The organism is Reyranella sp. (genome assembly GCF_052439685.1).
Lineage (GTDB): Bacteria > Pseudomonadota > Alphaproteobacteria > Reyranellales > Reyranellaceae > Reyranella.
The window spans coordinates 1-55,765 of record NZ_JBQVQG010000029.1; the positions used below are offsets into that span (position 1 = coordinate 1).

At 65.5% G+C, this 55,765-nt stretch carries 53 protein-coding genes (1 of these 53 cut by a window edge); 37 read left to right on the forward strand and 16 right to left on the reverse strand.

Translation table 11 applies throughout. The features are described from left to right. Positions 1-196 precede the first annotated feature (196 nt). Entirely contained in the window at positions 197-2,977 is a 2,781-nt protein-coding gene (locus tag ACT6UX_RS25235) for an ATP-dependent DNA helicase (protein ID WP_444777911.1), read from the reverse strand. A gap of 68 nt (positions 2,978-3,045) precedes the next feature. On the opposite strand from ACT6UX_RS25235, the gene ACT6UX_RS25240 reads away from it, so the two are divergent. Continuing rightward, the gene (locus ACT6UX_RS25240; RefSeq protein ID WP_444777912.1) at positions 3,046-4,197 is read left to right on the forward strand and encodes a sterol desaturase family protein; all 1,152 of its coding nucleotides are present in this window, start codon (positions 3,046-3,048) and stop codon (positions 4,195-4,197) included. Here the strand turns inward: ACT6UX_RS25240 and ACT6UX_RS25245 are convergent. Continuing rightward, positions 4,181-5,344: a YbfB/YjiJ family MFS transporter gene (locus ACT6UX_RS25245; RefSeq protein ID WP_444777913.1), complete on the reverse strand. Its 1,164-nt coding sequence runs from the start codon at positions 5,342-5,344 to the stop codon at positions 4,181-4,183. The genes ACT6UX_RS25240 and ACT6UX_RS25245 overlap by 17 nt on opposite strands. A gap of 70 nt (positions 5,345-5,414) precedes the next feature. On the opposite strand from ACT6UX_RS25245, the gene ACT6UX_RS25250 reads away from it, so the two are divergent. Beyond that, positions 5,415-7,016, forward strand: coding sequence for a lysine--tRNA ligase (locus ACT6UX_RS25250; RefSeq protein ID WP_444777914.1), 1,602 nt, complete (start codon positions 5,415-5,417; stop codon positions 7,014-7,016). Positions 7,017-7,027: 11 nt separating this feature from the next. Further along, positions 7,028-7,684 (forward strand): ureidoglycolate lyase, encoded by a 657-nt coding sequence (locus ACT6UX_RS25255; RefSeq protein ID WP_444777915.1) that lies wholly within the window; start codon positions 7,028-7,030, stop codon positions 7,682-7,684. Here ACT6UX_RS25255 and ACT6UX_RS25260 read toward each other — a convergent pair. Further along, positions 7,659-8,279, reverse strand: a complete 621-nt coding sequence (locus ACT6UX_RS25260; RefSeq protein WP_444777916.1) for a TetR/AcrR family transcriptional regulator — start codon at positions 8,277-8,279, stop codon at positions 7,659-7,661. The genes ACT6UX_RS25255 and ACT6UX_RS25260 overlap by 26 nt on opposite strands. Before the next feature lie 74 nt (positions 8,280-8,353). Between ACT6UX_RS25260 and ACT6UX_RS25265 the strand changes: the two genes are divergently transcribed. Continuing rightward, the gene (locus ACT6UX_RS25265) at positions 8,354-9,301 is read left to right on the forward strand and encodes an SDR family NAD(P)-dependent oxidoreductase (RefSeq protein ID WP_444777917.1); all 948 of its coding nucleotides are present in this window, start codon (positions 8,354-8,356) and stop codon (positions 9,299-9,301) included. On the opposite strand, the gene ACT6UX_RS25270 is transcribed toward ACT6UX_RS25265, so the two are convergent. Beyond that, positions 9,259-9,909 (reverse strand): TetR/AcrR family transcriptional regulator, encoded by a 651-nt coding sequence (locus ACT6UX_RS25270; protein ID WP_444777918.1) that lies wholly within the window; start codon positions 9,907-9,909, stop codon positions 9,259-9,261. The genes ACT6UX_RS25265 and ACT6UX_RS25270 overlap by 43 nt on opposite strands. A gap of 84 nt (positions 9,910-9,993) precedes the next feature. Here ACT6UX_RS25270 and ACT6UX_RS25275 point away from each other — a divergent pair, with 84 nt between their 5' ends. Next, entirely contained in the window at positions 9,994-10,911 is a 918-nt protein-coding gene (locus tag ACT6UX_RS25275; protein WP_444777919.1) for a sterol desaturase family protein, read from the forward strand. Between the two features lie 54 nt (positions 10,912-10,965). Continuing rightward, positions 10,966-11,691 carry an SDR family oxidoreductase gene (locus ACT6UX_RS25280; RefSeq protein WP_444777920.1) on the forward strand — a complete coding sequence of 242 codons (726 nt, stop codon included), beginning with the start codon at positions 10,966-10,968 and terminating at the stop codon, positions 11,689-11,691. A gap of 195 nt (positions 11,692-11,886) precedes the next feature. Here ACT6UX_RS25280 and ACT6UX_RS25285 read toward each other — a convergent pair whose 3' ends face one another. Further along, positions 11,887-12,858 carry a ketopantoate reductase family protein gene (locus ACT6UX_RS25285; protein ID WP_444777921.1) on the reverse strand — a complete coding sequence of 324 codons (972 nt, stop codon included), beginning with the start codon at positions 12,856-12,858 and terminating at the stop codon, positions 11,887-11,889. A 91-nt stretch (positions 12,859-12,949) separates the two neighbouring features. Between ACT6UX_RS25285 and ACT6UX_RS25290 the strand changes: the two genes are divergently transcribed. Next, entirely contained in the window at positions 12,950-13,453 is a 504-nt protein-coding gene (locus ACT6UX_RS25290; RefSeq protein WP_444777922.1) for a pyridoxamine 5'-phosphate oxidase family protein, read from the forward strand. 18 nt (positions 13,454-13,471) lie between these two features. Here the strand turns inward: ACT6UX_RS25290 and ACT6UX_RS25295 are convergent, their stop codons facing one another. Further along, positions 13,472-13,681: a bacteriocin gene (locus ACT6UX_RS25295; protein WP_298305841.1), complete on the reverse strand. Its 210-nt coding sequence runs from the start codon at positions 13,679-13,681 to the stop codon at positions 13,472-13,474. A gap of 57 nt (positions 13,682-13,738) precedes the next feature. On the opposite strand from ACT6UX_RS25295, the gene ACT6UX_RS25300 reads away from it, so the two are divergent. Both ACT6UX_RS25300 and ACT6UX_RS25305 read left to right on the forward strand, forming a co-directional pair. Beyond that, complete coding sequence (locus tag ACT6UX_RS25300; protein WP_444777923.1) at positions 13,739-14,305, forward strand: hypothetical protein; 567 nt, start codon at positions 13,739-13,741, stop codon at positions 14,303-14,305. 64 nt (positions 14,306-14,369) lie between these two features. Then, positions 14,370-14,639, forward strand: coding sequence for a hypothetical protein (locus ACT6UX_RS25305; RefSeq protein WP_444777924.1), 270 nt, complete (start codon positions 14,370-14,372; stop codon positions 14,637-14,639). A 10-nt stretch (positions 14,640-14,649) separates the two neighbouring features. Here the strand turns inward: ACT6UX_RS25305 and ACT6UX_RS25310 are convergent, their stop codons facing one another. Then, on the reverse strand, positions 14,650-14,781 hold the full coding sequence (locus ACT6UX_RS25310; protein WP_444777925.1) for a hypothetical protein: 132 nt from the start codon (positions 14,779-14,781) through the stop codon (positions 14,650-14,652). Positions 14,782-14,893: 112 nt separating this feature from the next. Here ACT6UX_RS25310 and ACT6UX_RS25315 point away from each other — a divergent pair, with 112 nt between their 5' ends. Next, the gene (locus ACT6UX_RS25315) at positions 14,894-15,577 is read left to right on the forward strand and encodes a potassium channel family protein (RefSeq protein ID WP_444777926.1); all 684 of its coding nucleotides are present in this window, start codon (positions 14,894-14,896) and stop codon (positions 15,575-15,577) included. Between the two features lie 81 nt (positions 15,578-15,658). Continuing rightward, positions 15,659-17,323 carry a flavin-containing monooxygenase gene (locus tag ACT6UX_RS25320; RefSeq protein ID WP_444777927.1) on the forward strand — a complete coding sequence of 555 codons (1,665 nt, stop codon included), beginning with the start codon at positions 15,659-15,661 and terminating at the stop codon, positions 17,321-17,323. A 4-nt stretch (positions 17,324-17,327) separates the two neighbouring features. Here the strand turns inward: ACT6UX_RS25320 and ACT6UX_RS25325 are convergent, their stop codons facing one another. Further along, positions 17,328-19,049, reverse strand: a complete 1,722-nt coding sequence (locus tag ACT6UX_RS25325; protein ID WP_444777928.1) for an N-acyl-D-amino-acid deacylase family protein — start codon at positions 19,047-19,049, stop codon at positions 17,328-17,330. Between the two features lie 122 nt (positions 19,050-19,171). Further along, the gene (locus ACT6UX_RS25330; protein WP_444777929.1) at positions 19,172-19,807 is read right to left on the reverse strand and encodes a hypothetical protein; all 636 of its coding nucleotides are present in this window, start codon (positions 19,805-19,807) and stop codon (positions 19,172-19,174) included. 221 nt (positions 19,808-20,028) lie between these two features. On the opposite strand from ACT6UX_RS25330, the gene ACT6UX_RS25335 reads away from it, so the two are divergent. Both ACT6UX_RS25335 and ACT6UX_RS25340 read left to right on the forward strand, forming a co-directional pair. Further along, the gene (locus ACT6UX_RS25335; protein ID WP_444777930.1) at positions 20,029-21,087 is read left to right on the forward strand and encodes a type III polyketide synthase; all 1,059 of its coding nucleotides are present in this window, start codon (positions 20,029-20,031) and stop codon (positions 21,085-21,087) included. Between the two features lie 10 nt (positions 21,088-21,097). Beyond that, positions 21,098-21,601, forward strand: coding sequence for an isoprenylcysteine carboxyl methyltransferase family protein (locus ACT6UX_RS25340; protein ID WP_444777931.1), 504 nt, complete (start codon positions 21,098-21,100; stop codon positions 21,599-21,601). On the opposite strand, the gene glsA is transcribed toward ACT6UX_RS25340, so the two are convergent. The 3 genes from glsA to ACT6UX_RS25355 all read right to left on the reverse strand — a co-directional run bounded on the left by glsA (position 21,595) and on the right by ACT6UX_RS25355 (position 27,427). Continuing rightward, on the reverse strand, positions 21,595-23,415 hold the full coding sequence (gene glsA, locus ACT6UX_RS25345; protein ID WP_444777932.1) for a glutaminase A: 1,821 nt from the start codon (positions 23,413-23,415) through the stop codon (positions 21,595-21,597). The genes ACT6UX_RS25340 and glsA overlap by 7 nt on opposite strands. 105 nt (positions 23,416-23,520) lie before the next feature. Then, the gene (locus ACT6UX_RS25350; protein WP_444777933.1) at positions 23,521-26,511 is read right to left on the reverse strand and encodes a PAS domain S-box protein; all 2,991 of its coding nucleotides are present in this window, start codon (positions 26,509-26,511) and stop codon (positions 23,521-23,523) included. A 58-nt stretch (positions 26,512-26,569) separates the two neighbouring features. Then, on the reverse strand, positions 26,570-27,427 hold the full coding sequence (locus tag ACT6UX_RS25355; protein ID WP_444777934.1) for a branched-chain amino acid aminotransferase: 858 nt from the start codon (positions 27,425-27,427) through the stop codon (positions 26,570-26,572). 42 nt (positions 27,428-27,469) lie between these two features. Here ACT6UX_RS25355 and ACT6UX_RS25360 point away from each other — a divergent pair, with 42 nt between their 5' ends. Beyond that, a complete protein-coding gene (locus tag ACT6UX_RS25360; RefSeq protein WP_444777935.1) occupies positions 27,470-28,336 on the forward strand; it encodes an EamA family transporter in 867 nt (288 codons plus the stop codon). 288 nt (positions 28,337-28,624) lie between these two features. Here the strand turns inward: ACT6UX_RS25360 and ACT6UX_RS25365 are convergent, their stop codons facing one another. Next, entirely contained in the window at positions 28,625-30,244 is a 1,620-nt protein-coding gene (locus tag ACT6UX_RS25365; protein WP_444777936.1) for a DUF4214 domain-containing protein, read from the reverse strand. Between the two features lie 243 nt (positions 30,245-30,487). Here ACT6UX_RS25365 and ACT6UX_RS25370 point away from each other — a divergent pair, with 243 nt between their 5' ends. The 15 genes from ACT6UX_RS25370 (at position 30,488) to ACT6UX_RS25440 (ending at position 46,197) form a co-directional block, all read left to right on the forward strand. Beyond that, positions 30,488-31,999 carry a UxaA family hydrolase gene (locus ACT6UX_RS25370; RefSeq protein WP_444777937.1) on the forward strand — a complete coding sequence of 504 codons (1,512 nt, stop codon included), beginning with the start codon at positions 30,488-30,490 and terminating at the stop codon, positions 31,997-31,999. 214 nt (positions 32,000-32,213) lie between these two features. After that, positions 32,214-32,420 carry a cold-shock protein gene (locus ACT6UX_RS25375; RefSeq protein WP_444777938.1) on the forward strand — a complete coding sequence of 69 codons (207 nt, stop codon included), beginning with the start codon at positions 32,214-32,216 and terminating at the stop codon, positions 32,418-32,420. A gap of 4 nt (positions 32,421-32,424) precedes the next feature. Continuing rightward, a complete protein-coding gene (locus ACT6UX_RS25380; protein ID WP_444777939.1) occupies positions 32,425-32,883 on the forward strand; it encodes a GNAT family N-acetyltransferase in 459 nt (152 codons plus the stop codon). Between the two features lie 10 nt (positions 32,884-32,893). Next, entirely contained in the window at positions 32,894-34,288 is a 1,395-nt protein-coding gene (locus tag ACT6UX_RS25385) for an amidase (protein ID WP_444777940.1), read from the forward strand. A gap of 112 nt (positions 34,289-34,400) precedes the next feature. After that, positions 34,401-36,491, forward strand: a complete 2,091-nt coding sequence (locus ACT6UX_RS25390) for an adenylate/guanylate cyclase domain-containing protein (RefSeq protein ID WP_444777941.1) — start codon at positions 34,401-34,403, stop codon at positions 36,489-36,491. 3 nt (positions 36,492-36,494) lie between these two features. Beyond that, positions 36,495-37,190 (forward strand): methyltransferase domain-containing protein, encoded by a 696-nt coding sequence (locus ACT6UX_RS25395; protein WP_444777942.1) that lies wholly within the window; start codon positions 36,495-36,497, stop codon positions 37,188-37,190. Between the two features lies 1 nt (position 37,191). After that, positions 37,192-38,862: a transporter substrate-binding domain-containing protein gene (locus ACT6UX_RS25400; RefSeq protein WP_444777943.1), complete on the forward strand. Its 1,671-nt coding sequence runs from the start codon at positions 37,192-37,194 to the stop codon at positions 38,860-38,862. Then, on the forward strand, positions 38,859-39,488 hold the full coding sequence (locus ACT6UX_RS25405) for a hypothetical protein (protein ID WP_444777944.1): 630 nt from the start codon (positions 38,859-38,861) through the stop codon (positions 39,486-39,488). The genes ACT6UX_RS25400 and ACT6UX_RS25405 overlap by 4 nt, the downstream gene beginning before the upstream one ends. Before the next feature lie 28 nt (positions 39,489-39,516). Next, complete coding sequence (locus ACT6UX_RS25410) at positions 39,517-40,389, forward strand: SDR family oxidoreductase (RefSeq protein ID WP_444777945.1); 873 nt, start codon at positions 39,517-39,519, stop codon at positions 40,387-40,389. Positions 40,390-40,422: 33 nt separating this feature from the next. Then, positions 40,423-40,944, forward strand: coding sequence for a superoxide dismutase family protein (locus tag ACT6UX_RS25415; protein WP_444777946.1), 522 nt, complete (start codon positions 40,423-40,425; stop codon positions 40,942-40,944). 60 nt (positions 40,945-41,004) lie between these two features. Next, positions 41,005-42,042, forward strand: a complete 1,038-nt coding sequence (locus tag ACT6UX_RS25420; RefSeq protein ID WP_444777947.1) for a D-cysteine desulfhydrase — start codon at positions 41,005-41,007, stop codon at positions 42,040-42,042. Between the two features lie 277 nt (positions 42,043-42,319). Next, on the forward strand, positions 42,320-43,300 hold the full coding sequence (locus ACT6UX_RS25425; protein ID WP_444777948.1) for a Bug family tripartite tricarboxylate transporter substrate binding protein: 981 nt from the start codon (positions 42,320-42,322) through the stop codon (positions 43,298-43,300). Between the two features lie 91 nt (positions 43,301-43,391). Continuing rightward, the gene (locus ACT6UX_RS25430) at positions 43,392-43,781 is read left to right on the forward strand and encodes a DUF4345 domain-containing protein (RefSeq protein ID WP_444777949.1); all 390 of its coding nucleotides are present in this window, start codon (positions 43,392-43,394) and stop codon (positions 43,779-43,781) included. A gap of 71 nt (positions 43,782-43,852) precedes the next feature. Then, positions 43,853-45,760 carry an AsmA family protein gene (locus ACT6UX_RS25435; protein ID WP_444777950.1) on the forward strand — a complete coding sequence of 636 codons (1,908 nt, stop codon included), beginning with the start codon at positions 43,853-43,855 and terminating at the stop codon, positions 45,758-45,760. Between the two features lie 146 nt (positions 45,761-45,906). Continuing rightward, positions 45,907-46,197 (forward strand): hypothetical protein, encoded by a 291-nt coding sequence (locus ACT6UX_RS25440; protein WP_444777951.1) that lies wholly within the window; start codon positions 45,907-45,909, stop codon positions 46,195-46,197. A gap of 136 nt (positions 46,198-46,333) precedes the next feature. Here ACT6UX_RS25440 and ACT6UX_RS25445 read toward each other — a convergent pair whose 3' ends face one another. Beyond that, entirely contained in the window at positions 46,334-46,549 is a 216-nt protein-coding gene (locus tag ACT6UX_RS25445) for a cold-shock protein (RefSeq protein WP_444777952.1), read from the reverse strand. A gap of 261 nt (positions 46,550-46,810) precedes the next feature. Between ACT6UX_RS25445 and ACT6UX_RS25450 the strand changes: the two genes are divergently transcribed. The 8 genes from ACT6UX_RS25450 to ACT6UX_RS25485 all read left to right on the forward strand — a co-directional run bounded on the left by ACT6UX_RS25450 (position 46,811) and on the right by ACT6UX_RS25485 (position 55,290). Further along, positions 46,811-47,845 (forward strand): fatty acid desaturase family protein, encoded by a 1,035-nt coding sequence (locus ACT6UX_RS25450; protein WP_444777953.1) that lies wholly within the window; start codon positions 46,811-46,813, stop codon positions 47,843-47,845. A 40-nt stretch (positions 47,846-47,885) separates the two neighbouring features. Continuing rightward, positions 47,886-49,103, forward strand: a complete 1,218-nt coding sequence (locus ACT6UX_RS25455) for a CaiB/BaiF CoA transferase family protein (RefSeq protein WP_444777954.1) — start codon at positions 47,886-47,888, stop codon at positions 49,101-49,103. Between the two features lie 20 nt (positions 49,104-49,123). Further along, a complete protein-coding gene (locus ACT6UX_RS25460; protein WP_444777955.1) occupies positions 49,124-49,588 on the forward strand; it encodes a nuclear transport factor 2 family protein in 465 nt (154 codons plus the stop codon). A 181-nt stretch (positions 49,589-49,769) separates the two neighbouring features. Beyond that, positions 49,770-51,110, forward strand: coding sequence for an ABC transporter substrate-binding protein (locus tag ACT6UX_RS25465; RefSeq protein WP_444777956.1), 1,341 nt, complete (start codon positions 49,770-49,772; stop codon positions 51,108-51,110). A gap of 31 nt (positions 51,111-51,141) precedes the next feature. Continuing rightward, positions 51,142-52,050, forward strand: a complete 909-nt coding sequence (locus ACT6UX_RS25470; protein ID WP_444777957.1) for a carbohydrate ABC transporter permease — start codon at positions 51,142-51,144, stop codon at positions 52,048-52,050. Continuing rightward, positions 52,041-52,895 (forward strand): carbohydrate ABC transporter permease, encoded by an 855-nt coding sequence (locus ACT6UX_RS25475; protein ID WP_444777958.1) that lies wholly within the window; start codon positions 52,041-52,043, stop codon positions 52,893-52,895. The genes ACT6UX_RS25470 and ACT6UX_RS25475 overlap by 10 nt, the downstream gene beginning before the upstream one ends. A gap of 109 nt (positions 52,896-53,004) precedes the next feature. Then, positions 53,005-54,336, forward strand: coding sequence for a tetratricopeptide repeat protein (locus ACT6UX_RS25480; RefSeq protein ID WP_444777959.1), 1,332 nt, complete (start codon positions 53,005-53,007; stop codon positions 54,334-54,336). Between the two features lie 12 nt (positions 54,337-54,348). Further along, complete coding sequence (locus tag ACT6UX_RS25485) at positions 54,349-55,290, forward strand: FecR family protein (protein ID WP_444777960.1); 942 nt, start codon at positions 54,349-54,351, stop codon at positions 55,288-55,290. Here ACT6UX_RS25485 and ACT6UX_RS25490 read toward each other — a convergent pair. Both ACT6UX_RS25490 and ACT6UX_RS25495 read right to left on the reverse strand, forming a co-directional pair. Then, positions 55,287-55,700, reverse strand: coding sequence for a RidA family protein (locus ACT6UX_RS25490; protein WP_444777961.1), 414 nt, complete (start codon positions 55,698-55,700; stop codon positions 55,287-55,289). The two genes, ACT6UX_RS25485 and ACT6UX_RS25490, sit on opposite strands and share 4 nt — an antisense overlap. A gap of 49 nt (positions 55,701-55,749) precedes the next feature. Next, on the reverse strand, positions 55,750-55,765 hold the 3' portion of the coding sequence (locus ACT6UX_RS25495; protein ID WP_444777962.1) for a DUF5991 domain-containing protein. Its footprint extends 422 nt past the window's final position; only the last 16 of its 438 coding nucleotides appear in the window; its start codon lies beyond the right edge, outside the window — the gene reads right to left on this strand; the stop codon is at positions 55,750-55,752.

Below are 55,765 nucleotides of genomic sequence, written 5' to 3' on the forward strand. Positions count from 1 at the left end.
AAGCGCCACCGCTCGATGTGCCGCCGCCGGCGCCGGCGCCGGCGCCAGCGCTACCGCCGCTCTGCGCCATCGCCGAGCCGCCGAAGAGAAGCGCCGCCGCGGTGAGGGAAACGAGCTTGGTCATGTTCATGAGTTCCTCCTGTTGCATTGGTTGCTGCAGGAGAAACAGCCTGTCGGGGCGAACGTTGCGCCGATCTCAACTATCCAGAAACCGCCTCGTTGCAGCCACTGCGTCGGCAAGACCGATGCGCTCTACGGTCACGCCCGCCGGAAAGGCACTCAGGAGACGGGAGGGCAAGCGTGAATCGAGCATCACGAAGACACCACGGTCGTCGGCCCGACGGATCAATCGTCCATAGGCCTGCTTGAGGCGCAGCCGCGCCAGCATGTCGTCGTAACCGTTGGCGCCCGCGCCGGCCGCCTTCCAGTGCGCCTTGCGGGCGCGGTGCAGGATGTCGGGCCGCGGCCACGGTACGCGGTCGAACACGATGAGGCGCAACGAGCGACCCGGCACGTCGACACCGTCACGCACCGCGTCGGTGCCGAGCAGGCAGGAATGCTCCTCGGCACGGAAAATATCGACCAGGGTCGCTGCGTCCATGCCGCCGACATGCTGGGCGTAGAGCGGCAGTCCGGCTTCTTCCAGAACCGGCGCGATGCGCTGGTGGACGGCGCGCAGGCGGCCGATCGCCGTGAAGAGTCCCAAGGCGCCGCCTCCCGCCGCCAGGAAGAGTTCGCGATAAGCCGCGGCCACCTGATCGGCATCGTCGCGCTTCACGTCCTTCACGATCAGAACCTTGGTCGCGTTCGCATAGTTGAATGGCGATGCCATGGCCGCGCGCGTGGCCGGAGCCGCAAGATGACGAGTCCCGGTTCGCGCTTCGGCGACCATCCAGTCGGCCTGCATCGTGACGTCCTCGTCGTTGGCCGCCTGCGGCACGCCGAGCGAATCGCGCAGGGTCGCCGATGTAATGACCGCGCCATGCGCGGGCCGGATCACCGAATTCACGAAGGGCTCGGCCGGATCTAGATAGTGGCGGTACATGCCGACGTCGTACTCGCGGCCCTGCACGCGTTCGACGGCGAACCAGTCGACAAAGGCAGGATCGGGATCGTTGTGCAGGCCGCGGAGCATGGCGCGCCAGGATTCGAGCGTCAGTTCGCAGCGGTTGGTGAGCGAGCGCGCCACCCCCTCGATGCGGGCGCGCTGGCCCGAGTCGAGCTTGTCGGCCTCGCCTTCGAGCTTGGCCCGCAACGCCTGGCGCAGTCGACGCACAGGCTGCAGCATCTTCTCGAGCGCATCGGCCAGCCGGTCGGCGGCCTCAAGCAGGCCGGGATTGAGGGGGCGCACGTCGCATTCCTGGCCGAAGCCCTGATCGTCGCCGGCTGATCGCGCGCGCACCTGCTGGCGCACCAGCGCGAGAAACTCTTCGGCCGGGCCGAGCACGGTGCCGTCGGCCAGCCGCGTCTGCCAGTTGGAGGAGGGGAGCTGCTGGGCGAGATCGAGCAGACGGCGCAAAGCATTCTGCGCTTCGACATCCTCGCCGAGAATGTCGCTGACCCTGCGTTCCAATCCGCGCGCACGGCTGCCGCGACGTCCCTCCGCACCCAGCAGCCAGCGCCGCAGATCCGAGGTCTCGACGCCGCTCAGATGCGCGCCGAAGGCGCCGTCGGCGGCCTCGAACAGGTGATGGCCCTCATCGAAGACGTAGCGCAACGGCCGCGTGGCGTCGTCGAGGCCTCCCATCGCCGCCTGGATCATCACCAGCGCGTGGTTGGCGATGACGATGTCGGCCTGGCGCGCGCGGCGGATGGTACGCTCGACGTAACACTTCCGATAATGCTCGCACGCCGAGTAGATGCACTCTCCGCGCCGGTCGGCCAGCCGCTGCACGCGGCTGCGGCCGACCAGGTCGAGCAGCCAGGCCGGCAGGTCGCCGCCAATCATGTCGCCGTCGCGGCTGGCCAACGCCCAGCGCGCCATCAGGCCGAGACCAACCGCATTCTCCGGCATCAGGCCGGTGCGCATTGCCGCCTCCTGGAAGTTCAACAGGCAGAGATAGTTCTCGCGACCCTTGCGGATGACGACGCGGCGCCGCTTTTCGGCGGAGTCACGATGCAGTCGGTCGAGCTCGGTGTCGATTTGGCGCTGCAGGTTGCGCGTGTAGGTCGAGATCCAGACCGGCGCGCCGTTCTTCTCGGCCCACAGGCTGGCGGGCGCGACATAGCCCAGGGTCTTGCCGACGCCGGTGCCGGCCTCGACCAGCACGACATGGGGTTTGCCTTCCTCCTCGCGCGGCGCGAAGGCCCCGCTGGCGGCCGAGGCATAATCGCTCTGGGTCGGCCGGGCCTCGGCCATGTTGGAGCCGGCCGAGACGAGATGGGCCAATCGCAATCTCGCTTCACGCGGCTCGACCGGCTGGCTGCCGGGTGGCGGTGCGGGCGGCGGCTCTTCCCACACGGGCAGGCTCTTCCAGATATCGAGGCCTGCGCCGGGGCGGGATTTCTTGCTCGCCTGATCGAGGCCGAGGGCGTCGAGCACCGCAGCGCCCCAGCTCCATCGGCCACGGGCCATGGCGAGCGCCGTTTCCTTCATTTCGGACGAAGCCAGCGCCGCCATGTCGTCGAGCTCGTCGAGCAGAGCGCGCGCGAGCGCCGGCAGAGCCGACACCTCCTGTTCGGGCGTCGCGGGGACTTCCATGCCGAGCGCGTCGCACAGGCCGCGCACGGTCGGTAGGCAGAAGCGTGCCGGTCGCACGAAGGCGAAGAGTTCGAGCAGATCGTGTGCCGGGAGGTCCTCGAGCCCGAGTCGTGCCGCCACCGCGGGCGCGTGGCAGACCAGCGGCCGGTTGCCGGCCGCCCGACGTCCTGCATCGGTGCCCGAGAGACGCTCCAGCGTGCCGTCAGGGGCACGCCACAGCGCGCCGCGGGCAGTCGCGACCAGGGCCGGCCAGGAGGAGGTCGCGAGGATCGTCACCGGGCGGTGAATAGCACAGAGCAAATGTCCGATGCAGCGACTGTCGGTTGCGTCTAGAATCACGTGTCATGAAACCACCTCCCGTCATCAAGAAGACCACCGCCGTCTTCCACCAGTCCGGCGCCCTCCCCGTTGGCAAGGGCAAGATCACCGGCATCATCGCGCTCACGCTGGGTGGTCTCGCAGTGCTCGCCGTGCTGGCGTTCCATTTTCCCGAGTATTTGACCACGCCGGATCTGCGAAAGAAGTACGACGTGGGCCTGCTCCGGCAGGTTCTGCTGGTCGGCATGGTGATTGCGGGTGGCATGGCGATCGCCAATCTGGTCCAGCGCCGCAATCGCTGGCTGAACGGCACGGCGCTGGCCCTGATCATCCTCGCAGCGGCGATGGGCGGCCACCGGGTCCCCGTATCCGACTTTCCCGACAATACGCCGTATGTCGGCCTCGACTGGTTCATCCTCGACCTGCTCGGTTCGAGCATGATCTTCATCCTGATCGAGAAGATGGCGCCGCTGCATCGCGACCAGCCGGTCTTCCGACCGGGATGGCAGACCGACTTCACGCATTTCATCGTAAACCACCTGCTGGTCGGCCTGGCGCTGTTGATCGTGAACTTCGCGATTCACCGGCTGTTCGGCTGGCTGGTGTGGGATCCTCTGCAGAAATGGGTGGGCGGCCTGCCGTTCTTCGCCGCGCTCTTCCTCGTCCTCCTGGTTGCCGACCTCGTGCAGTACTGGACGCACCGCGCCTATCACGAGATCCCGTTCCTCTGGCGCTTCCACGCCGTGCATCACAGCGCCGAGCACATGGATTGGATGGCCGGCTCGCGGCTCCATCTGTTCGAACTGCTGACGACGCGTGTGTCGATCCTGGGCGTGCTCTACGTGCTGGGGTTCAGCCAGGCGGTCACCGACGTCTATATCGTGATCGTGGGCTTCCAGGCGGTGTTCAACCACGCCAACGTCCGGCTGCCGGCGATCTTCGGCAAGGCGCCGCTCAAGTGGCTGATCGTGACGCCCGACTTCCACCACTGGCATCACAGTTCCGAGCGCGAGGCGATCGACCGCAACTACGCCGCCCACTTCGCTTTCATCGACTACATCTTTGGCACCGCGGTGAAATCCGATCGGCGCTTCCCCGGCAAATACGGCGTTCTGGGCGACTACATGCCGACCGGCTTCGTGCGCCAGCAGCTCTTCCCCTTTACGTGGAAGGGCTGAGGGCGCGGCGCCTGGCGTCGGCCATCAGCGACAGGACGGCGGCCAGCACGAGCGCGGCGACGGCGGCCAGCAGCGGCATCGCGAGACTCCCCGTGGCGTCATAAACGTAGCCCGCGAAGGCCGGCCCCAGGATTTGACCGATGCTGAACGAGACCGTCATCAGCGCGATGCGTCCTCGCGGATCGCTGCCGCTCGAACGTGTGGCGACGAGGCCGAGTGCCGTCAGGCTTACGAAGGTACCCCCCACGAACACCGCCGAGATCACGATGCTTACCGGATGCAGCCACAGCGCACTGGCCGCGACGCCCGCCGCCTCGACGATACAGGCCACGGCGTAGATGCGAAGGACGCCCCAGCGTCGGCCAAGTGCAGTCCACAGTGCCACCGAGGGAACGGCGCAGAGGCCGAACAGCAGCCAGATGTAGGGTTCGAGCGGGGCGATCGACGAAGCCCCGCGGACCATGTCGACGATGAAGGTTGCGGTGATGACGTAGCCGAAGCCGAACAGGCCGTAGGCGAGAAGAAGGGCCACGAAGTCGGCGGACAGGCGCATGCCGGTCGGACGTTTCACCGTTCGCGCCGCCGTCTCGTCGGGCGGCACCAGCCAGGCGACGGCGAAACCTGCTGCGACGGCAAACACCGCGCTGGCGTACCAGAGCAGGCTCCAGGCGGCGCCCAGCTGGAGCAGAACGGCAACGATGATTGCCGAGACGGAGATGCCGACGCCGACGCCCGCGAAATGCACAGCGGAGAGCGCCCCCTGTCCCGAGGCGCTCAGACGGTCGATCACGAGCGCAGAGCTGAAGATCAGCGCGAAGGCACTCGCCCCACCCGCGACGATGCGCAGGCTGATGAAGACCGGCATCGCGGTCGCAAGGCCCATGCCCAGCAGGCAGATCGCCGTGACCGCGAGGGAAGCCAGCAGCCAGAAACGGCGCGAGCCCGGCAGGCGCGCGGCCGCCAGCAGCGCGCCCGCGAGATAGCCCAGGAAATTCGCCGAGGCGATCAGCCCGGCCTGCGACTTGCTGAGGGACAGGGCCTCGACCATGGCCGGCAGGATCGGCGTGTAGACGAAGCGGCCGACGCCGATACCGGCTGCCATCGCCAGCAGGCCGCCGATCGAGAGCGAGAGTGCGCGTTTATTCATTGCAGACGCGGCACTTTGGGCCGCTGCTGCAATTGACGCAAATGGCCCTCGCACCTAGTTTGGCCGACCCATGTCCCAGATCGATCGTACCCTTGCCGAGGCCGCGCGCGCGTGGCCGTTTGAAGAAGCCCGCAAGCTCGTCGCCCGCACCGGCGGCAAAGCGCCGGCGAAAGGCTATGTGCTGTTCGAGACCGGCTACGGCCCGTCGGGCCTGCCGCATATCGGCACGTTCGGCGAGGTCGTGCGCACGACGATGGTGCGCCAGGCCTTCCGCCGTCTGTCCGACGTGCCGGCGCGGCTGTTCTGCTTCTCCGACGACATGGACGGCCTGCGCAAGGTGCCGGACAACGTCCCCAACAAGGAGATGCTGGCGGCCCATCTCGGCAAGCCGCTGACTTCGGTGCCCGACCCGTTCAGCAACGAGCATCCGAGTTTTGGTGCGGCGAACAACGCTCGCCTGCGCGCCTTCCTCGATTCGTTCGGCTTCGAGTACGAGTTCCAGTCGGCAACCGAATGGTACCAGTCGGGCCGCTTCGACAAGATGCTGCTCTCGATGCTGCGTCACTACGACGAGGTCCAGGCGGTCATGCTGCCGACGCTGGGCGAGGAGCGCCGCGCGACCTACTCCATCTTCCTGCCGATTTCGCCCAAGACGGGCCGCGTACTGCAGGCGCCGGTGATCAAGACCGACGCCGATGCCGGCACCATCGTCTATCGCGACGAGGACGGCTCGATGGTCGAGACGCCGGTCACCGGCGGTAACGTCAAGCTGCAGTGGAAGGCCGACTGGGCGGGCCGCTGGTTTGCGCTCGACGTCGACTACGAGATGTACGGCAAGGATCTCATTCCTTCGGCCGAACTCTCCGCCAAGATCGTGCGCATCCTCGGCGGCAAGCCGCCGGAGGGCTTCAACTACGAACTCTTCCTCGACGAGGAAGGAAAGAAGATCTCGAAGTCCAAGGGCAACGGCCTCTCGGTCGAGGAATGGCTGCGTTACGCATCGCCCGAATCGCTGGCGCTCTACATGCACCAGCAGCCGCGACGCGCGAAGCGGCTCCATTTCGACGTGATCCCGCGGGCCATCGACGACTATCTCTCGCTGGTCGAGAAGTTGCCGGCCGAGGAGCCGGCACGCGCGCTCGAGAATCCGGCCTGGCACATCCATGACGGTGCGGCGCCTGCCAATTCGGCGGCCGGCGTTACCTTCGGGATGCTGCTCAATCTCGCGGGTGTAGCCAACACCGAAGACAAGGATGTTCTCTGGCAGTATCTGCGCCGCTACGTGCCGGGCGCGACGCCGGAGACCGCGCCCTATCTCGACCGGCTCCTCGCCGGTGCGGTCGCCTACTACCAGGACTTCGTGAAGTCCTCGAAGAAATTCCGGCTGCCCAACGACCGTGAGCGCCCGGCGCTGCAGGACCTGCTCGAGACGCTGCGCAGGATGCCCGAAGATGCGACAGCGGAACTCATTCAGGACGAGGTCTATGAGGCGGGTAAGCGCCATTTCGCCAAGGAAGAGCTGCGGCAGTGGTTCAAGACGCTCTACGAGGTGCTGCTCGGCAGCGAGCAGGGGCCGCGCATGGGCGCCTTCATCAAGCTCTATGGCCGCGACAATGTCGTGAAGCTGATTGAACGCGCGCTGGCCGGCGAGGATCTGGGCAAGGCAGCGTAGGGGCCAGCGACATGCATGACGGCGTCGTCTTCGATTATCTCAATCCCGACGTGCCGGCCGGGCTGCGCCTGCTCGACGTTCCCCTGGTCCGTGCCAACCGCGAGACGATCAAGGGCTACGGCGAGGTCGTGCGCGATCCGAAGAAGCAGAAGATCGAGATCGTGCCGTGGCCGCTCACTGGCTCGCGCAAGCTCGATGCCGGCACTGGTATCGAAGGCGGCACGACCGAGGGCATCTTCACCTGCGAATGGCGTGACAACGAGCTGATCGGCCGCAACGAGGCGGTCGGCGGCCACTATGTCATCGGCTTCCGTGACCTGCCGGAGACGGTGCGGCCCGGCGTCAAACTGAGCGATGGCCGGGTGCTCCTGTGGCACTGCAACTACCACCCCGATGGCGGGCAGCTCTTCTGGCCTCTCGACGGCAAACCCTTCGTCGTGCCGGCCGCGCTGCCGGGCGACGATCTCCAGCCTGAGACCTTCAAGGCTTTCTGGTCGGACGGCAGCTTCGGCATCTACATCCATCCCGGCATCTGGCACGAAGGCGTCTTTCCGGTGAACGAGACCGGCCGCTTCTTCGACAAGCAGGGCAAGGTGCACGCGCGCGTAAGCTGCGATCTTGCGCGCGAGTTCGGCGTGCTGCTCAACGTGCCCCTGCCGCAGGGCTGAAGCCCGCGGCGGCCCGGAAGACCCGCGACAAGGCGGCGATCGCTTCGGGCCGTTCGATCGCGCCCTCGTCCTGGGCCATCATCTCCCAAACGGCTCCTTCAACGGCGGCAAGCGCCACGGCGAGTTGCCTCGGGTCGTCGATCCTTGCACCGGCCGTCGCGAGCTTGGCTTGAAGGGCCGGCACGAACCGTCGCGCTTCCTCGATGATCGCCTGACGCCCCTGCACTTCGGGCAATGCGTCGCGTAGCGCCAGCGAGACGGCGAGTCCTTTGCGCTTCTCGGTCACGAAGGCTGCGATGGCTGCTTCGATGGTCTCTTCCGGCGTGGCGGCCGCCGAAAGGTCTGCGGCGATGACCGCGGTCAGATAGGTGCGGGTGCGCTGTCGGACGATCTCGACGGCGATCGCGTTTCGGTTGGGGAAGTACTGGTAGAGGGAGCCGACGGAGACGCCGGCCAGCGTCGCGATGCGCGTCGTCGTGCAGGCAGCCCATCCGTCACGCCTCAGAATGCGAACGGTCGCCTCGACGATGGCATCCACCGTTGCGGTCGAGCGGGTCTGGAGGGGCTTCTTGCGCGGTTTCAGGGCGGCCGGCACGGCGGGACTCCGATGCGAATGGACGGTCAGCAACCGAGTTTCCATTTTCAATGGACCTCAGCCGGAGTCAAAGAATGACAGCCACCCATCTCGTCACTGGAGCCACATCCGGGCTCGGCCTTGAACTCGTGCGCCTTCTGCTTGCGGAACCCGCAACTCGTGTCGTCGCCGGTGCTCGCCGGCCTGCGGAAGCGCAGGCGCTGCGCAGTGTCGCAGGTGAAGATCGCCTGCATATCCTGCCGCTCGATCTCTCCTCGCTCGCATCGACGGCCCAGTTTGCCGACGCGGTGACGAAGCATCTCTCAGGCGATCATCTCGCCTCGATAGCCGCCAACGCCGGGGGCCAGAACGTGCGTACCCGGAACATGACGAAAGACGGCTACGAAGAGACACTGCAGGCGAACTGGTTGGCACACGCGATGCTGGTCGAGCGGCTGTTGCCGTGCCTCGAGCCGCGCGCGGCGGTCGCCTTTACCGCAAGCGGAACGCATGACCCCGCTGACCCCGGCGCCCGCCGGTTCGGTTTCCGGGGCGGGATCTATCCGGGAATCGAACGGGTGGCCTGCGGCGACCTCGACACCAGCGTGCCGGCCAAGCAGCAGGGCATGGATCGCTATGCCACGTCCAAACTGGTGGCCATTCTGCATGTCTACGCCCTTGCGCGCCGTACGCCCGCGGATGGTCCGCGCTGGTTCGCCTACGATCCCGGCCTGATGCCGGGCACGGGGCTGGCACGCACCCGCTCCGCCTTCGAGCGTTGGGCCTGGTCGACGATCCTGCCGGTGGTGGCGCGGACGATGCCCGGCGCCAGCACGCCGCGCCGATCGGCGGCGACCTACGCGCGATTGCTCACGGGACGCCTGTTCCCGCAGGAGAGCGGTGTGCATCTCGATTTCGCCGGACGCAGGACGGAAAGCTCGGCCGATTCAAAGCGTCGGGACTGGCAGGACGAAGTCGCGGCTTTTGCAGGCGCGATCGCTCAGGGCTGGCGTTCGCCAGCCGCGGAGACGGCACTCAGATAGGCGACGATCATCCGCACGATCTCATCCTCGAAGGCCCGGCTGGCGAGGAAGGGCTGCTCCTCCAGCACCGCGGCGCGGACGACGCCCATGAGGGCGCGCGACACCACGAAGGCCTGTTCGCGGGTGAGCGGTCCGACCAGCGGGTTCGGCCCGCGCCCCACGGTTTCGCCAGCGCGGGCGATGAACGCCGCGACGGGCGCCATCAGCTCGATGCCGTTTCCCTGCGCCAGCAGCGCCTGGACGACCGCCTTGCGGGCGCGCTGCCGGCCGCGAAAGGCGTGGACGATCGCCCGCACCATCGCCCGCACGCGTCCCTCGACCGAGGGATCGTCGCCGCCCTGCAGAGCCCGGCCGACCTCGCGCAGCGCGGCGTCCATCTCGCCACGGGCCAGCGCCACGAGTAGCGCATTCTTGTCGGCGAAGTACTGATAGAGCGTGCCGATGCTGACGCCGGCCCGCTCGGCCACCGCGTTGGTGGTGAAGGCGGTGAGGCCGCCCTTTTCGAGAATCTGAGCAGCGGCTTCGACGATCGAGTCAACGGTCTGCGCCGCCCGCGCTTGCCGAGGGAATCTTCGTTTGTTTTCAGGGGCTTGGCGACGGGAGGCCATGGCGGCACCTGGTAGGGGAAGGCGAGTAACAGAATATGAGCATCACTCATATATTGGGCGCCGGCAAGTCATCCGGAGGCTTTCGTGCAGTCACTCGCCATTCTCTATCTCGCTATCCTGCCGCTCGTGATGGCGGCGGCGCTGATCGAAGGCATCTGGCAATCGCGCACGCGGGCCGAGGCCTACGATTGGAAATCCTGGGCTTGCTCGCTGGGCGATCTCGCAGGCCGCCGCCTGCTGGCCTTCATTCCCTACACGTTTGCCGCGCCGTGGCTCGGCTGGATGTACGAGCATCGTCTGTTGACCCAGTCGCTCGACAGCGTCTGGTCGGTGCTGCTGCTCGTCGTCGGGCTCGAATTCTTCTACTACTGGTTCCATCGCGCCAGTCACACCGTGCGCTGGTTCTGGTCGGCGCACTCGGTGCATCACTCGCCCAACCAGTTCAACTTCGCCATGGCCTACCGTCTGGGCTGGATCGGCCGCTTCACCGGCACCTCGATCTTCTTCACGCCACTGGTGCTGCTGGGTTTCACGCCGGAGACGGTGCTCACGGCGCTGTTCCTGAACCTGCTGTACCAGTTCTGGATCCATGCCGACTGGATTCCGAAGCTCGGCTGGCTGGAAGGCATCCTCAACACACCGTCGGCGCATCGCGTCCATCACGCGCGCAATCCGGAGTATCTCGATGCCAATTTCGGCGGCGTGCTGGTCGTCTTCGACCGCCTGTTCGGAACCTATGTGCCGGAGCGCGACGACCTGCCCTGCGACTTCGGTCTGGTCTCGCCCGCGGTCTCGTCGCGCAATCCGTTCGTTCTCAACATCGGCCCGTGGGTCGGGCTCGCGAAGGACTTGGCCTCGGCGCGCTCGGTCCGGGAAGTCTGGATGTACCTGTTCGGGGCACCGGGCTGGCGTCCAGACGGGACGGGCCTGACGGCCGCCGAGTTGCGCCGGGCCCATGCACTGCGCGCCGGGAGCGCCGAAACTCGGGCTGCCATGACGTAATCTCCCTTGAGCCGTCCGATCGCCGCCAACAGATTGGAGGCAGAGGAGAACGCCATGGCGAGAGACAAGGTCTGCGTCGTGATCGGGGCGGGTGATGCGACGGGCGGCGCCATCGCCCGCCGCTTCGCGCGCGAAGGCTATACCGCCGTCGTGACGCGTCGCAGTGCCGACAAGCTTCAGTCGCTGGTGGCGCGCATCGTGGAAGAAGGCGGCCGGGTCCATCCCTTCGGCTCCGACGCCCGCGACGAGGCGCAGGTCGAGGCGCTGTTCCGCCAGATCGAGACCGAGATCGGCGAGGTCGAGGTCTTCGTCTTCAACATCGGCGGCAACGTGCGGTTCGACATTCGCGACACGACCTCCCGGGTCTATCGCAAGGTCTGGGAAATGACGGCTTTCGCCGGCTTCCTGACGGCGCGCGAGGCGGCCAAGGCCATGGTGCCGCGCGGCAAGGGCACGATGATCTTCACCGGGGCCACCGCGTCGATTCGCGGTGGCCGCGGCTTCTCGGCCTTCGCCGGCGGCAAGCATGCGGTGCGAGCGCTGGCGCAATCGATGGCGCGCGAGCTTGGCCCTCAGAACATCCATGTCGCGCACGTCATCGTCGACGGCGCCATCGACACCGAATGGATCAAGGCCAACTTCCCCGACCGCTACAATGTCGGCCCGGACGCGATCCTCAACCCCGACGACATCGCCGAGACCTACTGGCAACTCCACCGTCAGAAGCGCAGCGCCTGGACCTTCGAGATGGACATCAGGCCGTGGAAGGAGAACTGGTAGTTGCTCGGGGGCGGTGTGTGATGATGGGCATACGCAAACAAAGCCCGTCGTCTCGGCCGGAGCCTCGCGAAGCGAGGCGGAGTGGAGAGACCTTTTCTCCACAAGTTGCCGGCTATTGGTGGAGCGAAGGCCTCTCCACTCCGCGCCTGCGGCGCTCCGGTCGAGGCGACGGAGTGTATGTGATGTTTGGCCCCTTTAAGGTTGCGTCGCCCGCAGCTTCAGCAGCGCCAGCATCATGTCGATGGTCGGCGTCTCGACGCCTGCCAACTCGCTGAGGTCGGCGATCGAATCGGCGAGCGCGTCGATCTCGAGCGGCTTGCCGGACTGAAGGTCGGTCAGCATGGACATTTTGTGGTCGCCCAAGCCAACGGTGAACTCGATACGCTTTTCCATCGGCGTCGCCATCGTCGCGCCGAATCTGGCAGCGACCGCCTCGGCTTCCGTCATCATGCGCCGGGCGACCTCGACAGCGCCGGTGCTGCGACCGATGCCGCCATTGTCGGCCAAAGTCAGCACCGCGATCGGGTTCCAGGTGAGACTGTTGATCATCTTGCTCCAGATCTCGGCTCGGATGTCGGCCTTCACCGGTGCCTTGAGCCCGGCCTCGGTCATGGCCGCGCTGAGCGCGGCGACACGCGGTGAACTCGAACCGTCGGGCTCACCCAGCGGGAGGTAGCACACTTCGTTCTCGAGATGCGCGACGCCGGGCTCGGGTACGACGCCGCCCGCCCAGTAGGCGCAACCCAGCGCCCGCTCGGGGCCGAAAATTGACCATTGCCGGCCGTTCGGGTCCATGCGCTTCAGGCGGCTGCCCTCGAATGGGCCAGCCAGTTTGTGAAAGAACCAGTAGGGCGCGCCGGTGGTCGGCGGGATCAGTGCCGTCTGCGGACCCAGCAACGGCATCACCTTGTCGAGGACCGTGAGGTACTGGTGCGTTTTCAGGGTGATGAAGACGACGTCCTGGGGGCCGAGTTCGGCAGGATCGTCGGTTGCGTTTACCCTGACCGTGAACTCCTCGTGCGGCGAGATCAGCCGCAGGCCGTTGCGGCGGATGGCGTCGAGATGGGCGCCGCGTGCAATCAGGCTCACCTCGACGCCTTTCACGCGCGCGAGGTGGGCGCCGATGATCCCGCCGATCGAGCCGGCGCCGTAGAGGCAGATTTTCATGGCGTCAGCCTAGATGCTTCACGGTCTCTGCGGAACTGGCGTTGCGTGCGGTCGTTGAGTCGCGAATTGCGAAGAAGAAGGAGGACCCGGCATGACCGCGCAGACCATCGATACCAGCAAGCTCTGGGACATGATCGGGGACATCCGGTTCGGCATGCTGACCGTGCGGGGCGCCGACGGGCGCCTCTATTCGCGGCCGATGACCACCCAGAACGGCGAGGCCGACCATGGCGGCGTCAGCTGGTTCTTCATGTCGCGATCCGGCCAGCCCGTGGCCGACCTCACGGCGTCGCCCGACGTGAACGTCGCCTATGCCGATCCGGCCTCCGAGAGGTATGTCTCGGTGAGCGGCGCCGGCCGCCTCGTCGAGGACCCGGTGAAGAAGCAGGAACTGTGGAGCACGGCCGCCAAGGCCTGGTTCCCCGGCGGGGTGGAAGATCCCGACCTCGCCCTGGTCGCGGTTCTCGTCGCCGAGGCGGAATATTGGGATGTGAAGGCCAACAAGGCCGTCCAGATATTCAAGCTCGCCAAGGCCGCGCAGACTGGGGAAGAACAGGCGAATCCAGGGGAGCATCGCCGCGTCCGCATGCGCTGACGCGGGCTGGTGGGTACTTCAGCGGCGCGGCGTCGTCGCCGCGCCCACACCGGCACCCACCGCGCCGCCCACCAAGGCGCCGGGCAGCAGCCCGATCGGGGTGAGGGCGCCGACGAGAGCGCCAGTGCCGGCACCGATTCCGCCGCCCGTCACAGCCCGCTGACCCCAGGTATCGCCACAGGCGGCGAGGGTGAGAGCCAGAAGGGAAATGCCGACGACCTTCATCATATGTTCAACTCCATTGCGTGCCTGAATAGGCCTTCCGAGTGTGCGAGGTTTCCACAAATGGCCGCTCTGCGGTGTGTCTTCATGGTGACCTTGGCCTGGTTCGGCCTGGCCTTTCCGCTGCGGGCACAGATGGTGGGAGGCTTCGATTACGCCCCGGAATATGACTTCTCGGAATTCTGGGCGGCGACCGACGGCCGCCTCTTTCAGGTGATCGTCGCGGGCAATCCCTTTCCGCAATGGCCGCTGGAACAGGTGAAGGAGCGGCTGCTGCCGGTGATGCAGGCCAACAAGCCGAGGCCGGCTCTCACCTTTACCTACCAGTCTCCCCCCGAGGAACTCCGGCCCAGCTACCGCCTGGTGCTGGTCTTTTCTCCGGCAAACGATCTCACGGCGGCGCGCGTCTGCGCCCGGCAGTATTTCCTGAAGGCGCCCGCGCCGGGCCGCATCTATGTGTTCGGCGTCTATTGTCGCAACGATCTCGCGCTCTCCCAGACGACGGCGTGGACCCAGGCGACCGGGCCCGACGATCCGCGGCTCGGTCAGATGTTCGCGCAACTGTTCATGGTCCTGTTCGACGACCGGCGCTGGCAGCGCTTCCCCTTCAATCCGTGGTTTGCCCGCTAGCCGATCCGGCCTAAGAGAGAGGCCATAGCAGGGGGATCTCTTGGGTACCGACGTTGAAATCTGGATGCTCTTCGCGCCGTTCTGGCTGCTGGGCATGTTCGCGGCGCTCGGCGCGCTCTGGCATTTCGTGCAATTCCTGAGCGTGCACCGGAAGGCGCATGCGGCCGGTCAGGTATCCAAAAAATACGAACTCGGCGCACGCCTTCAGCCGCATGAGACCACGGCGCAGGGGCACCATCATTTTACGAAGGCCAAGAGCGCCTTGCTGCTGTTCGTCGGATTCATCGCACTGGGACTGGTGGCCGGCGTCCTGTGGACACTCTGGCGGGGCTAGGTCCCCTCCGTCATTCGGCCACCAGCCCCACGACCTCATAGTGGCCCGGGTCGGACGACGGACCGGCAATCAGCAGCTGCTGGTCGCAGGCAGTCAGAGCCAGGATAAGCAAACCGAGGGAAACGAAGACCCTGCGGAACATGACGAAATCCTCCATCTACCCGAGGAACGCCGGCCGTTTGCCTTTGGTTGCGGGGTTTTGCAGTCTGCCTGCTCAAGACTGGAATAACGGGGCGGGGGCCCGAGCCTGAATCATGACCCGACATCGTATGCTGCGCCGCATCGCCTATGTGCGGCGCAACCGCTGCAGTGCCCTGGTGGTGGCGCTCACCTTCTTCATCCTGCTCAACCCCCTGTTGGCCATCTCGGCGATCGGCGGCTCCATGCTCGGGGTAGCGTTGTTCGCCGTGCTCGTCCTGGCGGTCTGGGCGCTGCGACTCGAACGGCCTGTTCTCTGGGGGCTGGGTGTATTCGGATTCATCACCGTCGATACGCTGATCGCCGACCGGATGGGCTATAGCGGGCTGCGGCCCATTGCGCTCGGCGCCACAGCTGTCTTCGTGGGAGCAATCACCATCGCGCTCCTGGCCTATGTGCTCGACCGCCGGCCGATCACGACCGACAAGGTGTTCGGCGCCGTGGCCGCCTACATCCTGATCGCGATGTCCTTCGCCAGCCTGTTTGGCTTCCTCCAGGTGTTCCAGGCCGATGCCTTTACGGCCGCCATAGCCCACGGTCCGGACGGCAAGCTCAACTGGCCGGACCTGATGTACTTCTCCTTCACCGTTCTGACCTCGACGGGTTTCGGAGAAATCACGCCAGCGACGCCGATGGCGAGGTCCCTGATCGTGATCGAGCAGGTGCTGGGCGTCATGTACGTCGCTTTCCTGATTGCGCGGCTGGCCAATCTTTACGGCTCACCGAAGCAGCTACGCTAGCGAAGTCCAATCTCGCTCTGCGCATCGTCCAAAGGCCCTCGGCCGCGCTATACTCGTCCGCAAAATCAGATGAGGAACGCCATGGCAATCGCGGCTGAAGCGACACGGACAAGCGAGACTGCCGACATGGTCGAGCCCGGCATGCTCGAACGATGGGATGTCATCGTGATCGGCGCAGGCCTTTCGGGCATGTACCAGCTCCTGAAGCTGCGTCAGATGGGCTTCAAGGCGCGGGTCTACGAGGCCGGCGGCGGTGTCGGCGGCACCTGGTACTGGAACCGCTATCCCGGCGCGCGCTTCGATTCCGAGAGCTGGACCTACGGCTTCTCCTTCTCGCCCGAGGTGCTGAAGGAGTGGGACTGGAAGGAGCATTTCTCCGGCCAGCCCGAAAATCTGCGCTACTGCGAGTTCATCGCCGACAAGTTCGACTTGCGCCGCGACATCACCTTCGACACCCGCGTGAAGGCGGCACACTGGCACGAGGCGGCCAACGAATGGGAGGTCACCTTCGAGAAAGGCGGTCGCGCCCGCGCCCGCTTCCTCGTCACCGCAATCGGGCCGCTGTCGTCGCCCACCATGCCGACCATTCCTGGCATTGAAGATTTCACGGGCGAGTCCTGGCACACCGGCCTGTGGCCGCATCATCCCGTCAGCTTCGAGGGCAAGAAGGTCGCCGTGATCGGCACCGGCGCGTCGGGTGTGCAGGCGATCACCGAGATCGCCAAGACGGTGGGCGAGCTCACCGTGTTCCAGCGCACACCAAACTGGTGCACGCCGCTGCGCAACAGTCGCATCGAGCCCGAGACGATGGCCGACATCCGTTCGCGTTACGACCAGATCTTCGCGCAGTGCCGCGAGAACTGGGGCTGCTTCGTCCACACTGCCGATCCGCGCCATTCGACCGACGTGACGGCGGAGGAGCGCGAGGCCTTCTTCGAGAAGCTCTACAACACGCCGGGCTTCGCCTTCTGGCAGGGCAATTTCCGCGACGTGCTCATGGACCAGGCGGCCAACGACGCGCTGACGGACTTCGTAATCAAGAAGATCCGCGCCCGCGTGAAGGACCAGACGATCGCCGACAAGCTGATCCCGACAAACCACGGCTACGGCACGCGCCGCGTGCCGCTCGAGAGTGGTTACTTCGAGGTCTACAATCAGCCCAACGTGAAGCTGGTCGACATCCGCGAGACGCCGATCGAGCGCATCACCGAGACCGGCCTGCGGGTTGGCGATGTCGATTACGACTTCGACATGATCATCTACGCCACCGGCTTCGACGCCATCACCGGTGCCTTCGACCGCATCGACTTCCAGGGCCGCAATGGCGAGAAGCTCCGCGACAAGTGGGCCGACGGGCCGCACACCTATCTTGGCCTCAACGTCACTGGCTTTCCCAACATGCTGACCCTGGTAGGCCCGCACAATGCGGCGACCTTCTGTAATCTGCCGCGCTGCATCGAGCAGAACGTCGAGTTCGTTTCAGAGCTGCTGGAGTACATGCGCGACAAGGGCCTGACCCGCATCGAGGCGACCCCGGAGGCCGAGGCGACGTGGACGGCGCATGTGTACGAGACGGGTTCACGACTGCTGCTCACCAAGGTCGATTCCTGGATGACCGGCGTGAACAAGAACGTTCCCGGCCGCCTCAAGCGCACCTTCATGGCCTATGCCGGCGGCGCCCCCAAGTACCGCCAGAAGTGCGAAGAGATCGCTGCCAACGGCTATGAGGGGTTCGCGCTGCGCTGAAAATTTATCGCGCACCGCGCACGAGTCGGCCGGGGCGGGCGCCGGTGAATTCGCCGTTGCGGTAGGTCACCTCGCCACCCACGATCGTGGCGCGATAGCCTTCGGCCTTCTGTTCGAGCCGGCGGCCGCCGCCCGGCAGGTTGTGAACGGGATGCGGCGCGGAGACTTTCAGCCGATCGAGATCAATCACGTTGAGGTCGGCCTTGTAGCCCACCTCCAGCCGTCCGCGATCGCCGAGGCCGACGGTGCGGGCCGGCACGTCGGTGAGCTGCCGGATCGCCCAGGGCAGGGGCCAGCGCTCGCACTTACGGTCGCGCGTCCAGTAGGTGAGAGCGTGTGTCGTGTAGCTCGCGTCGCAGATCAGCCCGTAGTGGGCGCCGCCGTCGCCCAGCGCCATGACGGTGTGCTCGTGGCGCAGCATGCTGGCCATATTGGCGTCGGAGCAATCGGTGTAGTTCGCGCCGGGATGGAACAGGATGGTGCGGCCGTCGCCGCTCACCAGCAGGTCGTAGGCCAGCTCAAGCGGCGAGATGCCGAGTGCGGCAGCCCGCGCGTCGAGCCGCTGGTCGGCCGGCGGCGTGTAGTCGGGCGGATCGCCTAGCACGAACATGTTGGCGACGCTGCGCATGAAGGCCAGCATCTGGGGATTGCGGTAGGTCGGCTGTTCGACGAGCAGCCTTGCCTTCATCGCCGGATCGCGCAGCTTCGCGAGCTTGGCCTCGAGCGGTAGGCTCTCGACCTCGCGATAACTCGGGCAGGTCGAAAAAGGATGGAACGACAGTTCCAGCCCGTAGAGCACGGCGACGGGCCGAGCCGCGACCTGGCCGCGGATCGGCAGGCCGTCGCCATGCGCGCGCTCGATCTCGCGCAAGAGCGTCTGCCAACGTCCGGGATAGAGCGACAGGTCGAGCAGGGTGAACGAAAGTGGCCGGCCCGAAAGTTCGACCAGCCGGCGCAGCATGGCGAACTCGGTCGCACCTTCTGCTGTCGTGTCGGAGAAATCGTCCAAAAGCTGGATCACGCCCTTGCCGGCGCGTCGCATGCCGCGCGCGATCGCCGCCAGCTCTTCCTCCCCGGCGGTGATGGTCGGTGTCAGGGCGCCGTCAGGCGTGCGATGAAAGAGTGAACGTGAGGTCGAAAAGCCCAGCGCGCCAGCGTCCAGACCCTCCTGAACAAGCTTCGCCATCTCTGCCATGTCAGATGCGTTTGCAGGCTCGCGGTCGACGCCGCGCTTGCCCATGACGAAGACGCGTAGCGGCGCATGCGGTACCTGCGTGGCGAAGTCGATGTCGCAACGGCGCTTCGATAGGGCGTCGAGATAGTCGGGAAAGCTCTGCCAGTTCCAGGGCACGCCCTCGCGCATCACCAGCTCGGGAATGTCCTCGACGCCCTCCATCACGTTCATCAGCGTGTCGCGGTCCTCCGGCCGGCAGGGCGCGAAGCCGACGCCGCAATTGCCCATCAGCACCGTTGTCACGCCGTGACCCGAAGAGGGTGAAAAGCGATCGTCCCAGGTGACTTGGCCGTCATAGTGGGTGTGGATGTCGACGAAGCCCGGCGTCACGGCGAGGCCCCTGGCGTCGATTTCCTCGCGGCCCGCGCCGTCGATCCGGCCCACGGCGGCGATCTTGCCGTCCCGGATGGCGACATCCGCTTCGCGCGGCTCGGCTCCGGTCCCGTCGAACACCGTTCCATTGCGCACGATCAGATCGTATGAGGCGGCCATGGCGTCCTCCCGCAAGAGTTGCTCCTGATTTGCTAGCACTCCAGGGACGGGAAGTGAAACACCCACACGAAAAAGCCGGGACCTCGCGGTCCCGGCGTTGTCGCTTAGATAAGCGGAAATGGTCAGCGTATGATCGTGACCTGGAGCGCGGTTTGCACGCTGTACACGGTGGTGATCTGTGTGCCCGGCTTGATCGTCTTCAGTGCGGCCTTGCCGGCCTCGCTCACGACCTGCGGCATCTGGATGACTTCGCCGCTGTTGGGTGAGGGCTTGTCGGGCTCGCCACCGGAGGCGTTGATCAGGAACACCGTGTTGGTCGCCAGGTCGACCTTGGTGCACATGCCGGCCATCGACCACAGGCGGATGGGCTCCCGCGCGCCGGGGATGCCGTCGATCCGCGCGCCCTGGCTCATCATCGCCTTGGCGCGCGCCGTCGCGGCGGGCGTGGTCGGAGCGATCAGGAAGTCGACATAGTCGTACCATTGCACGTCGACGATCTGGCCGACGCGCAGCGCGCCGTAGTTGGTGACCAGGTCGGCGGCCTTCATCTTCACACGGCCGAGATCCTGCCAGACGATGACGAAACCGCGCGTCCTCTCGTCGATGCTATAGATCGTGCCGCGCTTGAAGTTCTGATAGGTCGAGGCAATGTAGAGATCTTCCTGCGCCTTTGCAGAGAACGGCAGGACAGGCAGCGCAGCGGTCGAGAGCGCAGCGCTTCCCAGCAGCTTCAGAGTCGAACGGCGATTCGTTTGCATCGATGTCTCCCCCTCTCATCGCGCAGGATGATCGGCTCCGGCGCGGTCGTGGTCAGCCTCCGAACAGACGCGCGGTTTTATGCCGACGAAAGAATTGTCCGGCAACTCCCTTTGCAGCATTTCTACGGCTGCGAATCCGCAATCCCGTCCGCTGGCGTCAGAAAAACGTGACTTGAACCTTGGAGCGCCTGGGCCGGTTATGGCGGCGGAAGGATCACGCCATGCCCCCTGCGAGCGCCCTGCTGTCCGTCGCCCATGCTTTGCCTCCCCACCGGCTGCTGCAGACCGAAGCGGCGGAGGCGGCGCGGGGAATGTTTGCCCATCGCTACGCCGCCTTCGAACGGATGGCGCCGGTCTTCACGACTTCCGGCATCGAATCCCGGTACACGGTGAAGCCGCTCGACTGGTATTTCGCCTTGCTGGGATGGCCCGAGCGCAATGCCGCCTATCTCGAGGGCGCGCAGGACCTGTTCGTGGAGGCCGCGACAGGGGCGCTCGCGGCGGCAGGGTGCGCTGCATCCGAGGTGGACACGATCGTCACGATCTCCTCGACCGGCGTCGCGACGCCCAGCCTGGAAGCGCGCGCCGCCGCGCGCATGGGCTTTCGCACGGATGTCGAGCGGGTACCGGTGTTCGGGCTTGGCTGTGCCGGCGGCGTCTCGGGCCTGGCGATCGCCAGCCGACTGGCTGCGGCGCGACCGGGCGCAACCGTGCTGATGGTCGCCGTCGAGATCTGCACCGCGGCCTTTCGCATGGATCAGCTCACGCCCGCCAACATGGTTGCGACGGCCCTGTTCGGTGACGGCGCTGCGGCCTGTGTCGTCCGTGCCGACTCAGGCGAGCCGGGACTCGCCCGGATCGAAGGGGCGGGCGAACATCGCTGGCCGGATACGCTCGATATCATGGGTTGGAAAGTCGATCCGACGGGCCTGGGCGTCATCTTCGACCGGTCCATTCCGCCCTTCGCCGAGCAGGAAGTCGGGCCGGCGGTGGCGACGATCCTCGAACGCCTCGGCATCGCGCGCGCCTCGGTCGACCGCTTCGCCTGCCATCCCGGCGGCGCCAAGGTGATCACTGCCTTGGAAACGACCCTGCATCTCGCGCAAGGCACGCTCGACCATGAACGCGAGGTGCTTCGCCAGTACGGCAACATGTCGGCGCCGACGGTGTTGTTCGTACTGGAGCGTCTCGTGGCTGCAGGTTTGCCGCAGCGCACGGTCCTGGCGGCGTTGGGACCGGGCTTCACCTGCAGCGCCCTGTCGCTCGCCCGCGCCGCCTGAGGATCCTATAATGGATTGGACCGCGCTGATTCTGGGGCTCGTGACGGCTCAGCGCCTGGGTGAACTTGTGCTGGCCCGCCGGAATACCCGTCGCCTGTTGGCAAAAGGGGGGTATGAAGTCGGTGCGGCGCACTATCCGCTGATCGTCGTGCTTCACGCCGCCTGGTTGCTCGGCCTCTGGTATCTCGTGGTGTATCGCGCGCCCGTAGACCAGCACATCGAGCCGTTCTGGCTTGCGGCCTTCATCCTCCTGCAGCTGGGCCGTCTCTGGGTGATCACTTCGCTGGGAGAGCGCTGGACGACGCGAATTATCGTGCTGCCGGGCGCGCCGCGGGTGCAGTGTGGTCCCTACCGCTTCCTGTCGCACCCGAACTACTGGGTGGTGGCCGGCGAGATCCTCGTCCTGCCGCTCGTCTTCGGCCTGCCGGCGTACGGGTTCGTCTTCTCGGCGCTCAATGCCGCGGCGATGTGGATTCGCATCAAGGCGGAGGCAGCGGCGCTCCGGCCTCAGTAGGACGCCAGAACTTCGATCTTGGTGTTCGCAATGATGAGGCGCTTGGCGAGCAGGCGTGCAAGGTTGCCCATGATATGCTCGCAGGCACGGGGATGGAGATTCCGAAAGCTCGCGAAGGCATCGAGTGACAGTTCGAGGCAAGCGACCGCAGTGTCGGCCCAGACGTCCGCTGACCTCGTCGTTTCGAGTAGCGCCATCTCCCCGACCGCCATGCCCGCCGACAGCGTCGCGAGGCGCAGGCCCCCCGCCAACCTGACGCTCACGACGCCGCTCACGACGAACAGCAGCGTGGTGGCCTGCTCGCCGGCCGAGATCATGCGCTCGCCGACCCGGTAGTGGTGCGGGTTCATCAGCTCGGAAAGTGCCGACAGGGCCGCCGGGTCGAGACCGGCCAGCAGTTGTTGTTCGCTGAGAGCGGTTGGCTTCTCGACGTCGAGCGCTCCGGCCTCGCTTTGAATAATACGGTCTTCCGCCCACTCGATGGCTTCGTCGAGCAAGGCAATGCTGCGCACACCGGCCTTGCCGACCAGCCACTCGCCAAGCGCGGCTTCGACAGGTGTGCCCTTCGGAATGCCGCAGAACACGACATCGACTTCTGCACGAGCGAGGTCATCCAGGATATCGGCCATCAACTGCAGGGCCGCCTCGCTTACCGACGGGACGCGACGCAGATCCACGATGAGATACGCCAACTCCGGCGGCAGGCTGCGGACCCGCCGCGAGATATACTCGGCGTTTGCAAAGCTCAAAGCCCCTGTAAGTTCCACGATGGCACACTTGGCGTGGTGAGCTTCCAGGATGGCCTGCTCGCGTGGCCGGCGGTTGCGGCGGGACGAAACGCTGCCGACATCGTAGCTGGCCGCGATGCAGGTCCGCACGTCGCCCACCCTGTTGAGCATGTGGAGGCCGTAGTGCGTCGAGAGGGCCTCGCAGGTGCGTAGCCCGCGGACGCTGTTGCCCTGGTCGTCGATGCGCGGCGAATAGGTGCCGAGGCCGAGTTGCGAAGGGAGCGCGGCCACGATGCCACCGCCCACGCCGCTCTTGGCCGGGATGCCGACGCGATAGACCCAGCGGCCTGCCGAATCGTACATGCCCGAGCTGGTCATGACCGAGAGCGTGCGCGCGACGGCGTAGGACGAGACGACCTGCTCGCCGGTCAGCGGATTGCGGCCCTTGTGCGAAAGGGTTGCCGCCATGACCGACAGGTCGCGCGCCGACACGCGCAATGCGCACTGGCGAAAGTAGACGTCGAGAACCTGATCGACGTCGCCCAGTAGAACGCCGTGATTGCGCAGGAGATAGGCGATGGCGCGGTTGCGATCGCCGGTCGCCCGCTCCGACTGGAAGGTCGCGTCGTCCACGTCGAGGCGACGTCCGGCGAAGCGGCTGAGCGCGTCGTGCAGCCGCGTAAAGGCGCCGTCCCCCTCGCTTTCGCATATCAGGCTGGTGCAGGCGATCGCGCCGGCATTGACCATCGGATTGAAGGGCCGGTTGTCGGATCGAAGCCGGATGGAGTTGAAGGCATCGCCGCTCGGCTCGACGCCCACCACGGTTTCGACGCGATCAGGGCCGACCGACTCGAGGGCGAGGGCGAAGACGAAGGCCTTGGAGATCGACTGGATGGTGAACTCGACGTTGCTGTCGCCGATTTCGTAGACGAAGCCGTCGACCGTGGTGACGGCGATGCCGAAGTCGGCAGGATTCGCGAGCGACAGTTCGGGAATATAGGACGCGACTTCGCCGCTATCGTCTTTCGAGAAGTCGGAGTGGCAACGCGCCAGGAAGCGCGCGAGGGGAAGCTCGGCGGAGGACATCTGGAGCCAATCCATTCTGTTCACGGAGACTGAGCTGGTTGAGTGTCAGTCGTCACGGAGCGGAGCAAGCATCATACCGCGAATGGGAGGTAGAGCCACGATCACCTATTTCGTCTCGATGATCTCCCGGACCCGCGTCGCCAGGGCTTCCATGGTGAAGGGCTTGGTGATGAGCGTCATCCCCGCGTGGAGCGAGCCGGCGGCGAGCGCCGCGTTCTCGGCGTAGCCCGTCATGAACAATACCTTCAGATCGGGACGAAGGGCACGGGCCGCGTCCGCGACCTGGCGGCCGTTCAGTCCGGGTAGCCCGACATCGGTGATCAGCAGGTCGATGCGCTGCGCCGACTGCACGATCTCCAGGCCCTGTGGACCATCGACTGCCTCGATGGCGCGGTAGCCGAGATCGGCCAGCACTTCGACGACCAGGCCGCGGACCACCGGCTCGTCCTCGATCACCAGCACGGTCTCGCCGGTTTCGGCCAGCGCGGCTTTGGTCGCGTCCGCGCCGGTCTCGTCGTCGGCGTCGCCCTGGAAGCGCGGCAGGCAGAGGTGAACGGTCGTGCCACGGCCGGGTTGGCTCTCGATCTCGACGTAGCCCTCGGACTGGCGCGCGAAGCCGTAGATCATGGACAGGCCGAGGCCGGTCCCCTGGCCGATCGGCTTGGTCGTGAAGAAAGGCTCGAACGCGCGGCCGACAGTCTCGGCATCCATGCCAGTGCCGCTGTCGGCGACCGCGATGCAGACATAGTCACCCGCCGCCCGGTCTGCGTAAGCGGCGGCCGTCGCCTCGTCGACCTCCCGGTTGACGGTCTCGATGACGAGTTGCCCGCCTTCGGGCATGGCGTCCCGCGCGTTGATCGCGAGGTTCAGGATGGCGGACTCCAGCTGGTTGGCGTCGCAGCGGGTCAACCAGAGGCCGCCGGCCAGTCTCAGTTCGAGTTCGATCCGCTCGCCCAGCGTCCGCCGCAGCAACTCTTCCATCGAGCCGATCAGCGGGTTGACGTGGACGGGGCGGGGATCCAGCGGCTGCCGTCGCGCGAAGGCCAGCAGGCGATGGGTGAGGGCGGCGGCCCGATTGGCGGATGTCATGGCGCCGGTGATAAAGCGGTCGAGGTCGCCCAGGCGGCCCTGGCTGATGCGCCGCTGTACCAGGTCGAGGCTGCCGGTGATGCCCTGCAGCAGATTGTTGAAATCGTGCGCGATGCCGCCGGTGAGCTGGCCGATCGCCTCCATTTTCTGGGCCTGGCGCAGAGCCTCTTCCGCCTCCCGGAGTTCTGCGGTCCGCGCCTCGACCCGCGCTTCGAGCGTGGCATTGAGCGCACGCAGCGCCGCCTCGGCCTCGTCACGCTCGATGACCTGCCGGGTCCGCTCGGCGACCTCCTCCATGAAGGCGACTTCGTCGGGCTGCCAACGACGGGCCGGCCGGTCGTTGAGATAGACGATCGTGCGCAGACGGCCGGCGCGCACGAAGGGCACCACCAGGATCGCTCGGGTGTCGACTGCCCGGGCGGTGGTGCGCGTCTCTTCCTCGTCGCTCAAAGGGTCGGTCTGAAGGTCTCCGACCACGACGGTCTCACCGCCGCCGAGCTTCTTTACGATCTTGACGCCAAAGGCGCGGGCAGGAACACGACCGAGAAGCGGCTGGGCGCGCCCGTCGGTCCAGCAGACCGAATAGTCGAATACGTCCTCGACCGGATCGAGATGGCCGTAACCGACGCGGCTGACGCCGAAGAAGCGGCCCATGAGGGAGCAAGCGTCGTTCAACGCTCTATCGGTATCGTTACCCCGCAGCGCATCGCTGAGCTCCAGCATGAAGGCGTGTCGCGCTTCGGCGAGCTTGCGCGCGCTGATGTCGATGGCGGTGCCGACCGCGCGGTAGCACCTGCTGTCCGCATCGAACAGACCCTTACCCTTGGCCGCGATCCACCGGACGACACCATCGTCGTGGCCGATCGTGCGGTACTGCACGTCGTAGGTCGCGCGGACCGCGGGATCGAGCGCGGCGCCGAACGCCCGGGTGATGGCGTCCCGGTCCTCGGGATGAAGGCCGGCGTAGAAGTCGTCGAGGGTGCACACGGCGTCGGGCGAGAAGCCGAACATGGCCTTGGTGCGCGGCGACCACGCCAATGTGTCGGTGGTGAAGTCGATGTCCCAGATGCCGATCTCCGCCGCCTCGGTCGTCAGCCGAAGCGACTCCTCGTTCAGCAATGACTGCCGCTCGGCCTCCTTGTGTGCCGTGATGTCGTGGCCGCCGACGAAGATGCCGTAGACGTCGCCGGCCTCGTCGCGCATCGGTTCGTAGAGGAAGTCGATGAGGCGCGTGCTGCCATCGTTGTTGAGGCGAACCGGCATGGCCCGGGCGATGAAACGCTCGCCCGTGCGGTACACCCGGTCGAGGAGCTCGTAGAAGCCCTGGCCCTCCAGTTCGGGCAGGGCTTCGCGCACGCTTCGGCCGATGAAATCGCGCTGGCCGGCGATGGCAAGGTAGGCTTCGTTCACGTAGTCGTAGACGTGGTCGGGGCCGCTCAGGACGGCGATGAAGCCGGGTGCCTTCTGGAACATGCGGCGCTGGCGCTCGATCTCGGCCATCAGCCGCTGTTCGGTAAGCACCTTCTCGGTGGTTTCGCTGCAGACCACCAGCACGCCGCCCACGCCGTGGAAGGCATCGGCATCGTCGATCGGACTATAGCTGTAGGTCCAGTAGACGTCCTCGCGACGGCCGTTGCGGGTGATCGGAACGAGGTGGTTCTCGTGCCAGGTGGCTCCGTGGCCTGCCATCACCTGATCGATCTGCGGACCGATGATCGGCCAGATCTCCTCCCAAACGGCCCGGCCCGGCTGGCCGAGCGATGAGGGATGGCGTTCCGGACCGATCGAACGCCGGTAGGCGTCGTTGTAGAAGCAGATGAGGTCCGGCCCCCACCAGATATACATCGGGTGACCGCAGTTCAGCAGCAGCCGAACCGCGGTCCGCAGCGATTGCGGCCACCCCGCCGGGCCGCCGAGCGGCGTCGCCTTCCAGTCATGTGCCCGCATGAGCGCGCCCATTTCGCCGCCGCCGGCGAGGAAGGTCGGGTCAGGCTCAGTTGGTGTCATGGCGGGACAGTATCGATTCGCACCTGTCCCGCAAGCGCAGCGGCCCGTGGGCGCTGCCTCAGATCACTCGCTGCGTCCGCGCGAAGGCCATGTAGAGGTCGTGTGCGCGGGCGGCGATCGGGCCGGGCTGCAGGTCGCGATCCTCGTAGCGGCTGACGGGTTGCACCTTGCCGGCATTGCCGGTGGTGAACATCTCGTCCGCTTCTTCCAACGCGGTGGGACGGATCGTGCGCTCCTCGACCGTGATGCCGGCCGAGCGCAGGAGCTTGATCGTGCGGTAGCGCGTGATCCCGGCGAGGAAGCTGCCATTCGGCACCGGAGTCGCGACCACGCCGTTGCGCGCGATGAAGAGGTTGGAACTGCAGGTCTCGGCTACGTTGCCCAGCGGGTCGAGCACGACGCCGTTGTTGAAGCCGCGCTTCAGCATCTCGGCCACGCCGCGCGAGGAATTGGGATAAAGGCAGCTCGCCTTGGCATCGGTCGGCGCGGTCTCGGGAGCGGGCCGGCGAATGCTGCGGCAAAGGCCGAGCGTCAGCGGCGTGCCCGCCCGCATCGGCGCGACGTAGGTGCAGAGCAGGAACTGCGCGGAGTCCGGATCGACCGAGATGGGCCCGGCGCCGCCCTTGCCGGCCCAGAACATCGGGCGGACATAGAGCTCGGCCTTGGGGCCGAAGCGGCGCACGCTCTCGTGCATCAGCTTCAGGATCTCTTCCGGCGTCTGGGTCGGGTTGAGTCCGATCGCGCGGGCCGAGCGCACCACCCGTTCCGCATGGAGGTCGAGGTCAGGGCCACACCCCTCGAAGGCACGCCCGCCGTCGAATACCATGGAGCCGAGCCAGAAGGCATGGTCGCGCGGCCCCAGGATTGCCGGGTTGCCCTCGTGCCAGGTGCCGTTCCAGTAGGTGAGCGTGTCCATTTTATCCTCGTCGTCTCTCGAAGCGCGCGGACATAGCAGACGATGAGCGGTGCGGCCATCCTCGCATTGGGCGCGGCCTTCTGCTTCGCACTGGCACTGATTCTGACGCAGTTCGGCCTGCGGACGATGCCGTCCTGGCGTTCACCGCTTTATTCGATCGGCGGTGCGCTGGTCGTCGCCTGGCTGGCCGCGATCCTGTTCGTCGACTGGCACAGCTTCAACCTCGATGCAGCGCTGATCTTCGCCGGGGTCGGTTGCATCTTTCCGGTCGTCGTCTCGATTCTCGCGGTGCGCTCCAACGAGCGGCTGGGGCCGGCGGTGGCCGGGGCGGCAGGCAACGTGACGCCCATCTTCGCCGTGCTGGGTGCGGTGCTGTTTCTCGGTGAGCATCTCGGGCTGTTTCAACTGGCAGGCCTCGCCATGGTCGTGGGCGGTGTGGCGCTGCTGGCGCTGCGCGGCGGTACCGGTGGACGCCACTGGTCCGTCTGGGTGCTCGGCCTGCCGCTCGCGGCGGCGCTGGTGCGAGGCGCCATCCAGCCGGCGATCAAAACAGGGCTCGCGCTATGGCCGGAGCCACTGGCCGCCGCCGCCATCGGCTATGCGCTCTCCTCGGTCGTGATCGTGTCCTTGGTCGGCCACCGCGCCTTGAGGGAAGGACCGGCGATCCGCAGCGGGGTGCTGTGGTTCCTCGCCGTGGGCTTCGCCAACGGCACGGCCACCTTTCTTCTCTATGCGGCGCTCGGGCTCGGCTCCATCACCGTCGTCGCACCGCTGGTGGCGCTCTTCCCCCTCATGGGCGTCGTGATGAGCTGGATATTCCTGCGCGGCGAGCAGCTTCATGCGATCGGTCTGCTCGGCATCCTCGTCAGCGTAGCCGGTGTGATCTTGCTGCTCGTCGGGGGAACCTGAGGGAGGTGGAAAACGGCCGAATGAGCGCGGTAATTCCATAGGTACGACAGCCACGCTCGCCCGCGATCCTGCGTATCCCAGCAGGGCGCGGGGTTGCTGCCGCGCAGAATGGAGGCAGACAATGACGAAGCGTACCGCTCTCAACGCCGCTACTCCCACGACGGTAGCGCTCGCATCGGCGGCCGTCACACCGGCCGCCGCCCCGTCGTGGGCCCACGCTTGGAATCCGTCCTGGAGCCAAGGCATACTGCCTAAGCCCGGGGAATCCCTCGTTGCACAGCGCCCTTCCTATGTGGCGGACGAGAACATCTCCAGATTCACGCCCACCAACTTGACGATAAGTTCGGCGGTTTCGGCGGATGCAGCAGCCACTGCGAAGGCGTCGGTCATGGTCTTCGAAGCCAGCGGATCGGAGACGAAGACGGTTCTCGCGTTCTCCGCATCGGTCAATCCGTTGGTGATGGCGTAGTAGACCCCCATCGTCTGCTTGCTGACGAGCGTCGCCACGTCCTCGGCACCCGTCACGCCCTGAACGAAGGCGAGCAGAAACGTTGCTTGCGTGAGATTACCGCTCTCCAGTTGGCCCATCCAGTAGGCTTGACCCTCTGCGTCCGCGGCGCGGTCGAGGATCTCCGCATAGGCATTGCTCACGAGAGCGGCGTTGCTGGGTGCCACGGGACGAAGCGCGTGGCCTTCGGCTGAAGAGTAGAAGGATTCAGCAATGTCGGTCAGGCTCATTCCGTCGGCCAGCCGGGAGGCCCAGTATGCGAGGCCAAGGGCATCCGGCGCACGATCAAGGGTGGCGTTGTACAGGTCGATGATCGGCATGAAGCTCGAGGCATCGAGATTGGAGGCCCTAATCAAGGACGTGGTGTCGAGCGTCTGGTCGGCGAACCTGATGGCCTCGACGTTGGTGAGGATATCTTGGCCCTCGACGCCGAGCCGATCCGCGACGGCGACGGCCACGCCTGCGGTCACGGACATTTCGTAGTTGCGAGCCAAGCCGGAGTAGAGGGCGGTGTCGACGCCCAATCCTCCCTCGATCACGTCATCGCCGCCGCCGCCAGCTATCGTATCGTCTCCCGCGCCGCCGTCGATGTACTCTCCTCCCGCGGTGCCTGCCAGAGCGTTGGCCGCGGCACTTCCGTTCAGGCTGGATCCCGTCCAGACACTCACCGCTGAAACGTCCAGCTTGAACGTCGCGTTCTGCGACGGGTTAGACGTTGGAGGGGGCAGACTGGGATCGGAGACCGGCCAGTCGGGGTATCCCACCCAGATGTTGAAGTGCAAATTCTGAGGTTGGTCCGGTGTACCGGGGCCGCCCGGCAGACCGCTGCTCGGAGTAGGTGTCGTTGCAATAACGGTTCGATAGGCAACGTCATCCACATACCATTTGACGACTCCGTTGGGCAGCCATTCGAACTTGTAGACGTGTTCGACTTGCTGGGAATATCCGTCCGGCGAATAGGAAATCGGGTTGCCGTTGTCGTACTGGGCCTGATGGTAGATGTTGGTCTGAAACTGGCTGTCGAATTTGGACATCAATTCGATGTCGATTTCGTCGTGTCCGTTGGTTCCCGGAGCTCCTTGGCCGAGCGTAAAGAAGCCGCCGATGAGTCCTTTCTGCGCCTGCTCGTACGTCAGGGTCGCCTGGAAGATCAGAGGGCCCTGCGTATTGACGTCGAATGTCGGGACGCTGATCATCTCCGACCCAAAATACGACAGGCCCGTTGGATTGTAGGTGTCCAGCTGGAGAACGGCATGCCCATCGACGACCACCGGCAGGGTCGTGCGCTGTTGTGTATTCCCCAGAAATGATCCCGGGCCGACGTTGGGCTTCCACTTCGCCGCGCTGAGGGGGCCGCTGAAGTCTTCGGAGAAGATTAGTGTCTTTGGATCCAGACCCATTTGAATGTTCTCCTGGGATTGTCGCGGCCGACGCAACGGGTTGTTGGTCAATCAGTGGAAAGTAGAGGTCGAGCCCGGACGCTCCAGCGGAATTTGCGAAAGGTCGTTGTGCGGACTTCCCCGCGGACGATTGCAGGCTGGCGCCGCTCCTGCGACGAACAGTAAGCAGTTGCCGTGCGCCGACGCCGTACTAAGGTCTGACGAGGAATGTCGCCGGAGCGCGACGACCCGGAGGAGATTGAGATGACGGCCCCGCTCACCATTCGACTGCATCCCGCCGACAACGTCGTCGTGGCGCGCATGGACATCCTGCCTGGCACGGCTGTCGAGGGAGACGTCGCGGCGGCCACGCGCGTGCCGCCTGGTCACAAGATTCTCACGAGGGCGGTGAAGGCGGGCGAGCCGCTGCGCAAGTACAATCAGATCATCGGGTTCGCGACGGAAGACCTGCCGCCCGGCACGCACATTCACACGCATAACTGCGTCATGGGCGACTTCGAGCGGGACTATGCCTTCTGCGCTGACGCACACCCGACCGACTTCATCGTGCCGCCGGCGACCTTCCAAGGGTATCGTCGGCAAGACGGGCGGGTGGCGACGCGCAATTACATCGGCATCGTGACGACAGTGAACTGTTCGGCCGCGACCAGCCGCATGATCGCTTCCAAGCTCGCACCCGCGCTGGCGGAATTTGCGAACATCGACGGAGTCGTGCCGCTGACGCATGGGGGTGGCTGCGGCATGGCGGCGTCGGGCCTCGAGATGGACGTGCTGCGCCGGACCCTCGCGGGGTATGTCCGCCATCCCAATATGGCAGCGGTTGTGGTGCTCGGCCTTGGCTGCGAAACCAATCAGATCTCCGGCCTGATGACGGCCGAGGGGCTCAAGGAAGGGCCGAAGCTCATTCCCCTGGCGATCCAGGACGAGGGGGGCGTCTCCAGGACGGTGATGCGGGCCGTGGATTTTCTGAAGGAGGTCCTGCCCGAAGCGAACGACGTGAAGCGTGAGCCGATTCCGGCGAGCGAACTCATCCTCGCGCTGCAGTGCGGCGGGTCCGACGGCTATTCGGGCATCTCGGCCAATCCGGCGCTCGGGGCGGCGGTCGATCTTCTGGTACGCAACGGGGGGACAGCGGTTCTTTCGGAAACTCCTGAAATCTATGGCGCGGAGCATCTGTTGACCCGGCGCGCGGTCAGCCGCGAGGTCGGCGAGAAGATCGTGGAGCGCATCCGCTGGTGGGAGGATCACTGCGCCCGCACCGGCGGCGAGATGAACAACAATCCGTCGCCCGGCAACAAGGCGGGTGGTCTGACGACGATTCTCGAGAAATCCCTGGGTGCGGTGGCCAAGGGCGGCACGACGAACCTGGTCGACGTCTACAAATATGCCGAGCCGATCACTGCGAAGGGGTTCGTCTACATGGACTCGCCCGGCTACGATCCAGTGTCCGCGACAGGGCAGGTCGCGGGCGGCGCCAATGTTCTCTGCTTCACGACGGGGCGCGGCAGCGTGTTCGGCTGCAAGCCGACGCCTTCGCTCAAGCTTGCGACGAATAGCTCCCTCTATCGACGCATGACTGACGACATGGACATCAACTGCGGAACGATCGTCGATGGCGAAGAGACGATCCAGGAAAGCGGCCGTCGCATCTTCGACCTTATTCTCGCCACGGCCTCGGGCCAGAAAACCAAGTCTGAAATTCTCGGTATCGGGGACGACGAGTTCGAGCCGTGGAAGATTGGCGCAACAATGTAGAAGATCCTCGGGAGCCAATTTGAAGCGGGCACGTTGCGTCCTTCATATGCGATCCTACGACTCCGAACTTGGCCATGCTTTGTCGGCCCGGCCTGCCGCGGCCCCGGATTATTCCGCGAGCTTTCACCCCAAATTCCAGGTTGTCGAAGGCGGTAGCAGCGAGCGCTCCGCCAGCGCGCATTTGCTTGCTCGTTCAACTGCCGAGGAGAGAGACATGGCTACAGGCACCGTCAAGTGGTTCAACGCCACGAAGGGTTTTGGATTCATCCAGCCGAGCGACGGCGGCAAGGACGTGTTCGTCCATATCAGCGCTGTGGAGCGCTCGGGCCTGAACGGCCTCAACGAAGGTCAGAAGATCGACTACGAGATCGCAACGGAGCGCGGCCGTTCGGCGGCGGTAAACCTCAAGACGGCCGACTGACGGCATGAGAATAGTTCCCCTCGTCGAACGTCCCGATCTGGCCGAGCAGGTTTCCGTCTGGGGCTTCGACGAGTGGGGGCATCTCGATCCTGGCCAGACGCTCGACCAGCGTCGGGCCAAGGTATTGAGGAAGATGAATGTCGATCGGGTGCCGATCGCCTTTGTCGCCATTGATGACGACGGTGGCATCGTCGGTACCGCCTCGCTGATCTTCGACGGTCTCGAAGGCGACCCACGCAATCCCTGGCTCGCAAGTGTCTATGTGCCGGCGAAGCATCGCCAGCGAGGGATCGCCTCAGCGCTCGTGAGCGCGGTTGAGGCAGCGGCGCGACGAACCGGATACGATCGTCTGTATCTTTTCACGACGTCAGCCGCCGCGCTCTATGAGCGGCTGGGCTGGACGGCGCTTGAGCGGCGCGACTATCGCGGCGAACATATCCAGGTCATGGAGAAGTCGCTGTGAGGGAGTCCGCATGCCAGCCGACCTGCATTATCTGTCGCTCGACGAGGTCGCACGCCGACTGAAGGCCCGAAAGCTCTCGTCGGTCGAACTGACCCGCTCGATCCTCGACCGCGTCGACGAGGTCGATCCGCGACTCCGGAGCTACGCGACCGTCACGGCCGACCGCGCCCTCGCGGATGCTGCCGGACTGGATGCCGAATCCGCCGCCGGCACCTCGCGCGGGCCGCTGCATGGCGTGCCGATCGCAATCAAGGATCTCTGCAATACTGAGGGCGTCCCGACGGCGGCCGGCATGGCGATCCATCGCGACAACGTTCCATCGCGCGATGCGACGGTCGTTGCCCGTCTCAAGCAGGCGGGAGCGGTGATCCTCGGCAAGCTGCAGATGACCGAGGGGGCCTACGGCGCGCATCATCCCAGCATCCCCGCGCCCCTCAATCCCTGGAACGCTGCCTACTGGACGGGTTCGTCCTCCTCGGGGTCCGGGGCCGCCACCGCCGCCGGCCTGTGCTTTGCGTCGCTCGGCTCCGACACCGGCGGGTCCATCCGCTTCCCCTCGACCATGAACGGCCTGTCGGGGCTGAAGCCCACCTGGGGGCGCGTGAGCCGCGCCGGCGTCTTCCCGCTGGCGGAGTCTCTCGACCATGTCGGCCCGATGGCCCGCAGCGCCCTCGACGCCGCGATCATGCTCGGCGTGATCGCGGGTCTCGATCCGGACGATCCGACGTCTGTCGGCCTGCCGGTTCCCGACTATGCCGCGTCGATCGATCAGGGCGTGCGCGGCTGGCGTATCGGCTTGCCCTCCAACCTGCACGGGCTCGACGAGGATGCGGGACGCGCCCTCGATGGCGCCGTCGATGTGCTGCAGAAGGCGGGTGCCGCAATCGTCGACGTGAAGCTGCCCGACGGCTTCGACCAGGGCGCGCGCGACTGGGTGCCCTTGTGCGGCGTCGAGGCGGCCCTCGCCCATGACAGCACCTATCCATCGCGAGCCTCGGAATACGGCCCGGTCCTGGCTGGACTGCTCGACCAGGGACGGCGCCTCTCGGCGATGGACCTCGCCCGCATGCAGTTGCGCCGGGCGGCACTCACCGGCGAACTCAATCGCCTGCTCGCATCGGTCGATCTGCTCTTGATGCCGGTGATGGCTAGGGCCGTGTGGTCGACCGAGGCCCTGCAGGCGGCCGGGCGCGATCTGGAAGCTGTCGCGGGACGTTTGCGTTACACGGCACCTTTCGATCTCAGCGGCCATCCGACGTTGACCCTTCCCGGCGGTATGAGCGCCGATGGCGTGCCGGTGGGCTTTCAGATCGTGGCGAGAGGCTTCGAGGAAGGTGCCATTCTCGCGGCGGGACACGCCTATCAGCGGGAGACCGACTGGCATATAAGGCGGCCGCCGCTGTAGCGGTGACCTGGGCGGGGCGCGTGGACGCTGAATCTCCTTTCATTTATAGTGTTTCTATCGCCCTGTCCCAGGAAGTTTCAGCCGCGCAATGCCAAGCCCCTTCGCGAAAAATTTGCGGCTGCGTCCCAGCATCCTCACGCTGTTCATCCTGCTGACGGTGCCTGTCTTCTTCGCGATCGTGGCGGTGAACTACGTCTCGAACGAGAAGATCGCGCGCGATAATGCAGACGAGCTGATCGGACGGTTCAGCGTCGAGGCGATCGAGAATATCCAGCACCTGTTCGACCCCATCAAGTCGCTGGTCCGCAGCGCCGCCGCAATCGGCGCGGAACAGCCCGGCTTCTTCGAGGAGAACCGCTCGCTGAAGTATCTCTTCAGCATCCTGCAGCACAGCGACCGCATCATCAGCATGTATGTCGGCCTGAACGACGGCTCCTTTCGCCAGGCCCGGCAGATCGATCCAGCCGTCGAGATTCAGGGCAAGCTCCCGCCTCCGGGAACGCGTTATGCCGACCGATGGATCGCGCCGCAGCGCGGGGCGGCTCCCGTCGACCACTATCTGTTCCTCGACGCGGAGCGGAATGAACTGGGAATCTCCGAGCAGACCACTTCCTACGATCCGCGTGCACGGCTGTGGTACCGTACGGCGCAGCAGACGCGCGAGCTGTCGGTCAGCGACGTGGACGTCTTTGCGACCCTCGGGCTCGTCGGTTTCACCGTCGGTGCACCGTTCTATGTCGACGGTACGTTGCGCGGCGTCGCGGCCGCCGACATCACGCTCGACGGGCTCTCCAACTATCTCGCCGAGCGCAAGATCAGCCCGGGCACGCAGTCCTACATCCTCGACCATCAGGGCCGGGTCATCGCCAATTCCGAGCGCGTCAGGACCTATGCCAGTCACAATGGCAGGGTCGAACTGCAGCACATTACGTCGCTCGGCGATGAATTGCCGGCGATCGCGTTCAGTTTCAGGCCGCGCGGCAACGAGAAGATGTTCTCCTTCGCGCACGGCGGACGGAACTATGTCGCGAGGCTTGCGACTCTTCCGCCCGAGTTTGGCAAGAAGTGGCAGCTCTTCGTCATAACGCCGCTCGCCGACTTCACCAGTGCGTTCGACGAGCAGAACAAGCGCTTGGCCCTGTTCGGCGCGATCGCCATCGTCGTCCAGATCTGCATCATCTATTTCCTGTCCAGCGTCGTCTCGACTCCGCTGGAGCGGCTCGCTCTCAAGGTGACGAAGATCCAGGATTTGGAAGGCGACAATCTTCCGCCGCTGAAGTCGCCGATCCGCGAGGTTGCGGTCCTCGCGCGCGCCATAGACACCCTCGACTCCGCGGTGAAGTCGTTTGCCGCCTTCGTGCCCGTGGGCCTCGTGCGCCAGCTCCTCGACTCGGAGCAGAGGCTGGTGCTGGGTGGCCACAGCCGCTTCCTCACGATCTTCTTCTCGGATCTCGAGGGTTTCTCGACCATGTCGGAGGAAGTGCCCTCGCAGGAGCTGCTGCTGCGCGTCTCTGCCTATCTCGGGGTGGTGACTCATGCCGTGAACATGGAGCATGGTACGATCGACAAGTTCATCGGCGACGGCGTCATGGCCTTCTGGGGAGCGCCGGCCCTGCTGGAAGACCACGCGCAGAGGTCCTGCTTCGCGGCCTTGCGAATCCGCGAGGGCATGAAGGATCTGAACGCCACCTGGGAGGCGGACGGCAAGAAGCCGCTGAACGTCCGCATCGGCATCCACAGTGACGCGGTATTGGTCGGCAATATCGGCTCGAAGGAGCGCATGAGCTATACCGTCATGGGGGACGGCGTGAACATCGCGGCGCGCCTGGAAGGCATCAACAAGGAGTACGGCACGGGCATCTGCATCAGCCATGCCGTCTTCAAGGAGGCCGGCGAGCGGCTTTGCGTGCGGCCGGTCGACGATGTCACCGTGAAAGGCCGCCGCTCGAAAGTGCCGATCTACGAGCTGGTTGGCGCCTACGGGATCGGCCCAGAGTTCGAACCGGATGAGACAGCCGTGCGCCTCTGCATGCTGACCCGCAGCGCCTATAGCGCGATGGTCGCCGAGGACTATGCGACGGCGCTGGCGCGCTACCAGGAAATCCTGGTGGAATACCCCGGCGATCCGGTGGCGCGTGCGATGGCGAACCGTTTGGGTACAATCGATCCCTCGCGACTCGTTCCGCTGCAGATGTCGCGCTGATCGATGTTCGAGGCCCGCAAGCCCTCTCCGGCGGTCGCGGCATTGCGGCCGAGTGAATATACGGCTGCGCTGGTGCAGGCGCTTCGCGCGGAGCCGAGCCGCGTGTGCGGCGTCCGCGCGCTCGAAATCGGCTGCGGCAGCGGCGTGGTCCTGGCCGTGCTTGGCTGCCTCGGTGCCGCCTCCCTCTGCGGGGTGGACATCGAGGACGAGGCCATCGCTACCGGGCGTGCGCTTCTGCGGGACCTCGGCCACGAGGCGGAGATCCATCGTGGCGACATGTGGCGGCCGGTGGCGGGACGGCGCTTCGACCTGATCGTCGCCAACCTGCCGCACTTTCCGATGGATCATTTCGAAGTGGCTGGACGGCTGTCGACCTGGAGCTCCGGCGGCATAGACGGCCGCGAGCTGCTCGATCCGTTCCTCGAGGGTCTGTCGGATCATCTGGCAGTCAATGGCCGTGCTCTCATCACCCACAATGCCTTCGTCGGCGTCGGGCACTCGCGCCGCATTCTAGAACGCTACGGTCTCGCACTTCACATCGTGAGTACCGTCCTGGTCCATATCGCCAACGAAAAGATCGATCTGATGACACCTTCCATTCTGCGCGCGGAGGAGGGTCGCTCCATCCATCGCTACGGACCACATGCCTTCGCCGACATGCACATCGTCGAAATCGCCGCCGCTGGCGCGCGAGGCTGAAATGGCCCTGCGTCGCGTTCTGTTCATCGTGTTCGCATTGTTCCTCGTGTCCGCCGGTCTGCCGGTGCGCGCCGAGACTCCCGATGCGGCCCTGGCCAAGCTGATCGAAGAGGCGCGCGCCGCCGCTGCGGTCCCGGGTGCCTGCGAGCAGCCCGGCCTCGACCGGCTGGTCCGCATCTTCTGTGACGACAAAATCCGTGTGGGCGTGCGTGAATACTATCCGCTGTTCGGGACCCGCGAGGGTCAGGTCCGCTTGGGCTACGACGTCGATGTGGCGCGCGAGATCGCCAAGCATCTCGGCGTCGAGCCGGCCTTCACGCGCGTCAATGCCGCGAGCCGCATTCCCCTGCTCGCCGACGATAAAATCGACCTCACCATTGCGACCATGGGCCACAACACCCAGCGTGACGGCCAGGTTCGCTTCATCCGGCCGCATTACTACCGATCGGAAACGATCATCGTCGGACCGAAGGGTCTCAACATCAGGGAATGGCCCGACATCGCCAGCCGCACGATCTGTGTGTCGATCGGCAATGGCTCAAACGCCCAGATCGTCTCGCACAATGCTCGCCTGATGCTGTTCGATGAGGCGGGGGTGCTGCCAGACAGGTTGCGCGACGAGACCTGTGTGCTGGCGGCGCAGGACGACAGCTTCTTCGACTACTACTTCACGGACCCGGCGTTCGCGAAGGCCTACGACAGGAAATTCGGCTTCGCTCAGCTTCCCTGGGGCATGGCCGTCGCATTGACCGGCAGCGATCGTCTGGCGCGCGCGCTCGACCTGATGAGCCAGATATTCCATCGCGACGGCATCTTCATCGAGGTGGCGAAGCATAACCGCATCGGTCTCGGCTTTCTCGAGCTCCAGCGTGCGGTCTGGAACCGCCCCGACTGCAACACCGATGCCGGAAGCAGCAACCCGGCCTGCGTCCTGCCGGCGCTGAGCGCGGTTCTGGAGCCTACGCCGTTCGCCGGCCAGGTGACCGCCTTCGAGACATGGCTGCAAACGCACACCGGCATCAGCGTCCAGTTCCCCATGTTCAAGACCATGCCGGCCTGGCAGCTGTTCACGGCGGGCATCGCGAATTCGCTGGTCCTGGTGGTAGGCGCCCTTGGAGCGACGCTGTTGTTCGCCATGGTGCTGGGGGCCCTGCAGAGCGCGCATTCCCTCCTGCTGCGCTGGCCAGCCCGTGCGCTCACGATCGTCCTGCAATCCTCGCCAGTCGTGCTCACCCTCGTCATCTCTGCCGCCGTCGCGCTGGCGCTCTTTCCCTATTCCTCGGCCGTGGCGATCGGCGCGGCCATCGTGGCGCTCGGCCTGATGAACGGCGCCAATGCGGGGCAGGCCATCGGTGAGGCAATGCACACGCTTCGGACGGAGCGGGGAGGGCCGCCGGTGCCCACCGTCGAACTGTTCGGTCGCGCGGTCAGCCGCTCGGCCACCCAGATCGTGTCCTTCCTGGTCAATGCCGCGAAGGGTACGCCGATCGCGAGCTTCATTGGCGCGCCCGAGCTCCTGAGCGCGCTTACCGACATCACCTCCTTCGCCAGCGGGCGGGCCAGCACCTATTCGCTGCTGCTCGTCTTCTATGTCTGTGTGGTCATGGTCGTGGTCTGGCTGTGCGACAAACTGCGAATCTGGCTCGAACGCCGGCAGATGGTGACGGCATGAGCAAGATCTCTCCCGATTTCGTGCCGCAGCTGCTGGCCGGCATGGTGGTCAATTTCGAGATCGCCGCGATCGCGCTGCTAATCGGTCTCGCGGTCGGCGGTGTGCTGACACTGGCGAAGCTGGCGGGCGGCGTGCGCGGCGCGGTCGCCACGCCCCTGATCGGCCTGATGCGGGCGGCGCCGACCTTCGTGGTCATGTTCTTCCTGCTGAACATCATCCCGTCCGACGCGACCCTGTTCGGTGTCCACGTGGCGCCGTCGGGCATCATGACGGTCGCGCTGTCGCTCGTGCCCTATGCCGCAGCCTATGTCGCCGACAATGGCGGCGAGGCGTTGCGGCAGCTGCGAGACGGCTCGCCGCTGGGAGCCTTGCTGTTCCTGCCCAACGTGACCCGCGCCTTCTTCGTGCTCGTCATGTCCTCCAGTGCCGGCGCGGCCATCGGCGTGCCCGAGGGGATCGCGGTCATCCTGCGCGAGGCCGAGCTGATGCCGACGCTCGGCGACAAGATGGTCCTGTTCGCCATCGGCATCCTGTGTTTCGGCGTCACCCTGCAGGCCGGCTTCGCGCTGATGCGCCTGCTGCAACGCCATCTCGGCCGCCTCGCGCTGCGCACCCGCGAGGGATAGTCTCCACATCGAAGCGCGGGAGGGGGAGATGACAGGCAGCGTGCGTTACGACTCGGTGTTCCGGCCGGGTCTCTTCTCCGGCAAGACCATCATCGTCACCGGTGGCGGCTCCGGCATCGGCCGCTGTACCGCCCATGAACTGAAATCGCTGGGTGCACGCGTGGCTCTCGTCGGTCGCACGATGGAGAAGCTCGAGCGGGTCAAGGAAGAGCTGGGAGATCCCGAGACCTTCATCCACTCGGCGGACCTGCGCCGCGAAGAAGAGGTCAAGGCCGCGATCGATGGGGTGATGTCGTGGAGTGGTCGCATCGACGGCCTGGTGAACAATGCCGGCGGCCAGTTTCCCGCGCCCCTCAAGGACATCTCGCTGAACGGCTGGAACGCCGTGGTCGCCAACAACATGACTGCGACCTTCCTCGTGTCCAAGGCTGTCTATCTCGCCTCGATGGAAGTGCATGGCGGTGTCATCGTGAATGTCGGCGCCGACTTCGAACTGGGCAATCCCGGCATGGCCCACAATGGCGCGGCGCGCGCCGGCCAGACCAACTTCACCTACAGCGCCTCGATCGAATGGGCGCATTCGGGCGTGCGCGTGAACTCGGTCATCCCGGGTTTCATCGCCTCGTCGGGCTTCGACCGCTATCCCGAACGCGCCCACGAGGCGCTGCGTTCGGTGAAGGACCGTATTCCCGCCAAACGCCATGGCACGGAATCAGAGATCGCGGGCGCCATCGTCTATCTCCTGAGCGACGCGGCGGCCTACGTCACCGGCGCCACGCTGAGGATCGACGGCGGATTGCACAACTACGGCAAATCGACCTTCTATCAGGTTCCGGATCACGACAATTCGAAGCCCTTCAATGGCTTTCCGCTCTACCGGCCGCCGAAGGTCCTGGAGTAGGGTGAGGTCCCAACCCCAACGACGGAGGAACCGATGCGTATCGCCCCAGTGCTGTGCAGCCTGCTCGCTGCAACCGGAGTCGCCGCCTTCTCCTTTGCCGCCCAGGCCCAGACCGCGAAGGCGTCTCTGAAGGACGCGACAGGCAAGGATGTCGGCACCGTCCAGCTCCTCCAGACGCCGCACGGCGTGCTGCTCAAGATGTCGCTGAAGGGCGTGGCGCCCGGCGAGCATGCGTTCCATGTCCACGCGGTCGGCAAGTGCGAGGCGCCGTTTACCAGCGCCGGCGGTCATTTCAATCCCGCCGCCAAGAAGCATGGGATGGAGGCCGCCGAAGGTTCTCATGCGGGCGACATGCCCAACCTGTACATCCCGGCCAACGGCGAACTGAGGATCGACGTTGCCAATAACATGATCTCGCTGGTCAAGGGACAACCCAACTCGGTGTTCGATGCCGACGGCTCGGCGATCATCATTCATGCCGGGCCGGACGACTACAAGACCGACCCCACCGGCAATGCGGGCGACCGCATCGTTTGCGGTGTCATCACGGAGTGACCTGAAGACTTCGTCCGCGACAGCGGGCGAGGGCGCGTTTACCTAGCTGGAGCTGATTGAATGGACCTGTCCCGTTTCCCGCGTCGCATCTACACCAACGCGCCCACGCCCATCGAACGCCTGCCGCACTTCACCAAGGCCCTCGCCGCCAGCTGCCCGGGCGGCGCCGGCCCCGAGGTCTGGATCAAGCGCGACGACATGCTGGGTCTGTTCCCCGGCGGCAACAAGACCCGCAAGCTCGAGTTCCTGGCGGGCGATGCGCTCGCCCAGGGCTGCGACACGCTCGTCACCTGCGGTGCACCTCAGTCCAACCATTGCCGCATCACGCTCTCGGCCGCGGTCAAGGAGGGGCTCAAGTGCCGCTTCGTGATCGAGGAGCGCGTGCCAGGCTCATACAAGAAGGAAGCCGGCGGCAACAACTTCATGTTCGAACTGATGGGCGTCGAGGCAATCACGGTCGTTCCCGGTGGCACCAACATGGCCGAGGCGATGTCGAAGGTGGCGCAGGAAGTCGCGTCGCTCGGCCGCAAGGCCTATGTGATTCCTGGTGGCGGCTCCAACGCCATCGGCGGCCTGGGCTACGTCGCCTGTGTGCAGGAGATGCAGGTCCAGTGGCTCGACATGGGGTTCTCGCCCGACGCCGTGGTGGTGGGCTCGGGCAGTTCGGGCACCCATGGCGGCATGGTCGCGGGCTTCCTCGGCAATAACATCAAGGTGCCGCTGATCGGTGTCGGCGTCAGCCGCGATCCCGCCGACCAGGAGCCGCTGGTCGTCAAGGAAGCGCAGGCGGTCATCGACCTGCTGGGCCTCGACATCAAGGTGCCGGCGTCGGCGGTGAAGAGCTTCGGCGGCTTCTGGCAGCCCAAGTATTCGGTGCCGAACAAGAAGATGGTCGAGGCGGTCCAGATGCTGGCCCGCACCGAGGGCATCCTGCTCGATCCGGTCTATACCGGAAAGATCATGGCCGGCCTGATCGGCCTGGCACGCCAGGGTCACTTCAAGCCGGGCGCCAAGGTGCTGTTCATCCATACCGGCGGCCTGCCGTCGCTGCACGTCTACGAGGACGTGGTCCTGGGACGCACCCAGCTCGCCGACTGATCCCCGCGGCGCGTTTCCGCGCCGCATTTTGACGAGGCATTGCGGTCATCGCGCAATGCTTCCTGCGCGCCATGGGCCGCGCAGAAGTTTCGTCCGCCGTCACGCCGCAGATCGACGAACCCGTTTCATTGACCCGAAGCGGGGCGGCGGCCAGTTTCGTCGCATGCTCTCCCGATCATTCAGCCCTTCGTGTCGACGCTGACGCGCGACACCGCCTGATCCCGAAACCTTTCATCGAAGCCAACGCTCCGCATCCGCGGGGGCGAACGGAGAAGTCATGCTCAAACGACGTCACCTGATGGCCGGCTTTGCCGGCGTCACCCTTGCCGCGCCTCTCGCGGCGAGCGCCCAAACGACCTATCCCAGCCGCGCCGTGAAGATCGTCGTGCCGTGGCCGCCGGGCGGTGGCGTCGATGCCTTCGCCCGCGTCATCCAGGCGCCGCTCAGTGCCCAGCTCGGCCAGACTGTGATCGTGGAGAATGTCGGCGGCAGTGCCGGCAGGGTCGGGACACTCAGCGCCTCGCGCGCCCAGTCCGACGGCTACACGATCCTCCTCGTCAACGACACGTTCGCGGCGACGGAGGCGCTGCCCGTCGCCGGCACGCCAGCGCTCTATCCGGCCTTCCAGCCGGTGACACTCGCCATCTCGGGGCCGCAGGGGCTGTTCACCCATCCACGTTCGGGCCTCGCGATCGCGCAGGCCTTCGCCGCGGTGGCGAAAGCCAATCCCGGCAAGCTGAACGTCGGTGTGCCGGGCCTCGGCAGCAGCCAGCATCTCACGAGCGAACTGCTGCTGCGGGCGGCGGGCGATCTGCGCGTCACGCACGTGCCGTATCGCGGGGGCGGCCCGCTGCTGCAGGACCTGATCGCGGGCAACATCGATGCCGGTGTCGTCACCTTTGCGGCGGGCGCCCCGCAGGCGCGCGGCGGGCGCCTCGTGGCACTGGCCATCACCAGTGAGCAGCGGTCCAGGGTGTTCGCCGACGTGCCCACGGCCGCCGAGACGATCGCGCCGGGTTTCGTGCAGACGACATGGCAGGGTCTGCTGGCGCCCAAGGGAACGCCCGCTGCTGTAACCGAGCGCTTCCATGCCGCTGTGTTGGCCGTCCTGCAGGACAAGGCCGTGATCGCGCGCCTCGCCGATCTCGGCTTCGATCCGGTTGGGCTGGACGGCAGGGGTTTCGGTCAGCTGTTCGACCGCACGGTCGACACCTTCGCGGGCATCGCCAGGGAAAGAAATATCGCGGCTGGCGATTGAGACCGCTGATCCATTCCGGCCCGATGATCGTGTTGGCCGGTTCCTTCGTACAGAGAGGAGCCGGCCAGAAGTCGGGAAAGGGTTGGGCTGGATGAGTGACAGTGACACGTCGCTCGTGTCGAAGCGCGCCGCACAGGTGAGCTTTGCTGTAGCCGGAATCGTGCCGGTCGTTGCGGGCTTGTGGGGCGTGTTTCAACCCCTTGCGGGGGCGGTGGGTTCGCAACTGAACCATGGCCGCTATTTGTCGGGTTTGTTGCTCGCCATCGGGCTTGTCTTCTGGGCGTCAATCCCTGGCATCGAGCGGCGGACTGCGCGTATCCGTGTGCTGACGGTCGTCGTCGTGATCGGCGGCGTCTGCCGCCTGCTGGGCGTAATGCTGGGCGATCCGTTGTCGCTTCCGGTGGCAGGTGCGCTGGCGATGGAACTGGCGGTCACGCCCTTGTTATGCTTCTGGCAGTCGCGACTGGCGCCGCGGGAGTGAATGCGAGGGAGTACGGTCCGGTCCTGGGCATCGGTGCTGCAACCGTAGCGGGCTCGTGACGTTTCGGGTGGATGAAACGTGCCGCCAAGATTCTCGGCTGGACGGCCGGCATCTTCCTCGGTCTCCTGTTGATCGCCGCCGGCACGATCTATTTCGTTGCGACGTCTGATTATCTGCGCGGCCAGTTGGAAGCCCGCGCCAGTGATCTCACCGGCCGCAAGACACAGATTGCCAAGGTGGCCGTCCAGTGGGGCCGGACCACGAATGTGAAGCTGGAAGGTATCGAAGTCGCCAATGCCGAATGGGGCAAGGCGCCCTACATGCTCAAGGTCGACCAGGTCGATTTCGACATACGCCTGTGGCCCCTGCTGGGCGGTAACGTCGTCCTGCCCCGTCTCGTGCTGCGCAGGCCCGAGGTTCAGGTCGAGCGGGGCGACAAGGAACAGCTGAACTGGAGCATGGACGAGACTCCGGTCGTCACGGGCGCGGCCAAGGCGCTCGAACCCGACAGCCGCTTCGATGCGCCGGTGATCGGAAGGTTGGAGATAAGCGAGGGCACGCTGGGTTACCGCGATCCCAAGCGGAAGCTGGAACTCGATGGCACGGTTTCGACGGCGACCGGCAAGGCCGAGGACGCGGCCGAACTGTCCCTAAAGGGTAAGCTCGAGGGGCAGCCGCTGGAGATCCGCTTCGTCGGCGGCTCGGTGCTGATGCTGCGCGACACGGATCAGCTGTATCCGCTCGACCTCAACGTATCTTTTGGAGCGACCAAACTGAAGATGAAAGGGACTGTCCAGGATCCCTTCAAGTGGACGGGCGCCAATGTCGACCTCACGCTCTCCGGCCCCAACCTGTCCGATATCTACCCGCTTCTGGGCATTCCGGGACCGCCAACGCCGCCATACACGATTGCGGGCAAGCTGGAACGCGAGATCGGCCTTTGGAAGTTCGTCCAATCCAAATGGCGGGTTGGGGAAAGCGATCTGACGGGCGAAGTCGCGATCGATGAGCGCCGAAAGCCCGCGTTTCTGACCGCCAAGCTCATATCGCAGAAGCTCGTCTTCGAGGACTTGGCGCCGCTGGTGGGCGCGACGCCCGCGCGCAAGACAAATGTGTCCGCCAAGCAGGCTCAGACACAAGCGCAGCTCGAAGCATCGGGCGATCTCTTCCCAAATGTTCCGCTGCACGTCGAGAAGTTGCGCGCGATGAACATGGACGTGACCCTGGACGCCAAGAGGGTCATCTCGCCGCCCTGGTTGCCGGTCCAGGCACTGGCTTTCCGCGTCCTCATCCAGGATGGCAACGTCACGGTCAAGCCGCTCACGCTGTCGGTGATGGGCGGGGGGACCATCGCAGGGGAAATGGGCATCGATGCGCGTACCGAGAACCCGAAGATGACGGCCAATCTCAGGGCGACCGACATCGAGTTGAAGAACTTCTTCCGCCAGTCGCGCTACTTCGATGCGACGCAGGGCAGGATCCAAGGGCGCGTGGCGCTGGCCGGCACTGGCCGTTCACTCGCAAATGTCATGGGATCGGCCAACGGCTACATGGCGTTCGCGCTGGGCGGCGGCTCGGTCAGCAGCCTGATGGTCAGTCTCGCCGGGCTGCAGGTATTCGATGCGCTTGTGCTGTATGTGACGGGCGATAATCGCATTCCGATCAAGTGTGCGGTGGGACGGCTGAATTTCCAGCAGGGCAACGTCGTCTTCGACCGCACCCTGCTCGATACACAGAAATCCGTCCTGCGTGTGAAGGGCCAGCTTTCGCTGAAGAGCCAGGCGCTCAAGGCGGAGATCGACGCCGATCCCAAGAGCTTCGATCTCCTCGACCTTCACGGTGCAGTCATGATCGAAGGCAAGCTGCGCGCCCCGCAGATTTCGCTCGCGCGCGTGATCCCGATCCCCACGCCGGTCTTCGGAAACGCCAAGGACGTGCCGTGCGCGGGCCTCGCCCAGGAGATGCTTTCGGCCCCCTGAGGCGCGCACATCCTTTGCTGGGAATGAGCGCTTGCCGCCGCGCCGCTAAACGCCCATTTAAAGCAGGATATCGGCGACGTCTGCGTCGGCGCCTCCTGATTCCGAAGCATCTGGAGATGCATCGAAGTGCAATGCAAGGATGCGACATGACCGTACAACGAAAAGCTGACACTCCCCGTCCGACCGCCACGCTACTCACGCCCGACGAAGAGGTCACTCTCCGGCGCGTGGCCTTCGGCCAGTCCACCGTGCGCGCCATGCGTGCCGAGGATCTGACCCGGCTGCGCAAACTGGGCCTGATCCAGGATGGAAAGGACGGTCCCTGTCTCACGGCGCGAGGCCGGGAGCGCTTCGACGAGTTGCCGAAGGCAATGATGATGGACAGGGGCCCCAAGGACCTGATGTCCGCGATGGACAAGGTTTTCAAGCCGGGCTGACGCGCCTGTGAACGCGAAAGGCCCCGTCCCTTCTCAGGAACGGGGCCGTATCACGTTGCCATTCCAGCTCCGCGCCCCAGTACATCCGTGGTAGCGCGCAGGAAGGAAGGCGGTCGCCGTTACCGGCGACCAGTGATCAGGCGGCGGCCTTGAGATTCTCTGCCGCCATCTTGCCGCTCTTGCGATCGGCGACCAGCTCGAACTCGAGCTTCTGACCCTCGCTCAGCATGCTCATGCCAGCGCGTTCGACCGCGCTGATGTGTACGAAGGCATCGCTGCCGCCATTGTCCGGCTGAATGAAGCCGAAGCCCTTCTGAATATTGAACCACTTCACGGTTCCCGTCGTCGTCATGGGAGACCCCTTTTCTATTTTGGATATGCGAGCCCCTACGCTCGTTCCGTGTTTGAACAAACGGAAGCGCGCTGGAGCCCGTCGAAATTGCACTGGCTTTCGGGATCAAGTGTCGTGGAGCGGGGCCGCTGAACGATGCCAGCGGGCGCGGACCAAATCAGATGTCCGTGTATCGACGAGCTTCATATGGTCCCTTGTTCCGACACTATCAAGGGCCAAATACAGCTGGTCCTTGCATCGTGGCGAAGGACGGAGGTGCTCATGGAGCCTCGTTCTACCCCCGATCCCATCGATTCCGAGTTGCGTGCTGCCGCCGCCTCGTTTGCCCGCCCTTCCGGGAGGCGAAGCCTCCTGCAACTCGCGACGTCGTTCGGACCGTTCCTCGCGGGTTGCACGGCCATGTACGTTGCGTGCGGCATTTCTCCGTGGCTCGTGCTTGCCCTCGCCATGCCGACGGGCGCGTTCATGGTGCGCGTGTTCATCGTTCAGCACGATTGCGGGCACGGCTCGTTCTTCGCCTCACGCCGCGCCAACACGATCGTCGGACGGCTCTGCAGCCTGTGCACCTTCACGCCCTTCGCGAACTGGCGACGCCAGCACGCGCAGCATCATGCCGAATGGAACAATCTCGATCGCGGCGACCGCGGCAGCGATATCTATTCATCGTGCCTCACCGTGCGCGCCTATCTCGCTTTGTCGCCTCGCCGGAGATTCGCCCACCGCCTCGTCCGTCATCCGCTGATCGCCAACTTCCTGCTGCCGCCGCTGGTCTTCGTGTTGCTCTACCGCGTTCCGTTCGACACGCCGCGCGCGTGGGTAAGGGAGCGCCGCTCGGTCCTATTCACCAACGCGAGCCTCGTGGCCTTGTTCGCGACGCTTGTTCTCCTGCTGGGCTGGCGCGATGTGCTGCTGGTGCATTTGTCGATCATGGTCGTGGCGTCGATCCTCGGCGTCTGGCTGTTCACCTTGCAGCATCGCTTTCCGGGCGCTCAGTGGAGCGGTCGCGGTGCCTGGCGCTATGTCGATGCCGCGATGGACGGTTCGTCCTGGTTCGATCTGCCACTTGTCCTGCGTTGGTTCACCGGCAATATCGGCTTCCATCACGTTCATCATCTCAACCAGCGCATTCCGAACTATCGGCTGCCGCAGGCTCACGAAGCCGCCCAGAAGGTGCGCGCCGTTTCGCCTCTCGGCCTGCGTGCAGGCCTCGCTGCGCCGCGGCTCACGTTGTGGGACGAAACATCCAGCCGCCTCGTTCGCTTCTGCGACGTGGCGCGACTGGAGACGCCCGCCTGATCTTGCTCTAGCGTGGGGCCCTCACAGAGGAGCCCTGTCGATGTCTGTTCCCCACGGCCCGCTTCAGGGCGTCAAGGTCGTCTCCTGCTCGACGGCGCAGGCCGGTACGGTACCCTGGATGCTGATGGCCGATCTCGGCGCCGACGTGATCAAGATCGAATCTCCACAAGGTGGCGACCCGTCACGTCGCATGACCGTGCTGCCGGGCATGGGCAGCACCTTCTTCGAGGCCAACAATCGCGGCGTGAAAAGCGTGACCTTGAACCTCAAGAGCGAAGAGGGGCGCGAGATTCTGCGCAAGCTCGTCGCGAAGGCCGACATCTTTGGCCAGAACTTCCGCCCCGGCGCCGCCGAGAAGAACGGCTTTGGCTGGGAGGCGCTGCGCAAGGTCAATCCGAAGCTCGTCTACGTTTCGATCTCGGGCTACGGCCCCGACGGTCCGCACGCCCACCTGCCGGGGACGGATTCGATGGCACAGGCGCTGGGCGGCATCGCCGAGGCCTATTCCTCGGGAGGGCAGAAGATGAAGACCGGTGTCGTGTCGGTGGCCGACGAGACGTGCGCCATTCTGGCTTTCGGTGGCGCGCTGGCGGCACTCACACATGCCCGCACCACCGGCGTCGGCCAGAAGATCGATCTGTCGTTGCTGGGCGGGCAGATCCGGCTGATGGGCTGGACCTTGCAGACCGCGATGTGGCGCGACCGCAATCCGGTCACAGGGCAGGCCCGCGTCACCGGCACGCGCGAGCGGCCGGGCATCAGCGCGAGCTTCGACGATCGGGACGGCAAGCCATTGGTCTTCCAGATCACCGGCCCGGAGGATTGGAAGGACGCGATGTCATCGCTCGGTTTCCACGAGCATCTGGAAAAGGCGGGCTTCGCCGATCTCGGGGTGATCATTGACAACGACGCCAAGCGCACCGAACTGCTGGGCGTGCTCAACGGCCTCTTCGCCACGGGTCCGCGCGAGGACTGGGTCGCACGACTGCGCGCCGCGGACATCGTCTCAGCGCCGATCAATACGCTCCTCGAAGCGTCGAATGATCCCGACGTGATGGCCAACGGCTACGTCACTGAGGTCGAGTATCCAAAGCTCGGCAAGAAGCAGAAGGTGCACGGCACGCCGTGGAAGTTCTCCGAGACGCCGGCGAGGCCCGGCATCGCGCCGGAACTCGGCGAACACAACGACGCGGTGCTGGGCGAACTGGGCTATGGGGCGGCCGACCTGGCCGACCTGCGTGCGCGCAAGATCATCTGATACGAGGGAGGAGGCCTGCCATGTCCCGTCCGCCTTTGCCGCCTTTCACCGAGCAGAGCGCGATCGAGAAGGTTCGTCTCGCCGAGGATGGCTGGAACGGCCGCGATCCGGCCAAGGTCGCGCTCGCCTATACGCCGGACAGCCAGTGGCGCAATCGCGCCGAGTTCCTCCAGGGCCGAGAAGCCATAGAAGCCTTCCTCAAGCGCAAGTGGGCGCGCGAACTCGACTATCGTCTGATCAAGGAACTCTGGACCTTCGCGGGAAACCGGATCGCCGTGCGCTTCGCCTACGAGTTCCACGACGACAGCGGCACCTGGTTTCGGGCCTATGGCAACGAGAACTGGGAGTTCGATGCCAATGGGCTGATGCGGCGCCGAATCGCCAGCATCAACGAGCATCCGATCGCCGGCGCGGACCGCAAGTTCCATTGGCCGCTCGGCCGCCGGCCCGACGATCACCCGGGGCTCAACGCGCTCGGCTTCTGATCTGATCCTGTTGATGCTGCGGCCGCGAAGAGCAGCCCTGCCGCAATCGCACGACTCCTGAAGTGCGTCGCCGCAGGTCACACCAGCGCTTTTCTCCCGATGACGCCGCGCGCGTGTTCCTCTAGGCTTCGCTCAACGCAGGGTAAAAGCCCGCGACTGAAAAGCGTCTGGAGGAAACAGCATGGTTCGTTCGATCACGCGTCGTCGTGCGTTGCAGGGCGTTGCCTTGGGTGGTCTTGCCGCCCCGATGCTCAACACCGTCACTGCCTACGCGCAGAGCGGCGCCTTCAACTGGCAGCGCTTCAAGGGCCAGACGGTCGAGGTGCTGATGGAGACCGGCCCGCGCGCCGATCTCATGAAGAAATACCAGAAGGAGTTTCTCGACCAGACCGGCATCAAGCTCGGCATCGAGGTCATTCCCGAGCAGCAGGCCCGGCAGAAGGTGGCGATCGAGCTGAACTCCGGCAAGCCGAGCTTCGACCTGTTCAACTTCGCCTTCCATGTCCAGAAGCGCCAGTTCGAGAAGGCCGGCTGGCTGCTCGAGATCACGGATTGGCTCAAGGATCCACAGATGATGCCGGCCGAGTACGAGCTCGGCGACGTTTCCAAGCTCGGTATGAGCTTCGCGACCACGTCGGACGGCAAAGTCAATGCGCTGCCGATCCTCTGCGACTACTTCATGGTCTATTACAACAAGGAGCTGTTCGCCAAGAAGGGCGTGGCCTTCCCCAAGACGCTCGACGAGATGATGGCCGCCGCGGCCGCGCTCAACGATCCGTCGGCCGGCATCTCCGGCTTTGTCGGCCGCGGCGTGCGGAACGCCAACGTCGTGTTGTGGACGCAGCTCCTCTCCGGCTGGGGCCAGGAGACGGTGACGGGCAAGCCCCTGCGCCTCATCACGGACACGCCCGACGCCATCGCCTCCGCGGAATACTACAAGAAACTGCTCTCCTCCTACGGGCCGGCAGGCATCGCCGGTTTCAACTGGAACGAGGCGCAGGGCCTGTTCATGCAGGGCAAGGCCGCAATGTGGATCGACGCCACCGGCTTCGCCGCGCCCGTCGAGGACAAGACCAAGAGCCGCGTCGTCGGCAAGGTGGGCTATGGTGTGCCGCCGAGCGGGCCCAAGGGTCATGGTTCGGTGACCTTCGGCACTGGCATGGCGATTCCGAAGAACGCCGCTCACAAGGAAGCCGCCTACTACACGATGCTGTGGATGACCGGCCCGAAGATGGCCGGCCGCATGCTGCAGGTCGGCGGCGGCATTCCGTTCCGTACGGCGCCGCTGAAGGACCCTGCGGTTCTCTCGACGCTCACCGTTCCGCGCGAATGGGCGGACTGCGCGGCCGGCTGCGCGCCGATCAGCATGCCGGGCCTGCCGGTGATCGTGCCGGTGACCGAGTTCCGCGACGTCATCGGCACCGCGCTGACCAACCTGCTGGGCGGCGCTGACGCGGCGACCGAGATGAAGCGCGCCACCGCCGAGTTCAAGCCGGTCCTCGACAAGAGCGAGGCGAGCTGACCGGAAAACGCGAGCGGGACGGGCGTAGCGTATGGCGGGCGCAGACGTAACGATAGCGGCAGGGACGCGGGCGGCGGGTGAACGACGCCTGCGTCCCTACCTGCTGTTCATATGGCCGGCCCTGATCGTCAGTTCCGCGGTGATCATTTTCCCGTGGATATTCACGATCTGGATGAGCCTCAACGACTGGCACATCGGCAGCAAGCAGGTCTTCATCGGTCTCGACAACTACGTGGCGCTGGCGACCAACCGGCGCTTCCTCGAATCGATCGGGCACACGATCTACTTCACTATCCTGGCGGTCGCCCTGCCGATGGTGCTGGGCACGATCTCGGCCCTGGTGTTCCACAAGAAGTTCCGGGGGCGCGGCTTCTTCCGCACCCTGTTCATCATGCCGATGATGGCGACTCCGGTGGCCGTGTCGCTGATCTGGACCATGATGTTCCATCCGCAGCTCGGCGTGCTGAACTATTTCCTCAGCCTCGTCGGCCTGCCACCGTCGGAATGGGTCTATTCGCCGAACACGGTGATCCCGAGCCTGATCCTGGTCGAGATCTGGCTGTGGACGCCATTCGTCATGATCATCGTGCTGGGGGGCCTCGCCTCACTGCCGACCGAGCCCTACGAAGCCGCGCTGATCGACGGCGCCAGCCAGTGGCAGATGTTCTGGAAGATCACCTATCCGCTGGTCCTGCCGTTCCTGGTCGTCGCGCTGATCATGCGCACCATCGACGCGCTGAAGGTCTTCGAGACGATCTGGGTGATTTCCAACGGCGGGCCGGGCACATCGTCGGAGGTGCTCAACGTCTACCTCTATGCCCAGGCCTTCGCCTACAACCAGGTCGGCACCGCATCCGCCGTCGTCGTGGTGTTCTTCGCCATCATCGTCGCCCTCTCCCTGGTGCTGCTGTGGGCGCGCCAGAAGGCCAAATGGAACTGACGATGGCCATTTCCCTCCACACCAAGCGCAGGATCCGTAGGGCGGTCGACAAGGCGGCGCTCGCGGTCTCGGTCGCGGTGCTGCTGGCGCCGTGCCTCTTCGTGTTCTTCTGGATGCTGTCGCTGTCGCTCAAATACGACATCGACAACACGGCCTGGCCGCCGGTCTTCTGGCCGACCGAACCGACCCTCGAGAACTTCGCCAAGGTGTTCGAGGAAAGCCCGATGTTCCTCTACTTCTGGAACTCGGTGCAGGTCACGGGCTCGGCGACCCTGGTCGCCCTGCTGCTGGGCGTGCCGGCGGGCTACGGCATCGCCAAGGCACGCGCGCACAAGATGGCGGCGGTGTTGCTGCTCAGCCGCATGACGCCGGGCCTGTCCTACCTGATCCCGCTCTTCACGCTGTTCCAGGTGCTGGGCCTGATCGGCACGATCTGGCCGATCGCGCTCACCCACATGGTGATCACCCTGCCGATCGTGGTCTGGATCATGATCGGCTTCTTCGAAACGCAGCCGCACGAGCTCGAGGAGGCGGCCCGCATCGATGGGGCCACGCTGTGGCAGGCCTTCCGCTACGTCGCGCTGCCGCTGGCGAGGCCAGGAATCGTGGTCGGCGCGATCCTGGCCTTCATCTCCTCGTGGAACAATTTCATCTTTGGCGCGGTCTTTGCCGGCCGGACCACGCGCACGATGCCGGTCGCGGTCTACAACATGCTGACCTTCGAAAGCTTCGCCTGGGGACCGCTGGCCGCGGCGGCCATCATTGTGATGCTGCCGGTCATCGTGCTGACGATCATCATCCAGAAGGAGATCGTGCAGGGCCTGTCGGCCGGCGGCGTGAAGTAGCGCGGTCTGGGCGTTCGTCCCGCACAAACAGCGCCTTGCGGGCTTTCCGTGGACCATTCTGCCGTCCACAATGCAATGGGGAAGAGGGACAGTTCGGGGAGTATCGCCATTGTCGACGCGCCGCCCTGCATTTGCGTCGTTCCTGTTGGCGACGCTTGCCATCTCGTCTCCGTCATTTGCGCAGGTTACCGACGCGAAGCGTGCCTCCTACCGCGTGGCCTTCGAGGAGACGCTGCGCCAGCCCGACAATGCGGAAGTCCTGCTGAAGTATGCGCAGGCCGCTGCCGCGGCCGAGGATTACGAGGGCGCGATCACCGCCTACGAGCGCTTTCTGGTCCTCGATGCCGACCAGCCGCGGGTGAAGTTCGAGTTGGGCGTCCTCTACTACAAGCTCAAGTCCTACGATGCGGCGCGGACCTATTTCGAGCAGGCGCGCGCTTCGGGGAAGACAAGCAAGGAAGTCGCCGAGCGCTCGTCGGAGTTCATCCGCGACATCGACAGGCGCTGGGGCACGTCGCGGCTGACGGGCGAGTTCGTGGCGGGCATCCGCTATTCCGACAATCCGGCCAGCCTTCCTACCGGCACATTGCAATCCTACGGCGCGACGGTCGTGCCCAACCCCACCTTCCAGCGTCAGGGTGACTTCGCCTTCGTCGGTGCCGCGTCGCTCAGTCACCGCTACGATTTCGGGCGTCAGGACAGCGGCACCCTCGAGACCGATTTCTCGTTCTACACGGCCAAGCAGTTCCAGGTGACCAATGCCGACGTGATGCTGATCGACCTCGGCGTCGGTCCTCGCATGGAGCTGATCGACGGTCCCCTGAGTGGCGTGCAACTCAAGCCCTTCGTCAGCGGCCGCTACATCACGGTGGGTAACCTGCCGACCTACTGGGCGTGGGGCGCCGGGCTGGAAGCCTCCGTCCCGCTGGCCGACAAGGTGAGGGCGGGTGCCGTCGTCCTGGGCCAGCGGCGGGACTTCGTCGACAACGCCGCCGTGCCCTTCAATTCCCAGAACTCGGGCAACAATGCCACGGTGGCCGCGAACATCCGTGCCGACCTGACGCACAGCGTGGAAGCCTCTTTGGGCGGCAACTATACGCGCTACATCGCGATGACCGGTTTCCAGAGCTACGGCGAAGCGGGATTTGGCGGGGCGCTGACCTGGCGCTTCGAGGATCCCGCCGGCATCAACGGCCGCAAGTGGACTCTCGCCGGCAATGCCGCACTGGCGTTCGCGACCTACGACCAGCCCGACCCGTTCATCCAGCCGGGCACGGTGCGAACCCAGACCGACGTCAATCTGGGGTTGCTGCTGTCGGTCCCGCTCGACGATCGCCTGACCGTGGTGGCCCAGACCACCTATTTTCAACGTTCCGCCTCAATCAACAACTACAGCTTCAATTCGTTCAGCAGCCTTCTGGGCCTCGGCTGGCGGTTCTGAGGGAGCGTTACGATGACCTTGCGGAAATCATGCGCGATCTTTCTGTCGGTCGTGTTCCCTCTGGCGCTCCCGTCGGTGGCCCCGGCGCAGCAGGTGGGCGTCACCTCGGCGGCGAGCGGCGACCCGCGGGGTACGCCACCCTCGCTGCCCACCCGAACCCTCCGCGTCGGCATCGACGTGTTCGGCAACGAGCGCGTGGTCACGGGATCGGCAGATCGCGCGCACCTCGTCTTCCTCGACGGCTCCGGCCTGACGGTCGGCGCAAACAGCGAACTCGTGATCGACAAGTTCGTCTTCGATGCCAACCGCAACGTCGGCGAGCTGGTGGTCAACGCGACCAAGGGAGCCTTGCGTTTCGTCGGCGGCGCGATCAGCAAGAAGGGCGACGTCATCATCCGTACGCCAAGCGCCCATATCGGCGTGCGCGGCGGCATCGCGACCGTGACCGTGGGGGCCGATGGCTCGACCACCGCGACCTTCCTGTTCGGCGACCGCATGACCGTGTCGAACGCCGCAGGCACGCAGCGCGCGGTGCGCTACGGCTCGCAGATTTTCGTGCCGGCCGGGGGCGCCGCGCCGCTCGAACCGGTGATCCTGCCGCCCAATACGCTGCAGGCCTATCTGGCGCTGTTCGAGCAGACCCAGACGACCGGCAACGTCATCGGCCCGGGCGACAAGGTGCTGATCGAGTCGGTGCTGAAGACGCTCAACGCCCAGGCACTGCCCTACGCCGATCCCTCGTCGAAGCTGGCGCCGTGGCTCGCCTATCTGCAACTCGTCGCGACGCAGGCCATCACGATCAACAACGCCTCGCGTCCGATCGGCGGCGCGCCCAGCCCGTCCGGCGGTTCCACCGGCTCCCAGACCGGGGGCGGCGGAACCGGCACCAATCCGGGCTCGGGCAGCGGCACCATCAGCGTGGGTGGCTCCGGCACCGGAGGCCGCAGCCCTTAGGGCAGGATCGCTTCGCCCTCGATCTCCACCTTGGCGTTGGGATCGATCAGAGCCGACACCTGCACCAGCGTCATCGCCGGGAAGTGGCGGCCGAGCGTGGTGCCCCAGGCGGCGCCGACCGCTGCGCCGGCGGCGTTGAATTCGGCGATGTCGGTCACGTACGCGCGCAACGCCACGAGATGCTGCGGCTGGCCGCCTGCGGCCTTGAGCACGGTGACGAGATTGGAGAGGGCAATGTGCCATTGCATGCCGGCATCGGCGTCGGCGGGAATGTGCGCTTGCGCCGGCTCGCGTCCGATCTGGCCGGCGATGCGGACGCTGCGCGCGCCGGTGGCGACGACGGCATGGGAGAAGCCGCGGGGGCGTGGCCAGCCTTCGGGCAGGATCGGCGTATAGGCGATGTCGGACATGTCTCGTGTCTCCTCCGTTTCGGTTGGAGCCACTCTATCCGCTGCCCTGTTAGCGTCCCACCTTC

Bases quoted from the DNA above. Each gene is read 5' to 3' on its own strand.
- ACT6UX_RS25240 (WP_444777912.1), top strand. From the start codon at position 3,046: ATGAAACCACCTCCCGTCATCAAGAAGACCACCGCCGTCTTCCACCAG.
- ACT6UX_RS25245 (WP_444777913.1), bottom strand. From the start codon at position 5,344: ATGAATAAACGCGCACTCTCGCTCTCGATCGGCGGCCTGCTGGCGATG.
- ACT6UX_RS25250 (WP_444777914.1), top strand. From the start codon at position 5,415: ATGTCCCAGATCGATCGTACCCTTGCCGAGGCCGCGCGCGCGTGGCCG.
- ACT6UX_RS25255 (WP_444777915.1), top strand. From the start codon at position 7,028: ATGCATGACGGCGTCGTCTTCGATTATCTCAATCCCGACGTGCCGGCC.
- ACT6UX_RS25265 (WP_444777917.1), top strand. From the start codon at position 8,354: ATGACAGCCACCCATCTCGTCACTGGAGCCACATCCGGGCTCGGCCTT.
- ACT6UX_RS25270 (WP_444777918.1), bottom strand. From the start codon at position 9,909: ATGGCCTCCCGTCGCCAAGCCCCTGAAAACAAACGAAGATTCCCTCGG.
- ACT6UX_RS25280 (WP_444777920.1), top strand. From the start codon at position 10,966: ATGGCGAGAGACAAGGTCTGCGTCGTGATCGGGGCGGGTGATGCGACG.
- ACT6UX_RS25285 (WP_444777921.1), bottom strand. From the start codon at position 12,858: ATGAAAATCTGCCTCTACGGCGCCGGCTCGATCGGCGGGATCATCGGC.
- ACT6UX_RS25290 (WP_444777922.1), top strand. From the start codon at position 12,950: ATGACCGCGCAGACCATCGATACCAGCAAGCTCTGGGACATGATCGGG.
- ACT6UX_RS25295 (WP_298305841.1), bottom strand. From the start codon at position 13,681: ATGATGAAGGTCGTCGGCATTTCCCTTCTGGCTCTCACCCTCGCCGCC.
- ACT6UX_RS25300 (WP_444777923.1), top strand. From the start codon at position 13,739: ATGGCCGCTCTGCGGTGTGTCTTCATGGTGACCTTGGCCTGGTTCGGC.
- ACT6UX_RS25305 (WP_444777924.1), top strand. From the start codon at position 14,370: ATGCTCTTCGCGCCGTTCTGGCTGCTGGGCATGTTCGCGGCGCTCGGC.
- ACT6UX_RS25310 (WP_444777925.1), bottom strand. From the start codon at position 14,781: ATGTTCCGCAGGGTCTTCGTTTCCCTCGGTTTGCTTATCCTGGCTCTG.
- ACT6UX_RS25315 (WP_444777926.1), top strand. From the start codon at position 14,894: ATGACCCGACATCGTATGCTGCGCCGCATCGCCTATGTGCGGCGCAAC.
- ACT6UX_RS25320 (WP_444777927.1), top strand. From the start codon at position 15,659: ATGGCAATCGCGGCTGAAGCGACACGGACAAGCGAGACTGCCGACATG.
- ACT6UX_RS25325 (WP_444777928.1), bottom strand. From the start codon at position 19,049: ATGGCCGCCTCATACGATCTGATCGTGCGCAATGGAACGGTGTTCGAC.
- ACT6UX_RS25330 (WP_444777929.1), bottom strand. From the start codon at position 19,807: ATGCAAACGAATCGCCGTTCGACTCTGAAGCTGCTGGGAAGCGCTGCG.
- ACT6UX_RS25335 (WP_444777930.1), top strand. From the start codon at position 20,029: ATGCCCCCTGCGAGCGCCCTGCTGTCCGTCGCCCATGCTTTGCCTCCC.
- ACT6UX_RS25340 (WP_444777931.1), top strand. From the start codon at position 21,098: ATGGATTGGACCGCGCTGATTCTGGGGCTCGTGACGGCTCAGCGCCTG.
- glsA (WP_444777932.1), bottom strand. From the start codon at position 23,415: ATGTCCTCCGCCGAGCTTCCCCTCGCGCGCTTCCTGGCGCGTTGCCAC.
- ACT6UX_RS25350 (WP_444777933.1), bottom strand. From the start codon at position 26,511: ATGACACCAACTGAGCCTGACCCGACCTTCCTCGCCGGCGGCGGCGAA.
- ACT6UX_RS25355 (WP_444777934.1), bottom strand. From the start codon at position 27,427: ATGGACACGCTCACCTACTGGAACGGCACCTGGCACGAGGGCAACCCG.
- ACT6UX_RS25360 (WP_444777935.1), top strand. From the start codon at position 27,470: ATGAGCGGTGCGGCCATCCTCGCATTGGGCGCGGCCTTCTGCTTCGCA.
- ACT6UX_RS25365 (WP_444777936.1), bottom strand. From the start codon at position 30,244: ATGGGTCTGGATCCAAAGACACTAATCTTCTCCGAAGACTTCAGCGGC.
- ACT6UX_RS25370 (WP_444777937.1), top strand. From the start codon at position 30,488: ATGACGGCCCCGCTCACCATTCGACTGCATCCCGCCGACAACGTCGTC.
- ACT6UX_RS25375 (WP_444777938.1), top strand. From the start codon at position 32,214: ATGGCTACAGGCACCGTCAAGTGGTTCAACGCCACGAAGGGTTTTGGA.
- ACT6UX_RS25380 (WP_444777939.1), top strand. From the start codon at position 32,425: ATGAGAATAGTTCCCCTCGTCGAACGTCCCGATCTGGCCGAGCAGGTT.
- ACT6UX_RS25385 (WP_444777940.1), top strand. From the start codon at position 32,894: ATGCCAGCCGACCTGCATTATCTGTCGCTCGACGAGGTCGCACGCCGA.
- ACT6UX_RS25395 (WP_444777942.1), top strand. From the start codon at position 36,495: ATGTTCGAGGCCCGCAAGCCCTCTCCGGCGGTCGCGGCATTGCGGCCG.
- ACT6UX_RS25400 (WP_444777943.1), top strand. From the start codon at position 37,192: ATGGCCCTGCGTCGCGTTCTGTTCATCGTGTTCGCATTGTTCCTCGTG.
- ACT6UX_RS25405 (WP_444777944.1), top strand. From the start codon at position 38,859: ATGAGCAAGATCTCTCCCGATTTCGTGCCGCAGCTGCTGGCCGGCATG.
- ACT6UX_RS25410 (WP_444777945.1), top strand. From the start codon at position 39,517: ATGACAGGCAGCGTGCGTTACGACTCGGTGTTCCGGCCGGGTCTCTTC.
- ACT6UX_RS25415 (WP_444777946.1), top strand. From the start codon at position 40,423: ATGCGTATCGCCCCAGTGCTGTGCAGCCTGCTCGCTGCAACCGGAGTC.
- ACT6UX_RS25420 (WP_444777947.1), top strand. From the start codon at position 41,005: ATGGACCTGTCCCGTTTCCCGCGTCGCATCTACACCAACGCGCCCACG.
- ACT6UX_RS25425 (WP_444777948.1), top strand. From the start codon at position 42,320: ATGCTCAAACGACGTCACCTGATGGCCGGCTTTGCCGGCGTCACCCTT.
- ACT6UX_RS25430 (WP_444777949.1), top strand. From the start codon at position 43,392: ATGAGTGACAGTGACACGTCGCTCGTGTCGAAGCGCGCCGCACAGGTG.
- ACT6UX_RS25435 (WP_444777950.1), top strand. From the start codon at position 43,853: ATGAAACGTGCCGCCAAGATTCTCGGCTGGACGGCCGGCATCTTCCTC.
- ACT6UX_RS25440 (WP_444777951.1), top strand. From the start codon at position 45,907: ATGACCGTACAACGAAAAGCTGACACTCCCCGTCCGACCGCCACGCTA.
- ACT6UX_RS25445 (WP_444777952.1), bottom strand. From the start codon at position 46,549: ATGACGACGACGGGAACCGTGAAGTGGTTCAATATTCAGAAGGGCTTC.
- ACT6UX_RS25450 (WP_444777953.1), top strand. From the start codon at position 46,811: ATGGAGCCTCGTTCTACCCCCGATCCCATCGATTCCGAGTTGCGTGCT.
- ACT6UX_RS25455 (WP_444777954.1), top strand. From the start codon at position 47,886: ATGTCTGTTCCCCACGGCCCGCTTCAGGGCGTCAAGGTCGTCTCCTGC.
- ACT6UX_RS25460 (WP_444777955.1), top strand. From the start codon at position 49,124: ATGTCCCGTCCGCCTTTGCCGCCTTTCACCGAGCAGAGCGCGATCGAG.
- ACT6UX_RS25465 (WP_444777956.1), top strand. From the start codon at position 49,770: ATGGTTCGTTCGATCACGCGTCGTCGTGCGTTGCAGGGCGTTGCCTTG.
- ACT6UX_RS25470 (WP_444777957.1), top strand. From the start codon at position 51,142: ATGGCGGGCGCAGACGTAACGATAGCGGCAGGGACGCGGGCGGCGGGT.
- ACT6UX_RS25475 (WP_444777958.1), top strand. From the start codon at position 52,041: ATGGAACTGACGATGGCCATTTCCCTCCACACCAAGCGCAGGATCCGT.
- ACT6UX_RS25485 (WP_444777960.1), top strand. From the start codon at position 54,349: ATGACCTTGCGGAAATCATGCGCGATCTTTCTGTCGGTCGTGTTCCCT.
- ACT6UX_RS25490 (WP_444777961.1), bottom strand. From the start codon at position 55,700: ATGTCCGACATCGCCTATACGCCGATCCTGCCCGAAGGCTGGCCACGC.